The sequence below is a fragment of the Parabacteroides sp. merdae-related_45_40 genome, from assembly GCF_001915675.1.
The window spans coordinates 1-50,241 of the sequence record NZ_MNQY01000106.1; the positions used below are offsets into that span (position 1 = coordinate 1).

Below are 50,241 nucleotides of genomic sequence, written 5' to 3' on the forward strand. Positions count from 1 at the left end.
GGCTTTTGTGGAATGAAGAACCGTATTTTGCCAATTTAATACCTATTATATTCGTTTTTACATTTGTTTATTCGATTATTTTATATGCTTTTTCAAAAGCTAAAGAAGGCAATACGCTGGTTTCCAATCATATGATAAAACACCATGTTTTAGAAGTGATAGAGAATTGATCATGCGCAGTATGGACCTGCTTCGCGGGAAAAACCCGAATCCATTTACTAACTATGTGAAGAAAGACTGCTATATTTGCCTTGTAACAATCGTTGCTGGGCAAATTATCGTATATACAGAAGCATATGAACATACAAAAATTAAAATTACTATTAGCAACAGCCTGTCTGGCTCCCCTGCCACTCACCGCCCAAATCACGGAAAGAGAACGGCCGGCAGAATGGAAACACCTCATTACAGGCGGACGCTACATGGACCGTTTCGAAGCAATGCCCGATGGCACGCTCTCCGGAGAGACGTGGGGAGCGGACAGCGTACGCCCCCGGTATATCGACAACGGTATCGAACATCCCGACATCTCGTTCTGGGGAGGCAATATCCTCCAAACGCCGGACCGGAAATACCATCTGTTCGTATGCGGATGGCCGGAAAGCGCTCCCAAAGGGCATATGGAATGGCCCAATTCAACCGTTTACCATGCGACCGGCGATCGCCTGCACGGGCCTTTCACCATCCAAGACACGATAGGGAAAGGGCATAACCCGGAGGCTTTCGTCCTCAACGACGGCCGGATCGTCGTATATGTCATCGACGGATATTATATAGCCGACCAGGTCAACGGCCCCTGGCAATACGGAAAGTTTACGTTCAATCCCCGCGACCGGAAGATCATCGAAGGACTGAGCAACCTCAGCTTTGCCAAAAGGCAGGATGGTTCTTATCTGATGGTTTGCCGGGGAGGAGGCATCTGGATCAGCAAAGACGGCATCGCCCCTTACGAACAGATCACGGACAAGCGGGTTTATCCGCCTGTCAAAGGAGAGTTCGAGGACCCGGTCATCTGGCGGGACTCCCTGCAATATCACCTGATCGTGAATGACTGGCTGGGACGTATCGCCTTCTACCAACGTTCCAAAGACGGCATCCATTGGGTGACGGAACAAGGGGAAGCCTATGTGCCCGGCATCTCCTTCCATCGGGACGGGCATGTCGAGCATTGGTTCAAATACGAACGTCCTAAAGTCTTCCAAGACAAACAAGGACGTGTAGAGCAGATGAACTTTGCCGTCATCGACACCGTCAAATGGGATGATCATGGCAATGACAACCACAGTTCGAAGAATATCTGTATCCCGATGAACAAGGGGATGCTATTATCCGTCCTGAATCGAACACCGATAACAGCCTCCACTGAAATCATCCGGGTCAAGATCCTAGCGGAAGAAGGCTTCGACCCGCTCCGGGAGATCGATGTGCCGTCCCTGCGGTTCGGTTCATACAACGAAGTGAACTTCGGCAGAGGGTGTAAAGTGGTCAAAACCGAAGCATCCGGAAAAGACCTTATCCTGACATTCGACGGTAAGGGAAGCGGCATCACACCGGATGAATTCGCTCCGAAGATGATCGGAAAGGATAAAAACGGAAAACTGTTGTTCGGATATGCGAACCTGCCTTATGTCGATTACAAGCCGGCTCTATTATCCTGCCGACGTCCCGTTTACCGGGAAGGCCGGAACGAAGTCGAACTGGAAATCCAGAACTTCGGACTATCGGTATCAGGAGAAATGACAGTCGAAATCAAGCAAGCCGGGGCAGGAATGGGCCGTCATACGGTCAAGCCCCTGCAACCGTATGAAAAAGCAAGCCTCACTTTTACCCCTGAAAAGGGGAAATGGACGGATAAAGCGGATTACCAGGTAGTCTTCCTCCGGGATGGGCAAATAGTAGAAACAAACAATTTCAATATCTCCAAATAATCATTTATAAACATGAGACACACTTTTATCCTCCTGCTCGGAGCCATGCTCTCCCTACAAGGGCAAGCCCAGGACAAGCAGCTACCATTTCAGAACACGATCAAGGTCGAAGCAGGCGACAGCCATGCGGACATCATCGCGAAAGCGGCCCATGTCGTGCCTTCGCCCAACCAGTTGGCGGCATTGCAAAACGAGTTTATCGCCTTCATCCATTTCGGGCCGAACAGTTTTACCCGCCTGGAATGGGGAAGCGGAAAGGAAGACCCGAAAGTCTTCGACCTGAAAGAGCTCGACACGGACCAGTGGTGCGAGGCCATGAAAGCAGCCGGCATGAAGATGGTGATTCTGACGGTCAAGCACCATGACGGGTTCGTCCTGTGGCAAAGCCGTTACACAAAACACGGCATCATGTCCACCGGTTTCCGCGACGGCAAAGGCGACATCCTGAAAGACCTGTCCGAATCCTGCCGCAAATACGGATTGAAGTTAGGCGTCTATCTGTCACCGGCAGACCTGTACCATATCGAAAACCCGGAAGGGTTGTACGGCAACCTCAGCCCATACACCAAACGGACCATCCCGCGGGAAGTCCCCGGACGGCCTTTTGCCAACAAGACCCGTTTCGAATTCGTAGTGGACGACTACAACGAATACTTCCTCAACCAACTCTTCGAGATCCTGACCGAATACGGCCCGATCCACGAAGTATGGTTCGACGGGGCACATCCCAAGCGGAAAGGCGGACAGACCTACAACTATCCCGCCTGGAAAAAACTGATCAAGGCACTTGCCCCCAACGCCGTTATCTTCGGACGGGAAGATGTCCGGTGGTGCGGCAATGAAGCCGGCGGCACACGGTCGACCGAATGGAACGTGATCCCCTACCAGGCAAATCCGGACACGATGTCGAACTTCGCCGATATGACTGACAAAAACCTCGGAAGCCGTGAACAGCTCTATAAAGCCAAATACCTGCATTACCAGCAGGCCGAAACCAACACTTCCATCCGCGAAGGCTGGTTCTACCGGGACGACACGCACCAGAAAGTACGAAGCACCGACGATGTGTTCGACATCTATGAACGCGCCGTAGGAGGCAACTCCACCTTCCTGTTGAACATCCCGCCCAACCGGAACGGGAAATTCTCTCCGACGGATGTAGCCGTGCTGAAGGAAACCGGCCAGCGAATCCGGGAAACCTACGGGACCGACCTGTTCCGTCAGGCAAAAGGCCCGAAAGAGGTGCTCGACCAAAATGCAGACACCTATGTGACGGCCGATAAGGACGGGGCGGGAATCGTCATCTCCACTCCCCAACCTGTCACCCTCAACCGCCTGGTTCTCCAGGAAGCGATTGCCACCAACGGGGAACGGGTAGAGAAACACGCCGTGGATGCCTGGATCGACGGAGGATGGAAAGAGATCGCCCATGCCACCAACATCGGCTACAAACGAATCCTGCGTTTCCCGGATGTCACGACGGACAAGATACGGGTCCGCATACTCGAATCCCGCCTGACACCCGCCATCTGCACCATCTCCGCTCACCACTACAAAGCCCGTCCGCCCCGGTTGAGCGCACAGAGAAGCATGGACGGATTGGTTACCATCGAACCGATGGCACAGGAATTCGGCTGGAAAGCGCACGGCGAGAACATTGCCGAGAACCTGAACGCAGGTTTCAAGATCTACTATACGACAGACGGAACGGAACCATCGGCAGGCTCTACCGAATATAAAGCACCTTTCCTGATGGGAAACAGCGAACTGAAAGCGGTAGCCATCCTGAACGGAGAAAAGGGAGCTATCTTGCAGGAACGGTTCGGGCTGGTCAAGAAGGGATGGAAGATAGCCGACAAGACCGCGCAATCCCTCGCCATCGACCTCGGCAGCCAGCAAACGGTAAGCGGCTTTGCCTTCACCCCGCAAAAACAAGGCGGTAAGGGCACAGTAGCCGGTATCATCCGGATCAGCAACGACGGGAAGAACTGGAAAGAGGTGGAACGCTTCGAATTCGGCAACCTGATCAACGATCCGTCCAAACGCTACCATCATTTCAAGCAAACGGTAAAAGCCCGCTACGTCCAAGTGGAAGCAGCGGAAATCGCCGCCCATACGGAGGCTGCCGCCCTTGCTGGAATAGACATCTTCTAAGGCTCGTCTACAAACAGTATATACCTTGTAAGGTAAAGTCATATACGTTATAAAGTAAAAGAAAAAAGGTTATAGGGAATTTTATTTTACCCTATAACCTTTTTTCTTTTATTCGTTCCTGTGCTAGCCCGGAAGAGCGAAAACAGAACTACATCGCAAAAGGTGTAGCTTTCACATACGCCTTATATCCTTTGATCATGCCGGGGAATCCTTCTTCTGCACGGGGCAGGTAGCGGAAACCGGATATCGTCTGCTCTTCCTTCAAATCGATCACGACCTGGTGCGGATATTTGTCTCCCTGCTTCGTGCTCCAATAGGTAGATTCCTGCAAGTCATAGATCTTATCGGCAGTGAAGTTACCCCACTGCGTGCTTTCACTGTCCGCATAGGAGATATTCCAATGCTGGCGAGGGAGCGGCTTGCCGTCTTCGTCCAACAGATAGAACTCGGCCATAGCGGCATTGTCCTTGCCATCCTGTGCATCCAATGCTTCGAGGCAGAAATAGCGGCCCTTGACAGTCTGGCCAAACTTCACTTCCTGCCAGCCGTTTCCGGGTTTCAGCGCACCGTTGGCAACCGGTTTCTCACCTTTCAGGTTCAGCGTCTGCCCCTCTTCACGGTGGGTAGCCGGGGCTTCAGCCCGCAACATATCCAAGATCGGTTCCTTCCGGCCTTCCACTACAGCCTTTTCCGGGCCTAACAGGTCGAGGATGATGATCTCGTTCTTTCCCTTCTTCAACCAGCATCCGGGCATAAACAAAGTCTGCTGAGGTCCGATCTCCCAGAAGCGGCCCATCGCCTTTCCGTTTACCCAAACCATGCCTTTTCCCCAGGTCTGCATGTCGAGGAACACGTCTCCGACTTCATCCAGCTCGAAAGTAGTCCGGTAATAAGCCGGTCCGTCGAGTTTGTCTCCCGCTGCATACTTCTTGTCCTGTACGAAAGCGTAATCGACCGGGAAGCTGTAAACCTGCCAGTCTTCCAGTTCCTGTCTGCCGGTGTCGCTGATCAGTTCCACCTTATCCGTAATCCCCTTACGGTCGTGGATGGCAACATCGAAGTTGACACGTCCCATCGCCTCCACCAGGATATCCAGGCGCGTTCCTGCTGCCAAAGCCGGCAGCACCACCGTGTTTTCACCTCTGCGACGATCCAGACGGCCCAACAGTTTGCCATCGGCAAAGACCTGTGCCCAGTCATGCACCTCATCGATCAACAGGGTCGTTCCTTCCTTTACGGCAGGCAGAGTCGTCCGGTAAAGGATCGTTCCCCAACCTTGGTCGAACTGCTCCATCGGTTTAATCTCTTTCGAAGCCTGGGGAGCAGGCAGATTGTCGAACAGCGGAGCCACTTCGCCGACGGTGAACGCCGGGATCTCGATCAAAGGATAAGCTGCCGGGACATCGGGTATGACCTGGCCGGAATCGGCATATTGTGTCAGTAGTTCACGTAACTTGTAGTATTTGGGAGTCGCCCACCCCGCCTCGCTGATCGGGGCGTCATAATCGTAGGAGCTGCACATGGCGGAATAGGCCGGGCTGTTCGCACCGCCCCAATGTCCGAAAGTCGTCCCCCCGTGCGCCATATAGAGCGAGAAGGAGATATGGCGGTCCAGCATGTCCTTGATACCGGAAACCATCACCCCGGCATCGCGCGTCTCGTGCTTGCGTCCCCAATGGTCGAACCATCCGCTCCAGAACTCGCTGCACATCAGCGGAGCATCGGGGCGTGCCTCTTTCAACTTCTTGAACTGGGCATCGATATTGGCTCCTGTCCCGAAGTTGATCGTCCAGACCAGGTCATCCAAACCGTTCAACTGGAAAGTAGAGCTCCAGTCACACTGGAACAACGGGACATCCGTAAAGCCTGCTGCCTTCACCGCATCGCGGATATTGGCGATATACGCCTTGTCGGTAGCATATGCCCCATACTCGTTCTCGACCTGTACCATGATGATATTCCCGCCCCGGGTCACCTGCAAGTCGGCCAACTGCTTGCCGATCTCGTTCATGAACAGCTTCGTCCGTTCGAGGAAATAGGGATCGTTGGTACGGAGCTTGATATCCTCCTTCTTCAACAGCCACCAGGGCAGTCCGCCCATCTCCCACTCAGAGCAGACATAAGGGCCGGGACGCAACATGATATACATGCCTTCTTTCTGGGCCAGCCGGCAAAAAGCGGCAATATCGTTCTGCCCCTTGAAATCGAACTCGCCCGGTTTCTGCTCATGGATATTCCAGAACGCATAGATACAGATCGTATTCATGCCGAGTGCCTTGCACATCTGAATACGATGTTGCCAGTATTCGGCGGGGATACGGGTGTAATGTATCTCCGCCGCCTTAATCACAAATGGTTTGCCATCCAGCAGGAAGGTTCCCTTCCCGATAGAAAAATCGTGCTTCTCCCCTTGTCTGGGACTGCATCCTGAGAGCAGGAGGATAACGCAGCAGGTTATCAATCCTGCTAAAATCTTGTTTACGTGTTTCATATAAGTTAATTGTATTGTACTGTCACTGTTTTATCTTTCTCTGTTTCCAGAATCAGGACTCCCTCCTTCTCCAGTTTATCTCCCTTGTTGCCCGTTACGGAAGCGACTTTGCATCCTTCAGGGATAGCCAGACGCAACGTCCCGCCCTGTTCGGGCAAGATACGGACTTGCCGCACCTGCCCCGCCACCTTTTCGGCCGAGACAAGGAAAGCGCCCATGGCACGCAGTTTGTCGAAAGATACATCCTGCCAGGCAACCGGTACAGCCGGGAACACCCGGATAACGCCCGTATGGCTCTGGAGCAGCATCTCCTGGATACCGGCGGCAAAGGCGAAGTTTCCTTCCAAAGTAAACGGACGGTAGGTGAATTTCGACTTTCCGCTTTTCGTCTGGTCGCCGTTCGCATGGAACGTATTCGGGAGGCAGAAACATTCGGCAAAGGTGCGCAGTGCATCGGCAGCCCCTTCCCCGTCGAAGGCACGAGCTTTCATATTCCCGAACCAGCTATAGGAATAGCCGCACCAGTAATCAGGCCCGAAATCTTGTAGCTTCTTCAAGGTCGCTTTTATAATCTCCTGGGATTTCTCGCCCTGGCTCCAATCAACAAGGCCGAGCGGATGGATCGACATGGCGTGGGAGAAATGACGGTGCGACTGGTCGTAAGGGAAACCTTTTGCAAAGGTCAAAGCCCGGTCTTCATCCAGGTTCAGATCGGGCAGTTGAGCACCGATCGCTTTCCAGTGGGCAGCCTCGTCTGCCAACCCCAATTCGGAAGCCAGCTCGGAAGCGGCATTGAAAGCGAAGTGCATCAAGGAAAGGTCATAGTTTGTCATATCCTTGAACCACGCATTGATCGAGTTGTCGAAAATTTCCGGGCTGGAACTCAGCGGCAACCGGCGTACTCCGTCAGCATCGACTGTGGAGATCTGTTCGAGATAAGTCGCCACGTCCTTCAGAAACGGGTAGGCCCGCTCTTTCAGGAAAATGCGGTCGGCCGAATACTTCCAGTGCAGATAGAAATGCTGTCCCAGCCATGCGCTGACCGTCGGCGACATGGAGTACTGTACCCATCCGCCCATCGGCTCGCCGGTCAGGGTGCAAACGCCGGGAACATTCATCCCGTCCGTCCCGAAATACTCGCGGGTATATTTTTTATACACATCACGCTGTTCCCAGAGGGTATTCAGATAGCCCATCCCCTCCTGCAAATGGTTGCCGGTATAGGCAGGCCAATAACTCAACTGTGTGTTCAGGTCATGATGGTAGTCTCCTTTCCAGGGCGGCAACATCCCGTTATCGGCTCCTCGCGGGCAGCCGACCCGAACTTGTACATCTCGTTGTTGTACTGTTTCTGCAGGAGCGTATCCGGCAGCGAGACGGATGACTGTGTCCAATAGCCTTTCCAGAAGTCCATATGCGAGCGGTAGTCTGCCTCCACGCCACGCTCCATCGCCTCTGCCGTTTCCTGGTCGGCCCGGTCGGCAGCCAAAGAAGAGGTCAGGCTCCATACGCCGCTGAGCGTGCCGCCTTTCTGCTGCCAACGGACGACCACATCGTACGAAAAGCCTCCCCACCCTTCCTGATGGAAAGTGGTCGTACCGGCTTCCTTCTGTATCGTCCCCTGTTTATATCCGAGGCGTCCTAAGGCCGGACCGGCATGCGAGTTGTCGCCTGCGACCTCATCCGGGTTACTGTAGCGGGGTGCCATGATCTCCGGCGAAACCGTATCCGGCAGATTCTCGAAGACAAACCATCCGACCGGCTCGCTGGCATGGACGAACGTCTGCAACTTCGTCCCGTTCTCCCAAAGCACCTCACAAAGGGCATTATTGAGGAAAAGATGTACGGAAAAAACCTTTCCGATATTCAACGGGAACTCCAAAGCCGCCCCCGGTATCTTAGACGGGGCAGGCAAAGCATTATAGGGGTGGTCGAACTTCTTCTGCACCGGCAGATAATCCCCTTTCCTCACCTGCTCACAGACCCAGGCAAAACGATTGTTCGGTCCTGCAATACTATCCATCGGGCGCAAGTCCCAGAGATCCGTCCGATCCAGCGAAAAACGTAGCACAGAATCGCGTTGCCAGACTAATGTTCCTACTGTGGCATTTCCCAACGGGATTCCTTCATCCCAAGTCTTGGCCAAGTGACCAAACTGCAAGTCACTGCTTGTCGGTGTGACAGGCAGTGACTCCTTTTCGCAACAGGCAGCCAATAGGCATACGCTTATGCAAGTTAGCCAAAATTCCTTTTTCATTCGTATTAAATCGATATTATTCTTTCTTTGTCTCCTGCAAAGATACGGTTTATTGATTTAATAACTGCTTGACAGCTTCGTCCGAACGAGTTTCCGTCTCCCGGATTTTGTTATAGTCGAACAAAGCATCGAGTTCGTAAAGTTGCAGGGTAACAGTCGGGGCAAAACGGTCGGAAGCGACATAGTTGCGAACTGATGTCAGCAATTGTTGCATGGCCAGGCGTTTCTCTATATCCTTAACCGGATCGACCACAAGGACAAACAGCTTGCCGCTTGCCGCAATCTCTCCGCTTTCGCTTTCGAGCTGCCAAGTCAACAGCCCTTTACGGATCGCTTCGGGACCGAAATGATAGATGCCCATCTTCGCAGTAAAGGTCTCCGCATTTGTGTAAGCACGCTTCTGAAGGCGCGCCAGCAGGACGACCGGAGCACATGATTCACGGTATTTCTCAGGGGTTACCAACCCTTTGCTTTCCCAGAAGGCATCCAAGATACCGACTACTTCTCCCGCCTCTTCAGCAAGATCATGGGGATGCCGCCGCTGGAGTACAAGAAGATGAAGAAAGGAGGATTACCAATAATACTCATCCAGTATCTCCTGCATCCGGGGCGTTGCGGCATCGGTATCGCCAACCTCGCGACGCAGTTGCAGCAGCTCGCGCTTCATCTTTTCGATTTCACCGGCATAAGCGGGGGAATTGTAGACGTTATGGTCTTCGTGGGGGTCGGCGAGCAGGTCGTAGAACTCCCACGACGGCGTGACGGGAGCCTTATCCGATCCGGTCGCATTCAGCGGATCGCCGTAGAGGAACATCAGTTTGTAGCGATGGTTGCGGATGCCCATGTGGGCGGGACGGATCTTGTGGTGCGTCCAGTAGCGGTAGTACATGGACTGCCGCCAGTCGCGCGGAGTCTCGCCCTTCAGATTGTCGCGGAAGCTGCGGCCTTCGCTGCACGACGGGGCGCCCACCCCGGCATAGTCGGCCAACGTAGCGGCAAAATCAATATTGAGGATGATGTCGGAATTGCGCGTCCCGGCCGGGATCTCCTTCGGGTAGCGGATAACGAACGGCATGCGAAGCGGCTCCTCGTACATCATGCGCTTGTCGAAAAAGCCATGCTCGCCGAGGAAATAACCCTGGTCGGAGACATAGACTACGATCGTATTCTCGGACAGCCCCTCTTCGTCAAGGAAACGCAGCAGGCGGCCGATATTGTCATCGATGGCCGCTCCGCAACGCAAGTAGTCGCGAATCAACTTCTGATAGATTTTCCGGCGCGCATCTTCCTTGCCCATTCCTTCTATGGAGAAAGGCAGTTCCGGATACTTGCACCACCAGGAATCCGGGTCTTTCGAGGCGATCCCCCATCGGCGGGCCATATCTTCCAACGGTTGTCCGGGGAACGTACGCCCGGATTCTTCCGGCCCGAACTCCATCATGTTTGCCGGTTCGGGGAACGTGACTCCGTCATAAATATGTTTCAACCGTTCGGGGAAATCCCACGGTTCGTGTGTCGCCTTAAAATGGCAACACATCATGAAGGGCCGGTCCTTATCGCGCGAACGGATCCACCGGATCGTCTTGTCGGTCACCAGGTCGGTCGAGAAGCCCTTCTCCACCTTGCCGCTTTTCCCTTTATCATCGTCTATCCAGCCCTCCGCGGTCTTGAAAAGCGGGTCCCAATATTCCCCCTGGTCATGAAAAACCGAAAAGGTGTCGAAACCCGACGGCTGCGTCTTGAGATGCCATTTGCCGAAAAGGGCCGTCTGATACCCTCCCTCCTGCATGCGTTTCGCAATATTGTCCAAAGCCGGATCGAGCCTGTCTTCAAGCGTATAGACCCCGTTATGATGGCTATAGGCGCCTGTCATGATAGCCGCGCGGCTGGGCACGGAGATCGAGTTCGTGCAAAAGCAGTTGTCAAGCACGCACCCCTCGGCCGCCAGGCGGCGGATATTCTCGTTCTTCACGTATTCGCTCAGTATTCCTCCATAGATTCCCCACGCCTGCGAGGTATGATCGTCGGAAAGGATGAAAAGGATGTTCGGGCGTCCAGAGTCGGCTTCCGGCTTTTCGTCTGCCATCGCAGGAGAGGCAGACGCCAAAAAACCGGTCGTGATGATTAGTTGATCGAATGTTTTCATGACATTTTTTGTTTTTCTTTCCTACAAAAGTAATGAATTTAAATAGATACCAACAACATTATCTTGCAAATGAAACCCCTCGTTTCATGCAACATGACAAGGAACCTTATCGATTTCCGAAAAAATCATATCTATAATTAATTATTCATTTGCTTTCAATATGGCGGAGTTTCTTGTCTTCTCTATTTCTATTTGCTTAAATGTATGCTTTTTACCCCAGTTGAACCGATAACTCACATTCACATAAAATACATGATCGTTTATTTTCGGACCATAATTCCGGGAATATGAGCTATAGATATCCGAAGTATACTCTCTCTTTTTTACAAAAGTAGAAAATGGATTACGTGTTCCTAATTCAAAATTCCAATTATTAAGATTATATCCTACGTTAAAATTGTAGATAAGTGGAGTACGATAGAAAACTCCGACATCATCATAATTCTTTTGGGGAGTTATGAGTTGTCCGGAAGCCATGAAATTTTTATATATAAACAACAATTTAGCTGAAGCATAAAAACAATTGACATCTAATTTTCTCCATGCATGTATAACTCGTTTTTTATAATATCCGGCCAAATCGAATGTCAATTTTCCAGGTATGACTTTTAGCTTCATTCTTGGACCTGTCACTAAATCAAATCCGGATTTAGCTATGGCATAATCATGTATAAACAAATTCCGGCTTTCATCATAAGATACTCGTTCATAAGGGACATTTCAAACGAAGTATGATAAGTAAGATTGAAAACAGGCGTATTTAAAGAATAAGTCAAACCCGTCAAATAAAATTTCAATACCTTTACCTCTGGATTACCTCTGCGTATCTGATATTTATCAATTCTTTGCTCTGTTAAAGAACGATATTGCAACCCAAGATCACCCGATTCAAGAGCCGTGGTAAAACGTATCGAATTATTCTCATTAATCATATAAGTCATAAAAAGTCCGGGACTGAAAAAATGTTGTAAAGAAGATTCTTTCTTATTATCGATATAAGTCAACTGATCGGCCCATTGAACAGTCATTTTCAATTTATTTTTTAACCGAAAAGCATATCCTAATGTCAACCTCCCTTCTCCCTTTGTTTGGTAATCATCCGAAAGCTGTCCATCGATTTCATATTGAGTATGGGCATAAGTATGGTCATAGTTCAACAGGACAAAGAGAACATCGCTTTTTCGTACAGTTTTCCTATACATCAGTTGAGGAATTACCCTATAATTATTTTCTTTTGCATGTGTATTATAAGCTAAAGTAATTTTGTCATTTTGTAAAGCCTCATACTGTCTGTCATACTTATTCTGATTGTAATTTCCACTTAAACGGAAACGTATATACTGTTCGTGTTTTAGACTCCCGGTATATTCTATCCTCAAAGCAGGATTAAAATTATGAGAAGAAGAATTGTCATCCACTTTATACCGGACCGGGTCATTGCTGTACGTTTGCATACTTAAATCATCCTCATCCGATTTTTCCTGATTCAAGACTAAAGTTGTATAAAGTTGATTGTGCTTATCATGGTAAAGATAATTAAAATAGCTATTTATACTATTACTATTTTGAGGAGAGAGTAAACTTGACGCTTCATTCACGATCGTTTCCTTTGTCGATTTTAAATAAGTCGAAGTTTCATAGCCACGTTTAGGAGTATAATTATTATAGCTGTCTGAAACTGAAACAATAAACTCGGACTTTTTGTTAAAAATCTGTCCTGTAGCTCCATAACTACCGTTTCCTTTATTCAAATGCTGTTGCCCATTCATAGCGACCATCCCTCCTCTATCATGATGTTCTAAAATATAGTCGACAACAGAATTCGCATTCGGATATTCAGGATGATGTTGATCATAAAAATCAATACGGAGAATATCTTTGGGATTCAGGTTTCGGATCTCATCGCTCGAAGCTTCCCGTCCATTGATGAGGAGCAATGTTTCTCCTTGAATAGTCGATACCTTTTTTGTAAACGGATCGACATCCAATGTCGGTATCATCATTAATGCCAATGCTTTATAACCATCCGATGCATGACGTAACTGTTCTTTGGAAGGAAAATACAAGACCTTATCAGTAGTACGCGTTATTTGTCGACCGGTGACAACAACCTCATCCAGCTTATTACTTTCTTCTATCAAAACAATATCACCTAACTGCAATTCACCCAAATCGCCCTTTGTATGAAGGACATGTTCCTTATAACCAATATAATTTATAACCAATTTATATCCAAAAGGAGAAACAGGTGCTGTTATTGAAAAATTACCGGAACTATCACTGATATCTCCCTTTACAAACACTGAATCGTGTATGAAACAGCGAACTGTTGCAGAAGAGACCGCATTTTTATGTTCATCTACAAGACGCCCCTTCAAACAAATATTTTGAGCCTCTAATAATGTATTCAATAAACATAAAACAATTATGAATAATGCTTTCATTGTATCCTACAAAATTTTAAAACCGCCTTGACCATGCTTAGCTCTTAATCATAAAAGAACCTTCACATAATCAGGACAGACAGCATGTTATTCCATTCTGAAGTCAGAAAAAATAAACATACAATACTACTAATAAAAATAAACAAATTTTTATTCATAACTCTTACCTTTCTAAATTCTAATGCAAATTTCAGACATAAAACACAAAAAAAACCGGATTAGAAAAAATAAGTTCAGTATAGAATAAAAAACAAATAATTTGCTAATTTTCAGACATATAAATCTGATCTCATACATTAAAAATTCACTTTTACTTTCAAAAACCGGATTCGACCAGACAAAAAACCGGATTTTACCATAATAATTTTTCGAGAAATCGGTCTAAACTTTGCTTTTCAGACACATTAAAGTATTTTTCTTTTATCTCGGCTTTCTGTTTTGTGATCGTATCTGGTGCTAAGTTTAGTATAGTCGCAATTTTACCAGTTTTTACCCCCAGTTTAACCAGACAACAGATTAACAATTCTCGCTCATCCAATTTATACTGTATGAACAAATATTCTACAAATCCAGGAAATACCGGAGAAAAATGCTCATAAAACATATCCTTATTAAAGTTTAAAGGATACAATTGTTGTCTATTATCGGATAGATTAAGCAAAAATTCATCTTGATGAATCAATTTTTGTATCCATGCTTCATACATCCTGGATTTTTGTTTGAGTTCACCGGCTACCTCTTGTTCTTTTCGCAATTGTTCTTCTTGCTGAAGCCGCAGTGACTCCCAATCCAGGCTCAGTTGTTTTTGCGCCTTTACATTTGCATCCAGTTCTTGGCTTAGTACACTTCTTTGTCTTTCCAATTCTTCTTTCTCTTTTATTGAAAGAAGAATACGTTGCTCTAATTTTCCATTTTTTTCTAATATAGACTGCAATTGTGTATCTTTCTGTCTAAGTAGTATATCCTTATTGCTTATTAATTCCTCTTTTTGCTTAAGAATCGTCTCTTTCTCTTTGAGAAGTTTAGATTGTTCGATATTAGCCTCTTCCTGTTGCTGTTTGTATATTTCCAGTTGAGATAAATTATCATTTTCCAATGTCTGGATTGTCTCAGTCAAGGAGTCTATTAACAGATGGTTCTCTTCCAATTGCTTCTGGATAGTCTGCAAAGCGATGTCTTTTTTCTCCATCTCCTGCTTATCGCTCAGCAAAAGACTTTCATTTTTCTGCAATAGCTTCTGTATTTCTTTATTTCTCAATTTATGTTTACTGATTATTTGGAACATGATCACATAGACTATCCCTATTGCAAGACAAGCACAAAGAAAGCAGATAAGCAGGAAATCTTGCCTGCTACGAGCTGTATGCATTTGCTGGTTTTGCTTGCTGATTAAACGCTCTTTATTATATAAAGCTTCTACTTTCGCCAATTTTTGAGGTTGATATACCTGTTCGATTGAATCCCGGAGTAAAAGGTAACGTTCATTATATGTACAAGCTTTCTTATAATCCTGCTTTTTTACATATAAAGTATATATTAGCCAGTTAGCACCACACTCCACATATAAATCAGTGCTCGCAAGAGCCATCTCTGCAAATAACAATGCAGAATCCAACTTATGTAGATTTCCATATAATTTTCCGATAGAATAATAGCAAGAATAGATTGTATTTCTCTTTTCTGAATAGTTCAAAGAAGCTTTCTTGTATGCCAAAGCCTTTTCATATAGTTTTTTTCTGTATATATATTGCCCAAAGAGGACAATAAATAAGCGGTATAAGATGTAATACCTCCCTGTCTAGCAAGCTTTAAAGCACCATCTAAATAGTGATAAGCACTATCAAGTTGTCCAGACTCACGCATACATTCTCCAATATTTTGCATTGTATTAATTATTCCAATCGTATCCCTACATATTTTATAATTTCGATAACTTTTCTGATAGCAAACTAAACTTTCTTTAAATTTTCTATTTTTCCAGTATAAAGTCCCTAAATGATTATTGATACGCGCCTCCAAATCTCGATCAGATGTTTCTCGTACCAATTCCTTTGCCTTTAAGTAAGCAGTTAAGGCTTCTTCCGAAGCGCTCAGTTCTGAAAGAACCCTGCCTTGACAATAATAAGCTTCGGACAGTCGGTTTATATCTTTTTTCTTTTCGAAGTATTGTATTGCGACATTGATCAAGGAATCCGAAGTATGTTCGATATAGTTCTTATCACGAGCCTCTGTTATTAACAAGCACCAAGTGGCATAATCGCGCTCCGGCATCTTTTCTGGGGCTGCAACCTGTTCCAACAAAAATAAAGCGCTATCCGGATGTTCGGACATTACTTTCTCGGCTTGCTCCAATATAGGGTGTTGCTGACTTACCTGATGACAAGAAAAGAAAATGATAAAAGCAAGTAAGGTTGCCTTGAGTATTTGTGTTTTCATAAACTTAGCAATTAAGTAATCACAAAATTAAAGATAAAATTCTATTTATTAAGGCTAACCTGACACAAAGTTATCATTCTTCTTTCACTACTTCAGACAATAGATATCCTTTTACCTCACGGGAGTAAAAAACAATCCGGCAAACAGTATGATTCTTCCTGAATGTGTTGTACATTTGTAGCCATCTACTATCCAGTGGATTGAGCGGGAGAAACAACGTAGGCATCCTCATCTTGACCTGTTCGGCGATGAACGCCGTAAGTGTGAGAAGGAGCGTATGGATGCGGAAAGGCGATGCCAAAACAAGGCATAAAAGTACCTCCAACATGGCGGATAAACATCCACGCATCCCCGTAAAGACCTCACACAGACCCGGGTCTGCACCTCTCCCGCACCCGGGTCTCCATGATGGGTACACCCGGGTCTCAAGCGGCTTTGCAAGCTGTTTTTGACAAAAGAAAAGCCTTTCGCACCTCTTCCCGAACGGTCCCCGTTTTTATCGTACAATTGACACACAAGAAGTTATCGTTTTTTACCATGATGGTTATGACAGATGAATGATAGTTCAAAATGGCAACTATCATGACATAACATATTGGTTTAAACCAATATACGAACGAATATGATAGTATGATGGTTAGTTTTGCAAAACATTTATATGAAATGGCTGCTGCCGTTCTTATTGCTGAATTGTGATGTGGATGTCTGCAAGATTGATTAAACAGAAAAAGCACACTTGTCATATAAACAGAGTGCCGGAAAGGAGGTTTCACTCCATCCTTCCCGGCACTTTTTTAATATAATATATTCAGGTAAACTTCCTTTGGTCGCTTTCTGATCAAGCCAAAAGGAATCCGCCCCCACTATTACTTCACCAATTTCAATTCCTCAATCAGCCGCGGGCATTTCCCCCACTTGTCGATCATGTAGAGCACATAGCGTATGTCGACGCTGATCGTGCGCTGCAAATCCGGTTCGAAGGCGATGTCGCCGCTCATCGCTTCCCAGTTACCATCGAAGGCGAGGCCGATCAGGCGAGCGTTCTTGTCGAACACCGGGCTGCCGGAGTTACCGCCTGTGATGTCGTTGTTCGAGAGGAAGCAAAGCTGCAATTCGCCGTCCTTGTTGGCATACTGGCCGAAGTCCTTGCTACGGATCAAGTTGAGGATTTCGGGTTGCACCCAGAACTCGTCGCTTTCGGGGTTTTCCTTTTCGAAGATCCCCTTCTGGGTCGTATAGTAATCATACCAGGCAGCATCGTACGGACGGTAGCCGCCGATGGAACCGTAGCTCACACGCATCGTAAAGTTGGCGTCCGAAGCGAAAGCCTTCTCCGGGTGCATCTCTTTCAGGCCGGCAAAATAGAGGCGTTCGCCCTTAGCGATATCGTAATAAGAATCACCCGTGAGCTGTTGCAATTCGAAAAGGGAGATGAGGACGGACAGGCTCAACTCGGCAGCCGGGTCCTTCTTCAGCTTCGCATATTTCTTCGGGTCCTTCAGCATGGAGGCGATATTGTCGTAAGACAGGATGGATGTCTTCTTGAATACATCGGCGGCATACTTTTCATAATCGCCTTTATACTTTTTGTCCACCTTCTTGTAGATATCCGGAAGATTCTCTGCCGGAACCCGTTCCTTTACGATCTTCATCATAGCCGCCAGCACCTTCCGGTCAAGGCTTGCGTCATAATCCTTGAAGAAAGACTTGATATTGTCTTCGAGGAAGATATCGATTTCTTCAGGGGTAGAACCTTTCACATCCACGCTCTGGATCATGCGCGCCAGCTTCACGATCTCGGCGCCGCTCAGGAACGCTTCGCCCAGGTAGGTGGAGATCTTCTTATATTCACTGGAAGAAGTATATCCCTTTTCCAGAAGACTCAACACGTCGCCGTACACCTCTTTACGCTTTGCATCCTGTGCCACCCAGGCGGCAAAAGCGGCTTCCTCTTCGCGTTTACGGTCGATCACTTTCAGGTTGGCCAGCCCCTTGTTCATGCCGATCGAGTTTTTCCAGTAGTTGGAGCTGCCGGCATATTTGGAAGCATATTTGATGCGCACCTCGTCGCTCTTCAACATCGCGTCTTTCCAAATCGCCTGCTTGATGCCACGCACTTCGATGCGAGGCTTGTTGCTATCCTCGATACGCTGCTGCACACCCCATGAACAGAGGTAGCGGTCCGTGCTGCCGGGGAAACCGATCGTCATCGCATAATCCTTGTCCTGATAACCTTGCAATGACACTTCAGCCACGTATTTAGGCTGGTATGGCTTATTATCCTTGCTGTAGGCAGCCGGCTTGTTGTCGGCTCCGGCATATACGCGGAACACGGAGAAGTCGCCCGTATGGCGCGGCCACATCCAGTTGTCCGTATCGCCGCCGAATTTTCCGACCGAACTGGGCGGAGCGAATACCATGCGGACATCATTGAAGACATCATAGACGATCAGGAAATACTTGTTATTATTGTAGAAAGGCACGACATCGGCAGCCTGGAACTCCGTGTTTCCTACAGAATCGGCCATCGCCTGCCCGATCGAGTCGGCTGCGGCCAGACGCAGGTGCTCTTCCTTGATCGAAGCTATCTGTGAATTAATGCGATCGCTCACATCCACCGTCTCACGCAGGTAGCGGACCGTCAGGCCCGGAACCGGCAACTCTTCTTCCTTACTCTGGGAAACAAAACCGTCTTTCAGGTAGTCGTGTTCCACACTGCTTAACTGCTGGATCGAACCGAAACCACAATGGTGGTTGGTGAAAATCAGTCCTTCATTAGAGACGGTGATACCGCTACATCCTCCTCCGAAGATCACCACGGCATTGGCTACACACGGGTCAGTTTCACTGTACAATTGTTCGTAAGACGGAGTAAATCCCAACTCCTTCATCCTCTCCAGGTTTTGTTTATTCAACTCTTTCAGTACCCACATGCCCTCATCGGCAAACACTTGGCCTGAAGCAACGAGAAGCAGTAACACTGCCCACAACTTCTTCATACGATTCATTCTTTGTTCGTTATTCAATAATTAATTTGATTTTCTTTTGTTCTACACGCGCGGCAAGCCATTTCTTGATCTTTTCCTGTTCCGCCTCACGTACTTTTTCTTTGCTTTTCAGGTAGACTAACAGGACGGTATCGGGTTTAATGCTATCCATATCCATCAGATAGGTATGCGCACAAGAGACTTCCTTGATATAAGGGAAAAGGACTTTCATTTCCGGCATCAGCTCGGACGTAAGATGATTGTAACTGTGATATTTGTTCAGGTCGCGTTTCAGCGAATCGATCTGGAGGGACTGCGCCCGAAGAACCTCTTCGCTATTCTTATACAAGTCCTGCATCAGCAGGCTTTTCAACTCGTTAATGTCGGTGGCTTCCTGCCCGAAACCCTGCTGCACGACAAGGCCCACGTTTTTCAAGCCGTATTTCGGCATCTTGGCACGGGCGTTCGCAATCATCGTCTCCGGCACGGTCTCGCCGATCAGGACTACTTTCACCTCTTTCTTGTCGCTGGTATCGGTCACCGTCTTGCTCAATATCTGCGTGTTCGGGAAACTCAACTCATCCGCGACAAACGTCCGCACCCGGTCATTGAAGTAACTGGCCCGGATCAGGTTGTAGCTCAGGAAAAGGCTCGGCACGATGGTAAAGAAAACGATCACCCCGACATATCTCGTCACGATCTTCTCGCGCTGTTTGTTTAAAAAGACCTTCTTCGGGTATTTCAGCAGGCGGACCACCACGTAGGTAGCCAGACTGATAAACACCGTATTGATAAAATAGAGATAGAAAGCACCGAAGAAATAATACAGGTTACCGCTCGCCAATCCGAATCCGGCCGTACAAAGCGGCGGCATCAAAGCCGTAGCGATCGCCACGCCGGGAATCACATTCCCCTTGCTCTTGGTCGAGCTCGCCACGATCCCCGCCAGGCCGCCAAAGAAGGCAATCAAGACGTCATAAACGGTAGGCTGCGTACGGGCCAGCAACTCGCTCTGCGCCTCGCTGATCGGGGAAATCAGGAAAAAGAGCGTCGAAGTGATGACGCTGAATACCGTCGCCGTGGCAAAATTACGGAAGGAACGCTTGATCAGGTCGAAATCGGAGATTCCCAGTCCCAGGCCGAATCCCATGATAGGCCCCATCAGTGGGGAGATCAACATCGCACCGATAATCACCGCCGTCGAGTTCGTATTCAAACCCAGCGAGGCGACAAAGGTCGCAAAGATCAGAACCCAAAGGTTCGTCCCTTTAAACTCTATGCCTTTCCGGATAGACTCGATCGTTTCGAGTTCATCCTCTTTTTCCTGACGGACATCGAAATTACGGACAAAGAAGTCCCTAATCTGCTTGTGCAACAATCCTTTTTCCATCCTATTAAAATCAACGTTTGTATACGAACATCCCGTAAAACGGCCTTTATAATGGCTAACACTCTCTCACAACCGTTTTAACACATCGCCTAAACCGCACAAAGATAGAAATAGTATCTCGAAATAAAAAATAAGAGCTGTGAACATAAAATAAGCGAAGTATATATCCTGATAATTATTGATTTTCACGTAACTTTGCAAATGCACAACACAGAAACGACGACGAACACTCTCAATTAATCCCGGTAAACAAGATGAAATACTACATTCTCTTGATATACTTACTCGCTTTTTCCCTCGCTACGGAGGGAAATACAGCAGTAAAAGATTCACTGTCGGAAGCCTTGCCGTCAGCCTCTTCTCCTCTGCAAAAACTGGAAATCATGACTAATCTGATGGATCTTTCCCGACAGGAAGAACAGGTGGAATATGCCAAACAGCTCTATTGGCTCGCACTTGAAGAAGACGAAGACTATTATAAGGAAGCGGCCCTGACCGAAATCTTGCGCTTTTACGTGAATACCGATGCCAAAGACAGCGCAAAGGTGTATCTCGCCGAAGCCGAAAGGGAGCTGAAAGGGAAAGCACGCGATTTCCTCGTCACGTATATGAAAACGATCATGGATGTCCGTGTTGTCTATTACACCAAAGGCGAAGACCGGATGAAACTGATTGAAAAATACAAACTCCGCCTCGAAACGGAAAAAGACATGCCGGTTCTTGACAAAATATCGAACTATTATCTCCTCGGTATGGCGAACAGCAACCGGGTCGATCCGAAAAACCAGGATGCTATCTATAAAGAGGTATGTTATTACATGAACAACCTGATCGAACTGTCGGACAACATCCCGCTCCGCTATTCGTATCTGTTCCGCCTGAATACGCTCAACATACTAAGCCTTATGGAAGCGACTCCCGAAAATCGGGTGAAAGCCTCCCTCCGCTACTTGAACATGCAAAAGGAATATGCTGACACAAAAGAGATGAAGAAGCGCCCGTACACAAGCAAACGGCATCTGCTGAACGCCTACTCTACTTTGGCTACCGCAGCAGAAACAGTCGGGAAAGATATGGCAACCTACTATTTCAACTACTTCATCGACTTGAACAGGAAATATCCTGAAGATGCTGCATTCTCCGCTGAATATGACCGTTATTTCACTTCGCTCAACTATTATAAGTCAATACGGAATTTCCAGAAAGCCGCAGATTACAACGATTCGGTCATCTATTATTTCCGCCACGGCGATTTCCAGTTCAACCTGACCGAAAACATCGTCCTGACACTAAAAGACAAAATCGACTGTCTCGACAGTCTGCACAGATACAAAGATGCCTATGAAGCCTACAAGGAATATTCCGTACTCCTGGATTCCGCACGCACACGAAGCATGGAAAACAAAGTCGAAGACCTGGAGATCAAAAAGCATGTGGACGAGCTGGTGGTCGAGAAAAAGGCACTGGAAATAGACCTGCAAAAGAGCCGGAGCCAGTTATATCTATTCCTCGCGTTGCTCATTCTTTCGATCTGCTTCGGAATCTTCATATTCTTCCGCCTAGGAAAGATCAAATCGCTATACAAGGAATTGCAGGAATCGAACCGGCTGGTCATTATCGCCAGTGAAAAGGCACAGGAAAGCGAACGGATGAAGAACGCCTTTATCAAGAATATGTGCCACGAAGTGCGCACGCCGCTAAATGCGATCAATGGCTTTGCCGAACTGATCACCAGCGACGGTATAAGCCCGGAAGAGAAAAAAGAATTCAGCAAGATCATCTATACGAACTGCTACAACATCACCTCCATGATGAACGATGTGCTGGTAATCGCCCAACTGGACAGCAGCAACGAGGTCCTCCCACTGGAACCGGTCCACATCAGTCTGCTCTGTCACCACGAGATGAACAAATTGAAAAAGTTACAGCAGAAGCCGGATATCCATTACCAGGTCGAAGGTGACAAAAGCAACGACCTGATCTATTCGGACCCGAATCATTTCGGCATTATCATCTCCCATCTGCTGAACAACGCGAACAAGTTCACGAATCAGGGAAGCATCACGCTCTCCTACCAGCCCGAGGAAGAAGGAAGGATAATGTGTATCTGCGTTACCGACACAGGATGCGGAATTCCGGCAGACAAGAGCGAATGGATTTTCGAACGTTTCACCAAGAACGACGACTTTATCCCCGGTTCGGGCCTCGGCCTCTACCTCTGCCGCCTCATCACCCAACGCCTCAACGGTTCCCTCAAACTGGATACCTGTTACACCGGGGGAGCCCGGTTCATTTTACGGCTTCCGATTAATCCCTACAAATAGCCAACAGGTTTTCTTTTGGCAGACGTGCCCCATAAATCATCATTTAATTAGTTCAGTTTTTCTTAGATGCAAACCTTTTCCCGATATAAGGCAATTCGCTTAACGGAAGATCGCGTCTAATGATGATTGCCAGGAAAATCAGGAGTAGAACCGTGCGATAGCCCAAGCGAAGGATTTCCGAATCGATCCGGGGCAACATCCCAGCTGCATAGAATAAAACCGCCAATATGCCGTAAATAACGGCTGATCTTATATCGTATTGAATCGGGAACTTCTTCTGCCCGATCGCATAAGAAAGAATCATCATCAACAGGTTGCTGGCAAACGAAGCCCAGGCACACGCCATATAACCGTAAACCGGCGCCAGCAACACGATCATCAACACGGTCACCACGCAGCCGATCGTCGAGAAGTAGGCTCCCCATTGCGTCTGGTCGATCAACTTATACCAGAACGACAGGTTAAAATAGATCCCGAAGAACAGTTCGCCCAGCATCACGATCGGCACGACACGCAATCCCGGATAATACTTGGCGTCCACAAAATATTTCAGAATATCCAGATAATACATCACGCCCAAGAAGATAATCAACGAAAAGATAATGAAATACTTCATTGCCTCCGAATATGCTTTCGTATTATCGTCATCCTTATTCTTGGCAAAAATAAAAGGTTCGTAGGCATACCGGAATGCCTGGATAAACATCACCATCACCACCGCCACCTTGAAGCAGGCTCCATAAATCCCCAACTGGGTAGCTGCATAATCCTTATCTTCGAACAGGAAAGGGAACAGAATCTTATCCGCCGTCTGATTGAAAATCCCGGCAATCCCTAAGACCAAGATCGGGAACGAGTATCTCAACATCTGTTTCAACAACACGAAACTGGCTTTCTCGCGCAACCCGGGTATCATATCCGGCACCAAAAGCAAAAATGTCACCACCGAAGTAACCACATTGCTGACAAAGATATACTCCACCTGATAGCCGGGCACATAAAACCAGCCTATCAACCTCGGCGCACATTCATACAGCCACGGGCAAGCGATCAGGAAGAATATTACCAATACGATATTCAGGAATATATTCAGCAGCTTGATCGCCGCAAAGCGAACCGCCTTCCCCTGATACCGGAGGAAAGCAAACGGAATACAACAGAAGGCATCCACCGCCACAATCCCCGCCATCATCCCGATATATTCAGGATGTGCACCATATCCCAGAAAGTTACTGACCGGCGTCAGCGCACTGAACACAAACACCATAAACAGGACGGAAGTGAATGCCAGACTGAACAACGTCGTCGCATATACCCGCATCGGGAGCTTGATCTCCTTCTTGTTCATAAACCGGAAAAAGCCGGTCTCCATCCCATACGTCAATATCACCATCAACAAGGCTGTCCAGGCATACAGATTCGTCACAATCCCGAAATCGCTCTCGGTAGCCAATACACGCGTGTACATCGGAACCAGCATCCAGTTCAGGAATTTCCCGACAATGCTGCTGACACCATAAATTGCGGTCTCTCCTGCGAGACGCTTCATTCCTCCTGCCATAACTTAAAAACAATTGACAATTGATAATTGACAATTAAAATAACGAACTTTGTATTCCATCGGGGCGAAGCCGTCCCAAATGGGTATAAGCCAACTCCGTCACCTCGCGGCCGCGGGGCGTACGTTTGATAAAGCCTTCTTTGATAAGGAAAGGCTCGTAAACCTCTTCCAGCGTTCCGGGATCTTCTCCCAGGGCAGTCGCGATAGTCGTCAATCCTACCGGTCCGCCGTTAAACTTGTCGATGATAGTCGTCAGCAACTTATTGTCGATCTGATCCAGGCCGTAACGGTCGATGTTCAATGCCTCCAGGGCATAGCAGGAAATCGCCTTATCGATCTCTCCGGATCCTTTCACCTGTGCAAAATCACGCACACGACGCAGCAACGCGTTCGCTATACGGGGTGTACCACGACTACGGGAAGCAATCTCGCGTGCAGCACTCAACTCGCATTTCACATTCAGGATATCGGCACTGCGCAGCACGATCTTCGTCAGCGTCTCCATCTCATAATATTCGAGGTGCATATTGATCCCGAAACGCGCCCTGAGCGGACTTGTCAGCAAACCGCTGCGAGTCGTCGCCCCCACCAGCGTAAACGGAGCCAGGTCGATCTGGATGGAACGGGCGCTCGGCCCTTTATCGATCATGATATCGATCCGGTAATCTTCCATCGCCGAATACAGATATTCCTCCACAATCGGACTCAACCGGTGGATCTCGTCGATAAAAAGGACATCGTTCTTCTCCAGCGAAGTCAGCACTCCCGCCAGATCGCCCGGTTTATCCAGCACCGGCCCGGAAGTCACCTTGAAGCCGACTCCCAATTCATTCGCTATAATGTTGGATAATGTAGTCTTTCCCAATCCGGGAGGCCCATGCAACAGCACATGATCGAGCGCCTCCTTACGCATCCGGGCTGCCATCACGAAAATCTTCAGGTTCTCGACTACTTTGGCCTGTCCGCTGAAATCATGAAACGAAAGCGGGCGAAGCGCATTCTCATACTCTCGCTCGCTCTCCGGAACCCGTGCATCCCTTATATCAAATTCATCTTCCATACTCTTATTACTTTGACTGGCAAAGATAATAAGAATTACCGGGTTCTGAACTTGTGTCACCGGAATATCGGGACAAAGATAGAAACTTGCAGATCACGTGTCCGTCCCGATTTCATATAAGGGACTCCTTTCATTACATTGCAAGTTCCATGTTTGTATGTCAGGGCCAGATCGAAGTATTTGAAAGCATAGGCGGCTTTGACGACGACCGGCACGTCAAAGGCAGATTTGATTGTCTTCCCAATCATAATATTATCCTTAAAATGGAGAGTAGGCTCAACTCCTACTCCTACCTTCAGCCTCCCGATCAGATTATAATTCAAAACTCCGTTCAAAGCCATGTAATTCCTTGCAAACTTACTTTTGTAACCTTTAACGGGAGTCGCTTTATTGCCAACCGAGGCAATTTCTCCCCGCTTCTGCCCATATAATAAAGTTGCATCCACCGATAAACGGTGTTTCAATTCGAACTGCAACTGATATCCCACATGAAAAGAAGGCTTCATATCCGGTATATTAAATCCGACTTTGCCTTTAGACATCGCCTCATCCTTATACCAATCCATCGAAACACCACCTATTACCCCACTTTTCACTTTCCCATTTTGTGCGGAAACAGATAAACACACTAAACTCAACAATAAAAACATCACACTCTTTTTCATATCAACTCTCTTTTATTGGTTTGACTTTGTTGACATGACCGGGAAAATGAGACCCCCCCTATCAAATATTACTAAAAATATTTCCTTTCAAACCCTGTCTTTGAAATCTAAAAAAATCATTTCATAGCATATCGTAAAGCAAACGATTGTGCAAGGCCAAGCTTTTAATGCGTATGGTCCGATAATATGATGTCGAATGCCGGGAGGAACTAATTCGGTAGAACATAAAGCAACAAAAATCAAGGTCGTAAAAAAGAGATAACGATTATATCTTTTATGGACAGAAGGGCTGCAAATATACCAAATAGCGACACCAATCATCAACGTGATATAACCACTTGCTTCACTTCCTGTACTAAACAACACGACATACAACAATACATTAGCTAATAGCATGAGCCGAAAACGGAGATATTTATATTGCTGAATTCTGAAATAAGGGATAAAGAATAGGATCAGTCCCGGTATAATCAGCCACAAATCACTATATAAAGAACAGCCTGTGAGCTTACGTACGATTCCTAATAAAGAAATATTTTGAGATATGGCGAACATATTGAGGCCATTTTTGATTTCCAACCGTTCCAACCACGCAATATATTGCGAAGAAATATAATCTGTCCCCGGAGAGAAGAATATCGGCAAAACCAAAAACAAACATCCCCAAAAAACGCAGGAAAATACAAGACGCAATTTGTGTTTTGAAAAAAAGAAAAAAGCTAATCCTACAATCGGATATATTTTTATTAATGTTCCCAATAAAATCAAGCAAGAAGCCCAAAATTCTTTTTCTTTCTCAATTAAAACAAAAGAGAGAATAATAAATGCTGCCACAGAGATATTAAATTGTTGTACCCCCTGCGCCGTCATTAACTCACACAAAGAATACCAATAAACTATAATCCTCTGACTCTCATTGAAAGGTAACTGACGAATAGCATAAAAAAGAAAATATGTATTCATTAAAATCCAAAAAATCATCCCCAACCATTCAGGCAAGATAGAAAATGGAGCAATCACAAGCGCAAAGATCGGACCATAATGGTTTACATCATAATATTCGGTAGGATACTCCACATATAAATGTAATCCGTTAATTACGTGAGGAAAAACATTTTCAAATATCTTATAGTTATTATATTTACCTATCAGCAATTTGACTATTGCATAAATTAGTCCAGAGGACATCCATATCCAAAAGACCGTTCTTTCTCTATGAAAAACAGTCTTTTGAAATATATGTGATAAAAAGTTGATCTCTTTTACAGCTTTCATGTCAAAACCAATATCGTTTAAGCGAAAAACTCCAACAGCAAGTCTTTGTTGTTGTCTTCAACCTATGCTTGAATAGGTCGTTTAGGGATAATAGACTTAGGAGCAGTATCCCACTTCCCTTTCAGATATATTCGTTTCTTGGCAAAGCAAGGAAACGAAAATGTCGCTATTAACAGTAAACATCCAATTTTTCTAAATGTCTTCATATTATGTTTAATATTTTCAAATGTAAACATAGAGGGAATTATTGGATGCAACAAATCGGTATATGGACAACCTTCTTTTTATATGGACAAAATTATTTCTCAGCTGCTATAAAACTGATAATAAAATACATAAACTTACTTCATATAGCTTACGCAAACGATCTAAATCCTTCCAAAATCCTTTTTTAATGCTCTTTACCTGTATATTCCACACTTCCGAAGACAAAACTGTCCCTATTTTTATACCCATATCTACTCTATTACCATCCTTTTTGTAGGATACACCCATTTATATCGCTTCCTTTTTGATTCGGACACAGCTTCCGCCGAGTACGACTTCGGAACTTATTGGCCGAATCGGAACTGACTCCCAAAAGAACAGCCTCCTCGTTTAAGTGCAAATCCAAGAAACTGAGATAACAGATCTTGGTTTCTGTTTTTGTCAGACCCAACGTATTTTCTTTCACAAAAACGCTGACATTCGGAAAAAGGGAATCAATCAGACGAATCAGGCTTCTCCATTCCTCTTCGTTTAGTTTTTGTTCGATATCAGGTTTTACTTTCCGACAGCGCTCTTTCATTGTTTCAAATAAAGAGGATTGCTTCAATTTTTCCACCCTTAATACGGTGATTTCTTTCTTATATTCACTTGTATCCTCATGCGCAGCAGCTTTCCTTTCCATCTCTGCCGTTAACTCCCGAAGGCGACCTTCCTGTTCCGTTTCTTGCTTCTCATGCCGATTTTTTTCCTCTTCTAAAAACTGTTGCTGCCGATTTATTTCAAGCCGTCTTTTCCTATCCCTCAACTGATAACCCACAATCAACAAAAGGCAAATGATAACAGCCAAAGCAAACAAAAACTGTTTCTCTGCAACAAGTTTTTTATTGTCTTGAACGACAGTGACCACATCATGCCGTTTCTCTGCATCAATGATATCTACCTGTTTTTGTTGATCATATAAAGAATCTTTCTTTGCCTGATATTGTTCCAAAAGAGAAAGCGCTTTTTCTGTATCACCAGCTTCTTTTTCGATAAGGTAACCTAAATAGAAGCAATCGATCGATGTATAAGGGTTCAATGACGGACCTGTGGCTAATGCTAAATAATAGCGGGCTGAATCAAGGAGGCTTTCATTATAATAGAGATCACTCAAAGCCAGATAAGAGGGAACTTGATCCATCGTATCAGAACTTAAACTTCTACTATAATAGGCTCTCGCTTTTTCCACATCGCCCATTAAGTCATAAATATTTCCCAAACCATTAGAAATCGAACTAATCCCCCTTAAATCTTGAAACCTTGTAATAACAGAATCCGCTATTAACATATAGTGAAGCGCCAACGACAAAGAATCGTCAAATGCCCATGTTTTAGCCACATCTCGCAGGGCAAAGGCATAACTCCGCTCGTTACCGGCCTGCTTAAAAAATTCTGCCGCTTCTTCAAACTTCCTCCGCTCTTCGCTTCTTTGGCCCGTATAAGTGTACAAGTCTGCCATATAGCTACAGATATACCCTGCTACATCATATAAATACTTCTCTTTTGCCAACGACAACGCATCAGAATAAGCCTTCATTGCCGGGATAAAAAGCTTATCTTTCACATACGAACGCCCTAAATAAAGCCCCATCCAAGCCTGTTGTTCCGCGGCCCCATGACTTTTATACCAAACCAACGCCCGGTCGAGTTGTTCGGTATATAGCATTTCTTTGAAGAGTTTATCCGCCGCCCGGCAATACAGCATGCACCAACGTGCAAACTGCCGTTCGTTCAACCTATCGGGAGTTTTTACCTCATTCAATAAGATATAAGCGCTATCCGGATTTGCTTCTAAAAGTATTTCTGCCCGGTCCATCGTTTCCGATGCGATCCGGTCTCCTACACACGAAAAGAAGAGACTGACGGGCAACAAGATAAGCAAGAATATTTTTTTCATACGGATATATTGTTAGACCGGTTGTTTTCAGGAGGGAAAGGTACGCATTTTTATAATCAGGACAACCCTTTTAACTACTCGATTTATCATAAAAACAGGTTCGTTGCTGTCAATTTGATTTGTTTTTAAGATTTCTGACGATATTAACATTCCTGTTTTCAGGCTTCTTAGCTTAAAGAGCAACCGTTTTTGAAACTCTTTTTCCAAATCATCCGAATGATTTTCCCGAACAATGCGAAACATCACCCATAAGCCCATCACACTCCTTCCAGGGCCGGGTGAAGAGAACCTGAAGAAATATCTGAAAGGTCTGAATGTACATCCGTTCGTCATATGCAAGTTGATGCGTGGTCATACAGGCAGGGACTATATGTCACCACAGCAAAAAGCATCCTCAAGCATGTAGATGAACTGGCCTTTGAGATCAGAAATATTCAACAGGGCAAGCATTACCTTGCTATGCAATAAACTTATTAGCTTTAACACATGGCCTACCCCGAAAGTGACGAAGAACTAATGTTTTTGCAAAAACAACCATCATACTATCATGTCCGTTTGTATATTGTTTTAAACCAATATGTTATGGCATGATAGTTGCCATTTTGAACTATCATTCATCTATCATAACCATCATGGCGAAAGACGATAACATGCTGTGTATCAATTATACGATAAAAACAGGGACCGTTCGGGAACAGATGCGAAACCTGTTAAAACGGCTTCTTTTTTCATCAAGACAGGCTTTTCTTTTGTCAAAAACAGCTTGCAAAGCCGCTTGAGACCCGGGTGTACCCATCAGACCCGGGTCTGCGCGAAGCCGTTCCGGGAATGCAGAGAAGTTTATCCGCTATACCAGGGGCACTTTTATGCCCAGTTTTTGCATCTTATCCAGCGAAAAGAGGCATTTTTATGACAAAAACGCCCCCGTTTTGTCAATGGCTATTCTGCTTATGTAAACATAAACAGTGCATTATCATCCATATAAATAAACATTCAAGTAAAAAGCATGATGGTAGGATGGAACCTTCCGGCACGATTACTCTGAATTTTTTATTTTCACAACCATATATTTGAAAAAAATTTACATACTTTTGTGAAGCCATTTCAATATTATAATATTCTATAGCCATGAATACAAAATTTTTACTGTCTTCCGATAATAACAACCGCAATGAACTTCTGAAAAAGAAGATCATCCATTACTATATTGCCAATGGCGATGCGACCATTGCCGATCTGGGCCGTGAAATGGACCTGAGTATTCCGACCGTCACCAAACTGGTCGCCGAGCTTCAGGACGACGGCTATATCCTGGACTTCGGAAAGCAGGAAACCAACGGAGGACGCAAACCGAACATCTATGGCCTCAATCCGGCATCCGGATATTTCGTGGGAGTCGATATGCTGAAAGACAAGTTGAATATTGCAGCGATCGACTTCAAAGGCGACAAAGTACAACTCGAAGAAAATATCCCATACCAACTTGAAAATACACCAGCCTCGCTGGAGCAATTCTGCAAGATTATTGACGATTTCATCGTTTCATTGCCTGTCGAACGGAATAAGATATTAGCGATTGGAGTCAATATCACCGGCCGCGTGAACCCAGCATCGGGCTATAGTTACAGCATTTTCTATTTCGAAGAGAAACCCCTCGCTCAGATTCTTGAAGAACGGTTGCAGACGAAAGTTTTCATTGAAAACGACAGCCGGGCCATGACCTACGGCGAATATATGAAAGGAGTCGTACAGGGAGAAAAGAACATTCTGTTCGTCAATATGGCGTGGGGACTAGGTCTAGGTATCATCATCGACGGCAATTTATACTACGGGAAATCCGGCTTCTCCGGGGAGTTTGGACATTTTTGCATGTTCGAAAACGAAGTGCTATGCCATTGCGGCAAGAAAGGCTGTCTCGAAACAGAGGCTTCCGGATCGGCTTTCCACCGTATCCTGATAGAACGTTACCGGGAAGGCAGCAACACCATACTCGCCGGGAAACTGGACAGCGGAGAGGAAATCTCGCTCGGCGACCTGCTCGAAGCAGTGCGGAAAGAGGATGTACTTTGCATCGACATCCTCGAAAAAATGGGCGTAAATTTAGGAAAAGGTATTGCCGGACTGATGAATATTTTCAATCCGGAACTGGTCATACTGGGCGGAACGCTTTCACTAGCAGGTGAGTATATCAGCCTGCCGGTCAAAAGTGCTATCCGTAAATATTCGCTCAACCTGGTCAACCAAGACACGGAAATCAAAATATCCAAATTAGGAGAAAGAGCAGGCGCATTCGGAGCATGTCTCTTATCAAGAAGTAAGCTACTCGGTATGATACATTATTAATAAAACATTCTTTTCTTTAGACCATTATCTATAATAATATTTTAATCAAGGCTATATTATTAAAATATTTTATTTACATTTGCCGGGTATTAAAAAAAATACCAGACAATAAAACACATTAAATCGCTCAGATAATGGAAAAGATTAAAGGCTTAATTGATGCACCTTTCACACCGTTCTACGAAAACGGAGAAGTAAATTACGAACCGATAGAAGCATATGCCAAGCTTCTGGTCAAAAACGGTTTAAAGGGAGTGTTTATCAACGGATCTTCGGGAGAGGGCTATATGCTGACCGACGAAGAGCGCATGAAACTGGCTGAAAGATGGGTAGAAGTGGCGCCTTCCGGATTCAAGGTCATCGTACACGTAGGCAGCACCTGCGTAAAAGCGAGCCATAAGCTGGCTGCTCATGCCCAAAAGATCGGAGCCTGGGGAATCGGAGCCATGGCCTCTCCTTTCCCGAAAGTGAATCGGATAGAAGAACTGGTGAAATACTGCGAAGAAATCGCTTCCGGAGCACCTGAACTTCCTTTCTATTACTATCACATCCCGGCTTTCAACGGCGCTTTCCTACCGATGGTCGAACTGCTGAAAGCGGTAGACGGGCGTATCCCGAACTTCGCCGGCATCAAATATACATATGAAAGCCTTTACGAATACAACCAATGCCGCTTATATAAAGACGGCAAATTCGATATGCTTCACGGACAGGACGAAACAATCCTTCCATGCCTGGCAATGGGCGGTGCACAAGGCGGCATCGGCGGGACAACCAACTACAACGGCAAAGAACTGACCGGGATACTCGAAGCCTGGGCTGCCGGAGACCTCGAAACAGCACGCGAACGCCAGAACTTCTCACAGGAAGTGATCAACGTGATCTGTCGTTATCGCGGCAATATCGTGGGTGGCAAGCGGATCATGAAGCTGATCGGGCTCGATTTAGGTAAAAACCGGACACCGTTCCAGAATATGACAGATGAGGAAGAGACCGCTATGAAAGCCGAACTGGAAGCGATTCATTTTTTCGACAGATGCAATAAATTCTAAATCCATAAACGCCATGAACGACACAACAAAACCGTCCGAATACCTCGGATATTGGGGAGAAAAATACAAAAATGATTTACTGACCGACATTCTGCCTTTCTGGCTGAAATACGGTATCGATCATGAGAACGGAGGCTACTTCACTTGTTTGGACCGGGACGGTTCGCTGCTGGACACGAACAAATCGGTCTGGTTCCAGGGACGGTTCGCCTTTATTCTCGCTTATGCTTACAACAACCTCGAAAAACAGGCCGAATGGCTGGAAGCCTGTAAAAACGGGATCGACTTTATCGAGAAATATTGTTTCGATACCGACGGCCGCATGTTTTACGAGGTGACTAAAACAGGAACTCCCGTACGAAAACGCCGATATGTATTTTCCGAAACGTTTGCCGCAATCGCCATGGCTCAATATTCGATCGCTTCGGGTGACAAGAGCTATGCTGAAAAAGCAGTCAAGCTGTTCAAACAGATTCTCTATTACAAAAACACACCGGGCGCATTAGAGCCCAAATTCAGAGAAGGATTCGTTGCAAAAGGGCATTCCTTTTGCATGATCCTGATCGATACTGCCGCCCGCATCCGGGAGGCAGTAGATGATCCTGTCCTGACACGTCAGATCGACGAGTCGATAGCCGAACTACGTCGTGATTTCATGAAGCCGGAGTTTAAGGCCATCCTCGAAACGGTCGGGCCGAACGGCGAATTTATCGATTCGATTCCCGGCCGGACCATCAATCCGGGCCATTCCATCGAAACGGCATGGTTCATCCTCGAAGAGGCCAAGCACCGGAACTGGGACCCGCAGCTGAAGCAGATAGGGCTCACGATCCTGAACTGGTCCTGGGAATGGGGTTGGGACAAAACACACGGTGGAATCACCTATTTTAGGGATTGCAAGAACCGTCCGCAGCAGGAATACTGGCACGACATGAAGTTCTGGTGGCCGCAGTGCGAAGCCATCATCGCCACGTTGTATGCCTATGAAGCCACAGGCGATCCCAAATACCTGGAAATGCACAAGCAGATAAACGAATACACGTATGCCCGTTTTCCAGACAAGGAATACGGCGAATGGTTCGGCTATTTCCATTACGACGGGACGCTCTCGCAGCCGGCAAAGGGAAACATGTACAAAGGTCCGTTCCATATTCCCCGGATGCTTTTGAAATGTCATCTTTTATGTAAGGAAATTCAGGGCTATGACAAACAATAAGAAATACTATCCCTGGATCGTTGTCGCTCTGCTTTGGGGCGTGGCTTTGTTAAACTACATGGACAGACAGATGCTTTCAACCATGAAGTCTGCCATGATGATCGATATTACCGAACTGGAATCAGCCACGAACTTCGGACGCCTGATGGCGGTATTCTTGTGGATATACGGCCTGATGAGCCCGGTCGCCGGCATGATCGCCGACCGGATCAACCGGAAATGGCTGATCGTCGGCAGTCTCTTCGTCTGGTCGTTCGTCACGCTGATGATGGGATATTCGACTGATTTCAACCAAATTTATATTCTCCGCGCCATTATGGGAGTCAGCGAAGCCTTGTACATCCCTGCCGGACTTTCGCTGATCACGGACTATCATCAGGAAAAAACGCGATCATTAGCTGTCGGAATCCACATGACCGGGCTCTACACCGGACAGGCATTGGGTGGCTTCGGAGCAACGATCGCAGGAGCATACAGTTGGGAAACGACTTTCCACTGGTTCGGGATTATCGGAATCGCGTATAGTCTGGTATTGATTCTTTTCCTGAAAGAGAAAAAAGATCATACGGTCGCCAAGCTTGACTCGGAACCCGGCCCGAAAGAGAGTCCGGTGAAAGCGGCTATAAAAGGAATGGGGATGTTGTTCGTCAACATTTCATTCTGGATCATCCTGCTCTATTTCGCCACTTCGAGTTTGCCGGGTTGGGCTACTAAAAACTGGCTGCCGACTTTGTTTTCGGAGAATTTGTCCATCGATATGTCGGAAGCCGGGCCATTGTCCACCTTCACGATCGCGATCTCTTCCTTCATCGGAGTGATTGCGGGCGGTATCTTGTCCGACAAATGGATTCAGCGGAATGTACGGGGACGCATTTATACCGGTTCCATCGGGCTTGCCTTGACCATTCCGGCACTCCTGCTGTTAGGATTCGGCGACAGTTTCGCCATGATTGTCGGCGGCGGACTCTGTTTCGGTATCGGTTTCGGTATTTTCGACGCCAACAACATGCCGATCCTCTGCCAGTTCGTATCGCCACGCTACCGGGCGACCGCCTACGGCATTATGAACATGACCGGGGTATTTGCCGGAGCGATCATCACAAAACTGTTGGGCGAGTCGACGGATGCCGGTAACTTAGGGCATGATTTCGCAATGATGGCCAGCTTGGTATTCGTAGCCTTAGTGGTGGAAGTCATCTTCTTACGTCCGAGAACGGTCAACATGACCGACAAGTAAAACCTGTAAGGTTTCCAAAGGTATTGACTTTTCCTGCAAATGTCATTATCTTTGGAAATCCTATTTTATAATAACCCAATCAACAAAAAACATCATGAGAAAAATCTTTCTTTACTTCAGCCTCCTTCTCTTCATGCAAACAGCCTTTGCCGCCGACAGCTTGTTTGTCAGAAAGCCGCAGATCCCGATACTGATTGACCGGACAGACAATATCCTGGTGGAAATGCGTGTACAGGCACACAAAGGGGATGTACTCAACAAGCTTTCCCTGCAATTCAAAGAAGGAATCGACTTAAACGACATAAAGGCTCTACGCTTTTTCTATAGCGGAACGGAAGCGACCTCCCGGCAGGGAAAGCATTACCGTCCGGTTTCCTACATTTCCAGTCACGCAGAAGGCAAGACAAAGGCTGCTAATCCCGCCTACTCCATCAAGCAGAGCGAAGTAACTGATATCGCCAATGTCGTGACCTTCACCAGTAACCAGCCGATGGTGGAAGGAGTCAACTACTATTGGATCAGTATCGAGATGAAACCGGAGGCTTCCCTGTTAACGACCTTTACTGTCCAGATGCCGATGGCTGAAATCAATAATATGCCGGCGACAATTGTCTGGGACGGCAAATCAGATGTCCGCCGCATGGGAATCGGTGTCCGCCACGCCGGTGACGACGGGGCTTCGGCCTACCGTATTCCGGGGCTGGTAACGACCAACAACGGGACGCTTCTGGGCGTGTACGATATCCGCTACAACAGCAGTGTGGACCTGCAGGAAATGGTCGATATAGGGGTAAGCCGCAGCACCGACAAAGGACAGACCTGGGAACCGATGCGTGTTGCGATGACGTTCGGCGAAACGGGAGGTCTGCCTCACGCACAGAACGGTGTGGGAGACCCGTCTATCCTGGTGGATGAAAAGACAAATACGATCTGGATCGTTGCTGCCTGGACACATGGCATGGGGAACGGACGCGCCTGGTGGAATTCCATGCCGGGTATGTCGGCCGACAGCACCGCCCAGCTGATGCTCGTCAAAAGCGAAGACGACGGCAAGACCTGGAGCCAGCCGATCAACATCACTCCGCAGGTGAAAGATCCTTCCTGGTACTTCCTGTTGCAAGGACCAGGCCGGGGTATCACGATGAAAGACGGGACGTTGGTTTTCCCGATCCAGTTCATCGACTCCACCCGTATACCGAACGCCGGTATCATGTACAGCAAAGATCGGGGAACCACCTGGCATCTGCATAATCTGGCACGTACGAACACGACCGAGGCGCAGGTAGCCGAGATCGAACCGGGTGTCCTGATGCTGAACATGCGTGACAACCGGGGAGGCAGCCGCGCCGTGGCCACCACCCGCGATTTGGGCAAGACCTGGTATGAACATCCGTCCAGCCGCAGTGCCCTGCAGGAACCGGTTTGTATGGCAAGCCTCATCCACGTGGACGCTAAAGACAACATCACGGGGAAAGACCTGCTGATCTTCTCCAACCCGAACACGACGAAGGGACGTAACCATATTACCATAAAAGTAAGTACCGACGGAGGCATGACCTGGCCGCTTTCCAACCAAGTGACACTGGACGAAGACGAAAGCTGGGGTTATTCTTGCCTGTCCATGATCGACAAGGAGACAGTCGGCATCTTCTACGAATCGAGCGTCGCCCATATGACTTTTCAAGCTGTCAAACTGACCGATCTGGTCAAGTAGTCCTGCATGAAGCGCATACTCTTCATATTGACAAGTTTATATATAGGGATATTGGCAGCACAGGCAGCCAATATCCCTCATTTGCTTCCATGGCCGCAGAAAGTGGCATGGAACGGGAAAAAGTTTCAATATAGGGGAACTTTTGTTTCCCTTACGGAAAACTTTTGTTCCATAGGCATGGAACAACCGGCAGGCAATAAGATAACGGGCAATCCGTCAAGCCATCCGGCACTATCGGTCAAATGGGTGGAGGATTTCCCCGATATCCCTCTCAATCGCAACGAAGCCTATAAACTGCGTGTCACATCAAAAGGAGTGGAGATCGAAGCCATCACCGAAACGGGCGTTTACAGGGCAATCCAGACATTACGCCAATTGACGGAAAAGAAAGGCAACGGCATTGCAATCACCGGATGCGAGATCACCGACTGGCCCGCCTTTCGCATCCGCGGCTTCATGCAGGATGTAGGACGCACCTATATCTCGACGGACGAATTGAAACGGGAAATAGCGATCCTGGCACGTTACAAGATAAACGTCTTTCACTGGCACCTGACGGAAAATCAGGCATGGCGCCTGCAAAGCAAGGTGTTCCCAATGCTGAACGACAGCGTCAACACGACCCGCCAGCCGGGGAAATACTACACGCTGGAAGAGGCACGGGAATTGGCCGCTTTCTGCAAGCAACATCATGTCCTGCTGATCCCGGAGATCGACATGCCGGGACACAGTGCCGCTTTCGTCCGTACTTTCCGCCATGACATGCAAAGCCCGGAAGGGATGAAGATACTGAAACTCCTGATCGACGAGGTTTGCGAAACGTTCGATGTCCCTTACCTGCATATCGGGACAGACGAGGTGCAGTTCACCAATCCGGATTTCGTACCCGAAATGGTCGCTTATGTCCGCTCCAAGGGGAAAAAGGTGATCTCCTGGAATCCGGGATGGCACTACAAGCCGGGAGAGATCGACATGACGCATCTGTGGAGCTACCGAGGAAAAGCCCAGAAAGGGATTCCGGCGATCGACTCCCGTTTCCACTATCTGAACCATTTCGACACGTTTGCCGACCTCTTCGCCCTCTACAACAGCCGCATCTACAACGAGCTGCAGGGCAGCGATGATCTGGCAGGCACGATCCTGGCAATCTGGAACGACCGGATGATCCAGTCGGAAGCCGATATCGTCAAACAGAATAATTTCTACCCGAATATGCTCGCCATGGCCGAACGTGCGTGGAGAGGGGGTGGAACTGAATATTTCGACAAGCAAGGAACGGTTTTACCATCGGAAGACAGCGAGTCGTTCAAGTCTTTCGCTGATTTCGAGAACCGCCTGCTCTGGCATAAGGAACATTGTTTCGGGGGATATCCGTTCGCTTACGTCAAACAAACGAACGTCAAGTGGCGTATTACGGACGCATTCCCGAACCAAGGCGACCTGACGGCATCATTCCCGCCCGAAAAGGAGTTGAAATCCCACTATACATACGAAAACAAGACGTATGAGACACAGGATGCGACCGGCGCAGGCATCTACCTCCGCCATGTCTGGGGGACGCTTGTTCCAGGGATCTACAAAGAGCCGCAAGAGAACCACACGGCGTATGCCTGGACCTGGGTCTACTCGCCTAAAGCACAGGATGTAGGCGCCTGGATAGAGTTTCAGAACTACAGCCGTTCGGAAATGGACTTGCCGCCACTTCCGGGAAAATGGGATTACCGGGAAAGCCGAGTGTGGGTCAACGACCGGGAAATCCTGCCTCCGGTATGGACGGCAACGCACCGGACCAAATCCAACGAGGTGCTGCTCGGCAACGAGAATTGTGTCGTGCGTCCTCCCATGCCTGTCCATCTGCAGAAAGGATGGAACAAGGTATTCATGAAACTTCCGGTCGGAAAGTTCACCGCGCCGGAAATCCGCTTGCCGAAGTGGATGTTCACATTCGTATTTGTCACACCGGATGGTGAAAAGGCTGTGGACGGCCTGGTCTATTCACCCGATAAGAAACGATAAGCAAATGAAAAATATCCTGCTCTGTTTATTCATCGTATTTAGTGCCACGATCCAGGCGCAAAAGATCAAGGTGGCCTGTGTAGGCAACAGCGTAACGTATGGTCACGGAATTGAGAACCGCGAAAAGAACAGTTATCCCGCCCAGCTCCAACGAATGTTGGGCAACGGATACGAAGTCGCCAACTTCGGAAAAAGCGGGGCGACGCTATTGCGAAAGGGACACCGTCCTTACAACGAGCAGGAGGAATGCAAGGCCGCCCTCGACTTTGCCGCCGACCGGGTCGTCATCCACCTCGGGCTGAACGACACCGATCCGCGCGACTGGCCGAATTACCGGGATGACTTCACGAAGGATTATCTGACCCTGATCGATGCATTCCGGCAAGCGAACCCGAAGTGTGAAATATGGATCTGCCGCCTGACATCGATCTCCCACCGCCATACGCGCTTCAAATCGGGCACACGCGACTGGTACTGGCAGATACAACAAAACATTGAAGATATCGCAATACTCGCCCACACCGGACTGATTGACCTGCATACAGAACTTTATGACCGCCCTGACCTCTTGCCCGACGCCTTGCATCCCACAGCCGAAGGAGCCGGAATCATCGCACGGACGGTCTACCGGGCATTGACCGGAAATTACGGTGGTCTCCAAATGCCCGTGATCTATTCGGACAATATGGTACTCCAACGGGAGAAACCGCTCCGGATAGCCGGAACAGCCAATGCCGGAGAAAAAGTGACGGTCAGCATCGCCGGACAGAAAGGCGAAGCGATAACGGCCTCGGACGGGAAATGGTCGGTCATCCTGCCACCGATGAAGGCAGGAGGCCCGTACACGTTGAGTATCTCCGCCGAATCAGGGAAACTGGATTATACGAATATCCTGATCGGCGAAGTATGGCTTTGCTCCGGACAGTCGAATATGGCATTTCAGGTGAGCAGTGCCGTTGACAGCCAACGAAAGGCTTTTCTGGAATTTGCCGCAAGGAAACCGCAAATCCGTCTTTTCGATATGAAACCACGTTGGCTGACAAATGCGGTGGAATGGGACATTTCGACACTGGACTCCCTCAACAGGCTCCAATATTACCGGGATACTGAATGGAAGGAATGCAACGAGGAAACGACGAACCGTTTCTCCGCCGTAGCCTTTGCCTTCGGACAGATGTTGTCAGACAGCTTGCAGGTCCCGGTCGGACTTATCCTGAACGCTATAGGCGGTTCACCGGCGGAAGCCTGGATAGACCGCAAAACGCTGGAATTCGAATTCCCCGACATCCTCTACGACTGGAAGCAGAATAATTTTATCCAGGACTGGGCGCGGGAACGCGCCGCCCTCAATATCCGTAAATCGACGAACAAACAGCAACGGCATCCTTACGAGCCTTGTTACTTGTACGAATCCGGTATCCAGCCGCTCGAAAAGTTCCCGATACGGGGTATCATCTGGTATCAGGGAGAATCGAACACTCACAATATGGAAGCACATGAGAAGTTGTTCCATCTTTTGACAAAAAACTGGCGGGAGAACTGGGCGGAAGAATTGCCTTTCTATTATGTGCAACTATCCAGCATCGACCGTCCCAGCTGGCCTTGGTTCCGGGACAGCCAGCGCCGGATGCTCCAATCGATCCCCAACAGCGGCATGGCGGTCAGCAGCGACCATGGCGACTCCCTGGATGTCCACCCGCGCCACAAACGGGAGATAGGGGAACGCCTCGCTCACTGGGCACTCAACAAGACATACGGGCACGAGATCCTTCCTTCCGGCCCACTCTACCGATCGGTGATATTCAAGGACAGCACTGCCTATGTCACATTCGATTACGGAAAAGGCATGCACAGTTCCGACGGCGACAAACTGCGTACTTTCGAGATAGCCGAACACGATGGTTTATTCGTCCCCGCGGAGGCACAAATCATCGATGGAAAGACAGTAAAAGTATGGAGCGGCCAAATCCGGAATCCGAAATTCGTCCGTTACGGCTGGCAACCTTTCACCCGTGCCAATTTAGTGAACGAAGCGGGGTTGCCGGCTTCGACATTCCGTTCGGAAGCGGCTCCGGTCAGCTGGTTTCGGCTGCCCGACCTACCCGGCACTGAAAAAAGCCCGTCATTAGGCGTATCTGCTCCGTTTATCGGTGTCAGTGGCGGGCAGTTGTTCGTGGCCGGCGGATGCAACTTCCCCGGCAAACCGGCGGCCGAAGGGGGAACAAAAGAATACTACTGCAATATATATGCATTAGATATAACCGCCCGATCTCATGCCGGATGGAAAAGGATCGGCAAATTGCCAATACCGCTTGCTTACGGGGCATCGGTCACAACCCCCGAAGGGCTCGTTTGGATCGGAGGAAATAACAATAAAGAGGTCTCCCGACAGGTCTTCTTCGTCAACTGGGACGGGGAAAAACAACAATTGCATATCACCGAACTGCCGCCACTTCCCATGCCGTTGGATAATCTCTCGGCCACATACGCCGATGGTTGCCTGTATGTCGCCGGGGGTAAGGGCAAGCCGCAAACGGTCCCAATAGGTCAGGACGGTTCGCAAACCGCCCCTACGAACCCACTCTTTTCATTACAGCTAACACCGTCGCTTCAAAAGGAATGGGTCCGGCTTCCGGATTTCCCCGGACCTGCCCGAGTACAGCCTGTCCTCACGGCACAGCAATCCGAGGATGGCATACGACTTTATCTGGCAGGCGGTTTCCAGCCTGCATCCGCCCATCAGGAAGCCATTGTTTGCACAGATATGCTTTCTTATCATCCGAAGACAAAACAGTGGAGAAATGAAGGATTCCTGCCTTCTTTAGCAGGCGGTTCCCACCGTACCGTTACAGGAGGTTGCGCCATCGCATCAGGCGATAGCTCCATCCTGCTGGTAGGAGGCGTGAACTACGACCGTTTCCGCGACGCCCTAAACCACCCCGAGCCGGATTATCTGCTACATCCTGCCGACTGGTATAAATTCAATACCTCCCTGTTACAATACAATACTTTCACAAAACACTGGACCCACTTAGGCAACTACGAAGAACTGGCACGTGCCGGTGCCGGCATCGCAAACAATGCCAACACGGTAATCATAATTGGCGGAGAGTTAAAACCGGGCATCCGCACGCCGGAGGTTAATGCGTTTAAACTGACGTGCCATCCTTGATTCACACCAAAGCCAATTTACGAATATTCGCATCCCAAACCGGTTCCGAAAAAATCAGTCCGACAGCTTCGGCCGGGGTAGAGGCGACCGTCCAAAGTGCTGCATGCTGCGGGCGCATGAAATGCTCGTCGACGGCCCGGCGGAACATCTCCAAAAGAGGATCGAAGTAGCCGTCTATATTCAGGATGACAATCGGGTTGAGATACAAGCCTAACTGTTTCCAGGTAATGACTTCCAACAATTCTTCGAGAGTGCCGCATCCGCCCGGAAGAGCGATCACGGCATCCGAAAGATCAGCCATTCGTTGTTTGCGCTCATGCATACTGTCGACTTCGACCAGATCGGTAAGCCCCTTGTGACACCAATCCTGTTCTACCATAAAACGAGGGATCACACCGGTCACAGTCCCGCCGGCAGCCAGCGCAGCATCCGACACGGCACACATCAGGCCCGAATTGCCAGCCCCGTTGATCACTCTCAGGTTCCGTTCGCCCAACAGATGTCCCAACTCGGTCGCAGCCTCCCGATATGCCGAAGCGACCTGCGTGCTGGAGGCACAATACACGCAAACGGAAGTTATCTTATTTCTTTCTCTTTCCATCTTTCTTTTTGCATTATGATTTTAAAACAAAGGAGATTCAACAAGCCATCAACCGAAATCATCGGACTCAGCGCCTTCCCAAACCACTTATTTTCCCTTATTTATATCATATCCGAACAAGGCGAAATCGCCCAGGCAAGGATCATCCGGGAAGATATGCGACAGGGCCTCGGTTATCTCAAGCGCCGTTTTCAGGGTGGCGGTTCGCTGCTGTGTCAAACCAAGTTCCAGTGAAATTTGGTGAACATGCGTGTCCAGCGGAATAATCAATTGGCGGGGATGAAAGACTGTCTGCCAAATCCCGAAATCGACGATTCCATCGGTCCGGACCATCCAGCGAAGGAACATAGCCAGGCGTTTACAGGCAGAAGTGCCGCCCATCACCGGAATACCGTTTATGCCGGAAAAGAGATCCTGCAATTTAAAAACCGGATTCGGGTAAGAGCTTGCAGCTAATGCATCTTCCAATGAATCATACCGCTGATATATCTCTTTCAACCGATCACAGAGGGCACAGAGGTCCGAATGCGTATAAAAGCGATAAAACGTATCGCGTTTGCCGGCTGGGACATCCGAAACCAGTTCCCAGTACCGCCCGGACAATACCCATTCGTAAGGACTTCCACCCATCCGGCTATGTAACCAGTCCGCCTTGCGGAGGATCAGTTCCCTGCGTCCATAAGAGATCCAGGAAGTGATAAAAGCGGATATTTCGATATCCCGTTTCTCCGTAAACCGATGAGGAAACTGAACCGGATCATCGGGTATAAAAGACCTCACATTATAGATCCCGGCCCATTCCTTCAATTTCGCTTTCAGTTGTTCGTCCATCCCTTACTTCATCTTTAAGAAATACTGGCGCCGGTCTTCGGGATAATGCTCGATGGCATAGCGAAGAGCCGTACGCGGAAGCTGTGTCGCATAACGTTCCAGAAAGTCGGTGAGGGTATCCCGATCTCTTTTGCCCACTTCGCGGAGCATCCAGCCTACGGCTTTATGCATCAAATCATGTTTATGCGTCATCAACCGTTCGGCCAACGCCAGCGTATCGGTAAAATCCGAACGGCGGATAAACGCCCAAGTACAGACGATCGAAATCCGCTGTTCCCAAAGATTATCGCTGGCAGCCAGTTCATACAGGACGGAACGGTCCCGGTTCACCAAATATTCGCCGACAATATCCCGGCAGGACAAATCCACCAAATCCCAATTATTGCAGCGGCGGGTATTCTTCAAATAGAAACGATACATCTTTTCCCGTTCAGCTTCCGGAGTCTTCTTATCCTGGAAACGGTAGACCAGAACCAATAGGGCGCAAAGACGGGCCTCATGCCAGGGACTATCCAACAAGCGCTGCAATTCATCGAGAGGCATCGCTTTGTTAGCTTTCGCTATACTGCGAGTTTGCGGAACGACAACCCCTAAAAAGCGGTCGCCTTCGCCATATTGCCCCGGTCCGGTCTTGAAAAATCGGCTCAGATGGGCCGCCTTTTCCGGTGAACCGACCGATTGCAGTTCACTCAGCACAAACTCCGCCGTCATGGACGCAGCACCCGTGACACAGGACGGTCGCCTTCCAAGAATCCGATTACATTGTTGCAAACCGTACGCGCCATGATAATACGCGTTTCCAATGTCTGCGTCCCAATATGGGGCGTAAGGACGACATTTTCCATTTCCAGCAACTCCGGCGAGGGATAATCGCCGAACTCGAATACATCCAGACCGGCGCCATGAATCGTCCCGTCTTTCAACGCCTGCACCAAAGCCTTTTCATCGACCAAAGGACCGCGGCCGGTGTTGATCAGAACGGCCGTCGGTTTCATCTGTTTCAATTCGGCTTCACCGATGATATGGTAGGTTTCCGGTGTATAAGGAGCATTCAGAGAGACGAAATCGGATTGGGAGAGGAGCTCCTCCTTGGAAACGTATGTCACGTTCAGCTTTGTCTCTTCTTCGACATACAGTTGGCGACGGTTATGATAGAGGACTTCCATACCACAGGCATTCGCACGTTTGGCAAGGGCCTTTCCGATACGTCCCATACCGATAATCCCCAGCGTCTTCCCAGTCACATTAATGCCTAAATTCTCCAAGACGCCGACTTTCATGCCAAGGCCTTCCCGGCGCAGCTTACGGTCGCATTCGGTAATGCGGCGTGCCACATCGAGCATCAGGCCGAGTGCGAGATTAGCGGTAGGGGCCGTCACGGGGTCGGGGGTATTAGCAACCGTGATTCCTTTCTCAAGGCAGTAGGCGACATCGATATTATTGTAACCGACGGCATAGTTTGCCACCATTTTCAGTTTGGAGGCATGGTCGATCAATTCCTTGTTTACCGGGAAATCGAACATCGAGCACAACACGTCATACTCCGGAATCATCTCTAAAACTTCTTCGTACGTGAAATCTCTTCCTTCGGGAAAAGTAACCTCATACTTGCTTTCCAGCTCGGTAAAACCTTCGCGGAACATGTCGTAAGTAACTAATATCTTTGTCATAACTATTCTTTTTAAATTTGCAAAAATATAAAATTATCCGATGTTCACTTCTTTTCATGGTCACGGATAAACCGGACGGCTAAAGGGAAAGCGGCGGCGCACATACTGCCGTGGTCGAAACCGCCCAACTCGTAAAGGGTCACATCAGGATGGCCGAGCAGTTTGAAAAGGCGGTAGAAATAGGCGGACTCTTCGTAACGGCCATACAATTCCTTTTCACGGTCACCGGAAAGGATCAGAATAGGGGCGCAATCATTCCGGACATGGTACAAGGGAGCCGTCTCGTCGATCGTCGGCTGCAAAGGTTTCAACCCTCGCTGGTTGCGTGTTTCAAAATGGGTGATCACCTGACCGCTGAAAGGGATGATCCCGGCAAGCTTGTCGGCATCTTTCCCATAACGCGCCAACAGCTTCTTATCCAATCCGACCATATCGACCAGATATCCGCCTGCAGAATGGCCGGCAATATAGATGGAGGAGGTGTCGCCTCCGTATTTTCCTATATTATCGAATACCCAAGCAACGGCGGCAGCGGCATCATCGACGATCTCCATCGTCTTCACATGCGGAGACAAACGGTATTCGACACCTACGACTACCATGCCGTCCGTTAATAACCCGGAAGGGATTTCACGACTCCCGCCGGTCAAACCGCCGCCATGAAACCAAACCACGACCGGCGCGTTTTGTACATCCGGCTGGTAAGCAATATCCAGACGACACATTTTAGAAGCATATTCATCACCTGTATTTCCACGGTACGGGACATTACGATCATAGGAATAATTAGCAACGATAGCCATCACAGCAAACCAGGCAAGCAGAAAGGTTAATCCGATTTTATTCGTCATATTATACACTAAATTTGAATTGATTAAACACAAAAAACATCCTCCAAATGTAATCAGCTTTTTACAACTAAACAAACAATCTGCCATTTCGCACAGGGCAACCGCATCAAAATCATAAAGCGTCCATCCGTTTTCGCCACCGATACGGACTAATCACATGAATGTTTTTGCAAAAGCAACTATCATACTATCATATCCGCATGTGTATCGGTTTAAACCAATATATTATGTTATGATAGTTACCGTTTTGAACTATCATTCATCTGTCATAACCATCATGGTAAAAAACGATAACGTGCTGTGTATTAATTGGACGATAAAAACAGGGACCGTTCAGAAACAGGTACGAAACCTGTTAAAACGGCTTCTTTTTTCATCAAGACAGACTTTTCTTTTGTCAAAAACAGCTTGCAAAGCCGCTTGAGACCCGGGTGTACCCATCATGGAGACCCGGGTGCGGGAGAGGTGCAGACCCGGGTCTGTGCGAGACCTTTACGGGGGTGTGGGGATGTTTATCCGCCATGTTAGAAGTGTTTTTATGCCCTGTTTTTGCATCTTTTTCAAGGAAAAAAGTCGTTTTATATTTAAACGGCCCCGTTTTGTCAATGCTATTTTGGTGCGGTTAGCCTGCCATTTCCCGCCTTCTTTTTCCGATAAAGCCGATTATTTCCTATTTTTGTAACCATTAACAAGTATCTTATTACCTGTCAACAACTACTATGGTTCTAAATTATATCTGGATTGCTTTCTTTCTGATTGCTTTCGTGGTGGCGCTTTGCAAATTAGTCATCGGCGGAGACACGGAAGTTTTCACCCATATCATCAACGCTTCTTTTGCTTCGGCAAAGACAGGGTTCGAGATATCCCTCGGACTGACGGGAGTCCTGGCTCTTTGGCTCGGCATCATGAAAATCGGGGAAAAAGGAGGCATGATACAGGCCTTTGCCCGGTTGACGGCACCCGTGTTCAGCAAGCTCTTTCCGGGAATACCGAAAGACCATCCGGCAACAGGTTCTATCTTCATGTGCATTTCCGCCAACCTGTTAGGCTTGGACAATGCCGCCACGCCGATGGGGCTGAAAGCCATGAAAGAGTTGCAGGAGCTGAACACGCAGAAGGATTCCGCCAGCGATCCGATGATCATGTTCCTTTGCATCAACGCTTCGGGACTGACGCTGATCCCAGTCTCCATCATGACCTACCGGGCACAGATGGGAGCGGCAAACCCGGCTGATGTCTTCCTGCCCCTCATGCTCGCGACCTTCTCTTCTACCCTGGTCGCCATACTGGCGGTCTGCTTCAAGCAACGGATCAACATCCTGCAACGGAACCTGCTGCTTTTCTTCGGCGGGATGATCGCGTTCATCGGTGGTCTGGCCTTGCTTTTCGGGATGATGAGCCAGCAATCGGTCTCCCTCTACTCTACCCTGTTTGCCAACATTTTGCTTTTCTCTATTATATGCGGATTCATTATCAGCGGTATCCGCAAAAAAATCAACGTATACGACACCTTTATCGAAGGCGCGAAAGAGGGTTTCCAGACTGCCGTGACGATCATCCCCTACCTCATCGCCGTATTAGTTGCCATTGCCGTTTTTCGGGCTTCGGGAGCGATGGATTTCCTGATCGACGGCATCCGCATGGGAGTCTCGGCAGCAGGGCTGGACACGCAGTTTGTGGAAGGTCTGCCTACCATGCTGATGAAACCGCTCAGCGGCAGCGGGGCGCGGGGTATGATGCTGGATGCGATGAACACCTACGGCGCGGATTCGTTCATCGGCCGCCTCTGTTCCATCGTGCAGGGATCGAGCGACACGACTTTCTACGTCGTCGCCCTTTATTTCGGCAGTGTCGGAATCCGCAACACCTACTATACGATCCCCTGTTCGCTACTGGCCGATTTAGCCGGGGCGGTGGCAGCGGTCACTATGACGTATCTGTTTTTTACCTAATATCAAAATGACACTCCTACCCCATGTAAATCGGATTAGTAGTGCATCTATCTTGGAATTAGCATAGCAGGTAATTATTTTTAACATATCATTCGGTAAGATAAAACATAAAAAGAATAACAATATGGCAATAGCATTTTACGCGGAAGACATCAAGCTTCCGGCAATCAAAAAGAGAGCGGTCGGCAATTGGATAAAAGAGGTCGCCGCCACATACGGGAAGAAAGTCGGCGATATCAGCTACATCTTCTGCTCCGACGAGAAGATTCTGGAAGTAAACCGCCAGTACCTCCAACATGATTATTATACGGATATCATCACGTTCGATTATACGAGCGGCGATAAGATCTCCGGCGACCTGTTTATCAGTCTCGACACGGTGAAGACTAATTCCGAAGCCTTCAACACTCCCTACAACGAGGAACTCCACCGTACCATCATCCACGGTATCCTCCACCTCTGCGGCATCAACGATAAAGGACCTGGGGAACGCGAGATCATGGAGGCCAACGAAAACAAAGCCCTGGCGATATTGCCGGAGGAATGCCGGGAAAGTCAACTTTCCCGGTAAAAAGAAATGTCTGGAGCCGCTTCCTGTTAAGGATGCTACTGAAGAGGTTGTATGATATGTGTGCCTGATAAAAGCCTGCACATGCTCCGGTGAAAACAGAAATTACCGGAGCAATGCTCCCAAAACCGATTACTCACTATCACTACCCAAATACTCATACCAAACGGCTATTTGCTTATTTGCCGGATACTCCCCCGATGTTATCACATAGATTTGGATACCTGGGAACAGGCAAATAAGGGATTGGTAACAATAATAAATGATCCGGCATGAAAGGCACAACTATTTTCTTTCTATCTATTCTGTTAATAACGACAGGTTGCAAAAGACTGGATCAAACGGCAGACGACTTGATCACAGTAGATGTAACCAATAATTCTTTTCCCAAAAAGGAACTGGCTCTTCAAGATTTCATGGATGTAGAATATATCCCGCTGGAAACAAACGATGATTTTGTTAATCAAGGGTTTGTGCAGGCTATAGGTAAAGAATTCATATTAGTAAAGAACTATAGGGATGACGGTGATATTTTTGTGTATGACCGGACCGGAAAAGCCATTCGTAAGATAAATCGTAAAGGGCAAGGAGGAGAAGAATACATCTCTTGTAGAAGTGTCACATTGGATGAAGAAAACAATGAAATGTTTATAAACGATTTCTTGGCAAGAAAAATAAAGGTCTATGACTTGGAGGGAAATTTTAAACGAAGTATCAAACAGAAACAAGATGGTGATACCCAGTTTTATTTGGATATATTTAATTACGATAAAGAGAATCTGATTTGTTACGATGAGTGCAATCAAGAGATACCATTCCTACTCGTATCGAAGCAAGACGGAAACATAACCAAAGAGATTAGAACCCCATTTAAAGAAAAGAAGTTATTTCTTCAACTTTTAAGACATGAAGGAGGAACGAGAGCTGCCGGACCGGGCGAATACAGTAGAATAATCCCATTCAATGGCAATTGGATTCTATTAGAACCCTCGTCAGACACGATCTACACATTAATGCCCGATTACAATTTGCGGCCGTTTATCGTGCGAACACCTCCTATTCACATTATGAATCCAGAATCTTTCTTGGTTTTAAAGTTGGTTTCCGATCGTTATTATTTCATGGAAAGTATAAAGAACGTATATGATTTCAGCAAAGAAGAAGGCTTTCCGAGAACCTACTTCGTGTACGATACAGAGGAAAAGGATTTCTTCAGGTATATCATATACAATGGCGATTATTCTTATAAAAAAGAATTCTATATGGTCATGCTGACCCCTATCAATTCCAAAGGTGAATTATGGGCAACTATAAATGCTTTCGACCTTTGCGAGGACTATAAAAAAGGGAAGTTGAAAGGCAAACTAAAAGAAGTCGCTGCAACATTGGAAGAGGATGACAACCGGGTGATTATGTTGGTCAAACACAAAAAGTAATCCTTAGGATATATTAAAATCAAAACCTTTAAACGGCAAAATCCCGTCCTACCAATTTTTAGAAGCATCGGATCTTATCCGAGATTATAAAGGGGGGAAAGCTAAAGGGCTGATTGAAAGAAGTGGCTGCTACAGTTTTCATAATTCCATCCTTTTCACAAAGTCAGAAATAAAATAAACAATATACAACAAACTTTTATTTCAAATACTCATTCAAAACAACCATCCGCTCATTAAGTCAATAATAAGCGGTCTTTACGGGATATATTTGAAGGGTAATTCAATTATTCATCTTATTTTTACAGGTATGAAAACAACAAC

34 protein-coding genes and 1 pseudogene are annotated in these 50,241 nt (G+C 47.5%); 14 read left to right on the plus strand and 21 right to left on the minus strand.

Annotated elements, in window-relative coordinates:
• The first annotated feature begins 296 nt into the window (after nt 1-296).
• Together BHV83_RS12320 and BHV83_RS12325 are read left to right on the plus strand one after the other, a co-directional pair.
• A complete protein-coding gene (locus BHV83_RS12320) occupies nt 297-1,928 on the plus strand; it encodes a glycoside hydrolase family protein (protein WP_286757569.1) in 1,632 nt (543 codons plus the stop codon).
• 12 nt (nt 1,929-1,940) lie between these two features.
• A complete protein-coding gene (locus tag BHV83_RS12325; protein WP_286757570.1) occupies nt 1,941-4,082 on the plus strand; it encodes an alpha-L-fucosidase in 2,142 nt (713 codons plus the stop codon).
• A 148-nt stretch (nt 4,083-4,230) separates the two neighbouring features.
• Here the strand turns inward: BHV83_RS12325 and BHV83_RS12330 are convergent, their stop codons facing one another.
• From BHV83_RS12330 to BHV83_RS12380, 11 genes and pseudogenes are all read right to left on the minus strand, one after another.
• Nucleotides 4,231-6,573, minus strand: a complete 2,343-nt coding sequence (locus tag BHV83_RS12330) for a beta-galactosidase (protein ID WP_046452567.1) — start codon at nt 6,571-6,573, stop codon at nt 4,231-4,233.
• 5 nt (nt 6,574-6,578) lie between these two features.
• Nucleotides 6,579-8,830: pseudogene (locus tag BHV83_RS12335) on the minus strand (glycosyl hydrolase family 95 catalytic domain-containing protein).
• Between the two features lie 49 nt (nt 8,831-8,879).
• Complete coding sequence (locus tag BHV83_RS12340; RefSeq protein ID WP_286757571.1) at nt 8,880-9,320, minus strand: DUF8487 domain-containing protein; 441 nt, start codon at nt 9,318-9,320, stop codon at nt 8,880-8,882.
• Between the two features lie 81 nt (nt 9,321-9,401).
• Nucleotides 9,402-10,976, minus strand: coding sequence for a sulfatase family protein (locus BHV83_RS12345; protein ID WP_286757572.1), 1,575 nt, complete (start codon nt 10,974-10,976; stop codon nt 9,402-9,404).
• A gap of 141 nt (nt 10,977-11,117) precedes the next feature.
• A complete protein-coding gene (locus tag BHV83_RS12350) occupies nt 11,118-11,654 on the minus strand; it encodes a hypothetical protein (protein WP_286757573.1) in 537 nt (178 codons plus the stop codon).
• Nucleotides 11,630-13,420, minus strand: a complete 1,791-nt coding sequence (locus tag BHV83_RS12355; RefSeq protein WP_286757574.1) for a TonB-dependent receptor — start codon at nt 13,418-13,420, stop codon at nt 11,630-11,632. The genes BHV83_RS12350 and BHV83_RS12355 overlap by 25 nt, the downstream gene beginning before the upstream one ends.
• 352 nt (nt 13,421-13,772) lie before the next feature.
• The gene (locus tag BHV83_RS12360; RefSeq protein WP_229092755.1) at nt 13,773-15,134 is read right to left on the minus strand and encodes a coiled-coil domain-containing protein; all 1,362 of its coding nucleotides are present in this window, start codon (nt 15,132-15,134) and stop codon (nt 13,773-13,775) included.
• Entirely contained in the window at nt 15,110-15,856 is a 747-nt protein-coding gene (locus BHV83_RS12365) for a tetratricopeptide repeat protein (RefSeq protein WP_229092754.1), read from the minus strand. The genes BHV83_RS12360 and BHV83_RS12365 overlap by 25 nt, the downstream gene beginning before the upstream one ends.
• 73 nt (nt 15,857-15,929) lie before the next feature.
• Nucleotides 15,930-16,184 carry a hypothetical protein gene (locus BHV83_RS12370; protein ID WP_286757575.1) on the minus strand — a complete coding sequence of 85 codons (255 nt, stop codon included), beginning with the start codon at nt 16,182-16,184 and terminating at the stop codon, nt 15,930-15,932.
• Between the two features lie 538 nt (nt 16,185-16,722).
• Nucleotides 16,723-18,855, minus strand: a complete 2,133-nt coding sequence (gene dpp7 / locus BHV83_RS12375; RefSeq protein WP_349186538.1) for a dipeptidyl-peptidase Dpp7 — start codon at nt 18,853-18,855, stop codon at nt 16,723-16,725.
• A 19-nt stretch (nt 18,856-18,874) separates the two neighbouring features.
• Nucleotides 18,875-20,233, minus strand: a complete 1,359-nt coding sequence (locus tag BHV83_RS12380) for a TIGR00341 family protein (RefSeq protein ID WP_005633661.1) — start codon at nt 20,231-20,233, stop codon at nt 18,875-18,877.
• A 254-nt stretch (nt 20,234-20,487) separates the two neighbouring features.
• Between BHV83_RS12380 and BHV83_RS12385 the strand changes: the two genes are divergently transcribed.
• Nucleotides 20,488-22,557, plus strand: a complete 2,070-nt coding sequence (locus BHV83_RS12385) for a sensor histidine kinase (protein WP_122205658.1) — start codon at nt 20,488-20,490, stop codon at nt 22,555-22,557.
• 52 nt (nt 22,558-22,609) lie between these two features.
• Here the strand turns inward: BHV83_RS12385 and BHV83_RS12390 are convergent, their stop codons facing one another.
• The 5 genes from BHV83_RS12390 to BHV83_RS12410 all read right to left on the minus strand — a co-directional run bounded on the left by BHV83_RS12390 (nt 22,610) and on the right by BHV83_RS12410 (nt 29,261).
• Entirely contained in the window at nt 22,610-24,118 is a 1,509-nt protein-coding gene (locus tag BHV83_RS12390) for a lipopolysaccharide biosynthesis protein (RefSeq protein WP_005633664.1), read from the minus strand.
• 34 nt (nt 24,119-24,152) lie between these two features.
• Nucleotides 24,153-25,178 carry a Holliday junction branch migration DNA helicase RuvB gene (gene ruvB / locus BHV83_RS12395; protein ID WP_005645102.1) on the minus strand — a complete coding sequence of 342 codons (1,026 nt, stop codon included), beginning with the start codon at nt 25,176-25,178 and terminating at the stop codon, nt 24,153-24,155.
• A gap of 56 nt (nt 25,179-25,234) precedes the next feature.
• The gene (locus tag BHV83_RS12400) at nt 25,235-25,843 is read right to left on the minus strand and encodes an outer membrane beta-barrel protein (RefSeq protein WP_122205659.1); all 609 of its coding nucleotides are present in this window, start codon (nt 25,841-25,843) and stop codon (nt 25,235-25,237) included.
• Nucleotides 25,844-25,930: 87 nt separating this feature from the next.
• Complete coding sequence (locus BHV83_RS12405; protein WP_005633667.1) at nt 25,931-27,118, minus strand: glycosyltransferase family 87 protein; 1,188 nt, start codon at nt 27,116-27,118, stop codon at nt 25,931-25,933.
• 466 nt (nt 27,119-27,584) lie between these two features.
• The gene (locus tag BHV83_RS12410; RefSeq protein ID WP_122205660.1) at nt 27,585-29,261 is read right to left on the minus strand and encodes a tetratricopeptide repeat protein; all 1,677 of its coding nucleotides are present in this window, start codon (nt 29,259-29,261) and stop codon (nt 27,585-27,587) included.
• Between the two features lie 232 nt (nt 29,262-29,493).
• Between BHV83_RS12410 and BHV83_RS12415 the strand changes: the two genes are divergently transcribed.
• From BHV83_RS12415 to BHV83_RS12450, 8 genes are all read left to right on the plus strand, one after another.
• A complete protein-coding gene (locus BHV83_RS12415; RefSeq protein WP_182387873.1) occupies nt 29,494-29,667 on the plus strand; it encodes a hypothetical protein in 174 nt (57 codons plus the stop codon).
• Nucleotides 29,668-30,389: 722 nt separating this feature from the next.
• Nucleotides 30,390-31,604: an ROK family transcriptional regulator gene (locus tag BHV83_RS12420; protein WP_005649723.1), complete on the plus strand. Its 1,215-nt coding sequence runs from the start codon at nt 30,390-30,392 to the stop codon at nt 31,602-31,604.
• A gap of 134 nt (nt 31,605-31,738) precedes the next feature.
• A complete protein-coding gene (locus BHV83_RS12425; protein WP_005649724.1) occupies nt 31,739-32,656 on the plus strand; it encodes a dihydrodipicolinate synthase family protein in 918 nt (305 codons plus the stop codon).
• 13 nt (nt 32,657-32,669) lie between these two features.
• Nucleotides 32,670-33,872 (plus strand): AGE family epimerase/isomerase, encoded by a 1,203-nt coding sequence (locus BHV83_RS12430; RefSeq protein ID WP_022321517.1) that lies wholly within the window; start codon nt 32,670-32,672, stop codon nt 33,870-33,872.
• A complete protein-coding gene (locus BHV83_RS12435; protein WP_005633703.1) occupies nt 33,859-35,109 on the plus strand; it encodes an MFS transporter in 1,251 nt (416 codons plus the stop codon). Before BHV83_RS12430 ends, BHV83_RS12435 begins: the two co-directional genes overlap by 14 nt.
• Before the next feature lie 94 nt (nt 35,110-35,203).
• The gene (locus tag BHV83_RS12440) at nt 35,204-36,823 is read left to right on the plus strand and encodes a sialidase family protein (protein WP_022321514.1); all 1,620 of its coding nucleotides are present in this window, start codon (nt 35,204-35,206) and stop codon (nt 36,821-36,823) included.
• A 6-nt stretch (nt 36,824-36,829) separates the two neighbouring features.
• Entirely contained in the window at nt 36,830-38,839 is a 2,010-nt protein-coding gene (locus BHV83_RS12445; protein WP_022321513.1) for a family 20 glycosylhydrolase, read from the plus strand.
• A gap of 4 nt (nt 38,840-38,843) precedes the next feature.
• A complete protein-coding gene (locus tag BHV83_RS12450) occupies nt 38,844-42,011 on the plus strand; it encodes a cyclically-permuted mutarotase family protein (RefSeq protein ID WP_286757576.1) in 3,168 nt (1,055 codons plus the stop codon).
• A gap of 1 nt (nt 42,012) precedes the next feature.
• Here BHV83_RS12450 and BHV83_RS12455 read toward each other — a convergent pair whose 3' ends face one another.
• From BHV83_RS12455 to BHV83_RS12475, 5 genes are all read right to left on the minus strand, one after another.
• The gene (locus tag BHV83_RS12455) at nt 42,013-42,612 is read right to left on the minus strand and encodes an LOG family protein (RefSeq protein ID WP_286757577.1); all 600 of its coding nucleotides are present in this window, start codon (nt 42,610-42,612) and stop codon (nt 42,013-42,015) included.
• An 87-nt stretch (nt 42,613-42,699) separates the two neighbouring features.
• A complete protein-coding gene (locus tag BHV83_RS12460) occupies nt 42,700-43,443 on the minus strand; it encodes a TIGR02757 family protein (RefSeq protein WP_005633715.1) in 744 nt (247 codons plus the stop codon).
• A gap of 3 nt (nt 43,444-43,446) precedes the next feature.
• Nucleotides 43,447-44,154, minus strand: a complete 708-nt coding sequence (locus BHV83_RS12465; protein WP_005633717.1) for a DNA alkylation repair protein — start codon at nt 44,152-44,154, stop codon at nt 43,447-43,449.
• Nucleotides 44,151-45,113, minus strand: coding sequence for a 2-hydroxyacid dehydrogenase family protein (locus BHV83_RS12470; RefSeq protein ID WP_005645113.1), 963 nt, complete (start codon nt 45,111-45,113; stop codon nt 44,151-44,153). The genes BHV83_RS12465 and BHV83_RS12470 overlap by 4 nt, the downstream gene beginning before the upstream one ends.
• Nucleotides 45,114-45,157: 44 nt before the next feature.
• Complete coding sequence (locus BHV83_RS12475; protein WP_005633721.1) at nt 45,158-45,964, minus strand: alpha/beta hydrolase; 807 nt, start codon at nt 45,962-45,964, stop codon at nt 45,158-45,160.
• Between the two features lie 719 nt (nt 45,965-46,683).
• Between BHV83_RS12475 and BHV83_RS12480 the strand changes: the two genes are divergently transcribed.
• The 3 genes from BHV83_RS12480 (at nt 46,684) to BHV83_RS12490 (ending at nt 49,920) form a co-directional block, all read left to right on the plus strand.
• Complete coding sequence (locus tag BHV83_RS12480) at nt 46,684-47,916, plus strand: spore maturation protein (RefSeq protein WP_224204115.1); 1,233 nt, start codon at nt 46,684-46,686, stop codon at nt 47,914-47,916.
• Nucleotides 47,917-48,040: 124 nt separating this feature from the next.
• The gene (ybeY, locus tag BHV83_RS12485; RefSeq protein ID WP_286757578.1) at nt 48,041-48,487 is read left to right on the plus strand and encodes an rRNA maturation RNase YbeY; all 447 of its coding nucleotides are present in this window, start codon (nt 48,041-48,043) and stop codon (nt 48,485-48,487) included.
• A 269-nt stretch (nt 48,488-48,756) separates the two neighbouring features.
• Nucleotides 48,757-49,920: a DUF4934 domain-containing protein gene (locus BHV83_RS12490; protein WP_005649737.1), complete on the plus strand. Its 1,164-nt coding sequence runs from the start codon at nt 48,757-48,759 to the stop codon at nt 49,918-49,920.
• Nucleotides 49,921-50,241: the final 321 nt, after the last annotated feature.

What these genes read in the sequence shown, in the direction of transcription:
- BHV83_RS12385 (WP_122205658.1), top strand. Translation starts at nt 20,488, where the DNA reads ATGAAATACTACATTCTCTTGATATACTTACTCGCTTTTTCCCTCGCT.
- BHV83_RS12460 (WP_005633715.1), bottom strand. Translation starts at nt 43,443, where the DNA reads ATGGACGAACAACTGAAAGCGAAATTGAAGGAATGGGCCGGGATCTAT.
- ruvB (WP_005645102.1), bottom strand. Translation starts at nt 25,178, where the DNA reads ATGGAAGATGAATTTGATATAAGGGATGCACGGGTTCCGGAGAGCGAG.
- BHV83_RS12415 (WP_182387873.1), top strand. Translation starts at nt 29,494, where the DNA reads ATGCGAAACATCACCCATAAGCCCATCACACTCCTTCCAGGGCCGGGT.
- BHV83_RS12480 (WP_224204115.1), top strand. Translation starts at nt 46,684, where the DNA reads ATGGTTCTAAATTATATCTGGATTGCTTTCTTTCTGATTGCTTTCGTG.
- BHV83_RS12380 (WP_005633661.1), bottom strand. Translation starts at nt 20,233, where the DNA reads ATGGAAAAAGGATTGTTGCACAAGCAGATTAGGGACTTCTTTGTCCGT.
- BHV83_RS12430 (WP_022321517.1), top strand. Translation starts at nt 32,670, where the DNA reads ATGAACGACACAACAAAACCGTCCGAATACCTCGGATATTGGGGAGAA.
- BHV83_RS12420 (WP_005649723.1), top strand. Translation starts at nt 30,390, where the DNA reads ATGAATACAAAATTTTTACTGTCTTCCGATAATAACAACCGCAATGAA.
- BHV83_RS12450 (WP_286757576.1), top strand. Translation starts at nt 38,844, where the DNA reads ATGAAAAATATCCTGCTCTGTTTATTCATCGTATTTAGTGCCACGATC.
- BHV83_RS12410 (WP_122205660.1), bottom strand. Translation starts at nt 29,261, where the DNA reads ATGAAAAAAATATTCTTGCTTATCTTGTTGCCCGTCAGTCTCTTCTTT.
- BHV83_RS12490 (WP_005649737.1), top strand. Translation starts at nt 48,757, where the DNA reads ATGAAAGGCACAACTATTTTCTTTCTATCTATTCTGTTAATAACGACA.
- BHV83_RS12355 (WP_286757574.1), bottom strand. Translation starts at nt 13,420, where the DNA reads ATGAAAGCATTATTCATAATTGTTTTATGTTTATTGAATACATTATTA.
- BHV83_RS12435 (WP_005633703.1), top strand. Translation starts at nt 33,859, where the DNA reads ATGACAAACAATAAGAAATACTATCCCTGGATCGTTGTCGCTCTGCTT.
- BHV83_RS12325 (WP_286757570.1), top strand. Translation starts at nt 1,941, where the DNA reads ATGAGACACACTTTTATCCTCCTGCTCGGAGCCATGCTCTCCCTACAA.
- BHV83_RS12330 (WP_046452567.1), bottom strand. Translation starts at nt 6,573, where the DNA reads ATGAAACACGTAAACAAGATTTTAGCAGGATTGATAACCTGCTGCGTT.
- BHV83_RS12445 (WP_022321513.1), top strand. Translation starts at nt 36,830, where the DNA reads ATGAAGCGCATACTCTTCATATTGACAAGTTTATATATAGGGATATTG.
- BHV83_RS12345 (WP_286757572.1), bottom strand. Translation starts at nt 10,976, where the DNA reads ATGAAAACATTCGATCAACTAATCATCACGACCGGTTTTTTGGCGTCT.
- BHV83_RS12390 (WP_005633664.1), bottom strand. Translation starts at nt 24,118, where the DNA reads ATGGCAGGAGGAATGAAGCGTCTCGCAGGAGAGACCGCAATTTATGGT.
- BHV83_RS12370 (WP_286757575.1), bottom strand. Translation starts at nt 16,184, where the DNA reads ATGTTGGAGGTACTTTTATGCCTTGTTTTGGCATCGCCTTTCCGCATC.
- ybeY (WP_286757578.1), top strand. Translation starts at nt 48,041, where the DNA reads ATGGCAATAGCATTTTACGCGGAAGACATCAAGCTTCCGGCAATCAAA.
- BHV83_RS12425 (WP_005649724.1), top strand. Translation starts at nt 31,739, where the DNA reads ATGGAAAAGATTAAAGGCTTAATTGATGCACCTTTCACACCGTTCTAC.
- BHV83_RS12455 (WP_286757577.1), bottom strand. Translation starts at nt 42,612, where the DNA reads ATGGAAAGAGAAAGAAATAAGATAACTTCCGTTTGCGTGTATTGTGCC.
- BHV83_RS12440 (WP_022321514.1), top strand. Translation starts at nt 35,204, where the DNA reads ATGAGAAAAATCTTTCTTTACTTCAGCCTCCTTCTCTTCATGCAAACA.
- BHV83_RS12405 (WP_005633667.1), bottom strand. Translation starts at nt 27,118, where the DNA reads ATGAAAGCTGTAAAAGAGATCAACTTTTTATCACATATATTTCAAAAG.
- BHV83_RS12320 (WP_286757569.1), top strand. Translation starts at nt 297, where the DNA reads ATGAACATACAAAAATTAAAATTACTATTAGCAACAGCCTGTCTGGCT.
- BHV83_RS12475 (WP_005633721.1), bottom strand. Translation starts at nt 45,964, where the DNA reads ATGACGAATAAAATCGGATTAACCTTTCTGCTTGCCTGGTTTGCTGTG.
- BHV83_RS12465 (WP_005633717.1), bottom strand. Translation starts at nt 44,154, where the DNA reads ATGACGGCGGAGTTTGTGCTGAGTGAACTGCAATCGGTCGGTTCACCG.
- BHV83_RS12400 (WP_122205659.1), bottom strand. Translation starts at nt 25,843, where the DNA reads ATGAAAAAGAGTGTGATGTTTTTATTGTTGAGTTTAGTGTGTTTATCT.
- BHV83_RS12365 (WP_229092754.1), bottom strand. Translation starts at nt 15,856, where the DNA reads ATGAAAACACAAATACTCAAGGCAACCTTACTTGCTTTTATCATTTTC.
- dpp7 (WP_349186538.1), bottom strand. Translation starts at nt 18,855, where the DNA reads ATGAAGAAGTTGTGGGCAGTGTTACTGCTTCTCGTTGCTTCAGGCCAA.
- BHV83_RS12470 (WP_005645113.1), bottom strand. Translation starts at nt 45,113, where the DNA reads ATGACAAAGATATTAGTTACTTACGACATGTTCCGCGAAGGTTTTACC.